At 63.1% G+C, this 57,278-nt stretch carries 50 protein-coding genes, 1 tRNA gene and 1 pseudogene (1 of these 52 running past the window's edge); 39 read left to right on the top strand and 13 right to left on the bottom strand.

From position 1 onward, the window contains the following. The 4 genes in view from AC07Y9_RS26710 to AC07Y9_RS26695 are tightly spaced (at most 50 nt apart) and all read right to left on the bottom strand, a layout consistent with a single transcriptional unit that may run on beyond the window. Nucleotides 1–619, bottom strand: partial view of a ChaN family lipoprotein gene (locus AC07Y9_RS26710; RefSeq protein WP_102681319.1) — the 5' portion only. It extends 245 nt beyond the left edge of the window; the window shows 619 of its 864 coding nt (coding positions 1–619); its start codon is at nt 617–619; its stop codon lies off the left edge, out of view. A gap of 21 nt (nt 620–640) precedes the next feature. Further along, nucleotides 641–1,408: a heme ABC transporter ATP-binding protein gene (locus tag AC07Y9_RS26705; protein WP_007924639.1), complete on the bottom strand. Its 768-nt coding sequence runs from the start codon at nt 1,406–1,408 to the stop codon at nt 641–643. Next, nucleotides 1,408–2,391 carry a FecCD family ABC transporter permease gene (locus AC07Y9_RS26700; protein ID WP_173679816.1) on the bottom strand — a complete coding sequence of 328 codons (984 nt, stop codon included), beginning with the start codon at nt 2,389–2,391 and terminating at the stop codon, nt 1,408–1,410. Before AC07Y9_RS26700 ends, AC07Y9_RS26705 begins: the two co-directional genes overlap by 1 nt. A gap of 50 nt (nt 2,392–2,441) precedes the next feature. Then, nucleotides 2,442–3,329 carry a heme/hemin ABC transporter substrate-binding protein gene (locus AC07Y9_RS26695; RefSeq protein WP_102681317.1) on the bottom strand — a complete coding sequence of 296 codons (888 nt, stop codon included), beginning with the start codon at nt 3,327–3,329 and terminating at the stop codon, nt 2,442–2,444. Between the two features lie 214 nt (nt 3,330–3,543). On the opposite strand from AC07Y9_RS26695, the gene AC07Y9_RS26690 reads away from it, so the two are divergent. Further along, nucleotides 3,544–3,861 carry a Rieske (2Fe-2S) protein gene (locus tag AC07Y9_RS26690; RefSeq protein ID WP_053262692.1) on the top strand — a complete coding sequence of 106 codons (318 nt, stop codon included), beginning with the start codon at nt 3,544–3,546 and terminating at the stop codon, nt 3,859–3,861. On the opposite strand, the gene sfsA is transcribed toward AC07Y9_RS26690, so the two are convergent. Together sfsA and AC07Y9_RS26680 are read right to left on the bottom strand one after the other, a co-directional pair. Then, entirely contained in the window at nt 3,858–4,571 is a 714-nt protein-coding gene (sfsA, locus tag AC07Y9_RS26685; RefSeq protein WP_007924643.1) for a DNA/RNA nuclease SfsA, read from the bottom strand. The genes AC07Y9_RS26690 and sfsA overlap by 4 nt on opposite strands. Continuing rightward, on the bottom strand, nt 4,571–5,743 hold the full coding sequence (locus tag AC07Y9_RS26680) for a pyridoxal phosphate-dependent aminotransferase (RefSeq protein ID WP_102681316.1): 1,173 nt from the start codon (nt 5,741–5,743) through the stop codon (nt 4,571–4,573). Before AC07Y9_RS26680 ends, sfsA begins: the two co-directional genes overlap by 1 nt. Before the next feature lie 336 nt (nt 5,744–6,079). On the opposite strand from AC07Y9_RS26680, the gene dksA reads away from it, so the two are divergent. The 16 genes from dksA (at nt 6,080) to AC07Y9_RS26600 (ending at nt 27,690) form a co-directional block, all read left to right on the top strand. Beyond that, nucleotides 6,080–6,520, top strand: coding sequence for an RNA polymerase-binding protein DksA (gene dksA / locus AC07Y9_RS26675; RefSeq protein WP_007924645.1), 441 nt, complete (start codon nt 6,080–6,082; stop codon nt 6,518–6,520). Nucleotides 6,521–6,665: 145 nt separating this feature from the next. After that, nucleotides 6,666–7,562: a tRNA glutamyl-Q(34) synthetase GluQRS gene (gene gluQRS / locus AC07Y9_RS26670; protein WP_102681315.1), complete on the top strand. Its 897-nt coding sequence runs from the start codon at nt 6,666–6,668 to the stop codon at nt 7,560–7,562. A 77-nt stretch (nt 7,563–7,639) separates the two neighbouring features. Continuing rightward, on the top strand, nt 7,640–7,816 hold the full coding sequence (locus tag AC07Y9_RS26665) for a hypothetical protein (protein WP_003176118.1): 177 nt from the start codon (nt 7,640–7,642) through the stop codon (nt 7,814–7,816). After that, nucleotides 7,800–10,754, top strand: coding sequence for a sensor histidine kinase (locus AC07Y9_RS26660; protein WP_173679815.1), 2,955 nt, complete (start codon nt 7,800–7,802; stop codon nt 10,752–10,754). The genes AC07Y9_RS26665 and AC07Y9_RS26660 overlap by 17 nt, the downstream gene beginning before the upstream one ends. Before the next feature lie 22 nt (nt 10,755–10,776). Next, nucleotides 10,777–12,207 (top strand): sigma-54-dependent transcriptional regulator, encoded by a 1,431-nt coding sequence (locus AC07Y9_RS26655; RefSeq protein ID WP_102681313.1) that lies wholly within the window; start codon nt 10,777–10,779, stop codon nt 12,205–12,207. A 734-nt stretch (nt 12,208–12,941) separates the two neighbouring features. Beyond that, entirely contained in the window at nt 12,942–14,345 is a 1,404-nt protein-coding gene (locus AC07Y9_RS26650; protein ID WP_102681312.1) for a polynucleotide adenylyltransferase PcnB, read from the top strand. Nucleotides 14,346–14,349: 4 nt separating this feature from the next. After that, nucleotides 14,350–14,829 carry a 2-amino-4-hydroxy-6-hydroxymethyldihydropteridine diphosphokinase gene (gene folK / locus AC07Y9_RS26645; RefSeq protein WP_102690510.1) on the top strand — a complete coding sequence of 160 codons (480 nt, stop codon included), beginning with the start codon at nt 14,350–14,352 and terminating at the stop codon, nt 14,827–14,829. A 236-nt stretch (nt 14,830–15,065) separates the two neighbouring features. Then, nucleotides 15,066–15,866: a 3-methyl-2-oxobutanoate hydroxymethyltransferase gene (gene panB, locus AC07Y9_RS26640; RefSeq protein ID WP_007924658.1), complete on the top strand. Its 801-nt coding sequence runs from the start codon at nt 15,066–15,068 to the stop codon at nt 15,864–15,866. Next, on the top strand, nt 15,863–16,717 hold the full coding sequence (panC, locus tag AC07Y9_RS26635) for a pantoate--beta-alanine ligase (RefSeq protein WP_102681311.1): 855 nt from the start codon (nt 15,863–15,865) through the stop codon (nt 16,715–16,717). The genes panB and panC overlap by 4 nt, the downstream gene beginning before the upstream one ends. A 109-nt stretch (nt 16,718–16,826) precedes the next feature. Beyond that, the gene (gene panD, locus AC07Y9_RS26630; RefSeq protein WP_007924662.1) at nt 16,827–17,207 is read left to right on the top strand and encodes an aspartate 1-decarboxylase; all 381 of its coding nucleotides are present in this window, start codon (nt 16,827–16,829) and stop codon (nt 17,205–17,207) included. A 240-nt stretch (nt 17,208–17,447) separates the two neighbouring features. Continuing rightward, entirely contained in the window at nt 17,448–19,112 is a 1,665-nt protein-coding gene (gene pgi / locus AC07Y9_RS26625) for a glucose-6-phosphate isomerase (protein WP_007924664.1), read from the top strand. 172 nt (nt 19,113–19,284) lie between these two features. After that, a complete protein-coding gene (acs, locus tag AC07Y9_RS26620) occupies nt 19,285–21,222 on the top strand; it encodes an acetate--CoA ligase (RefSeq protein WP_102681310.1) in 1,938 nt (645 codons plus the stop codon). Between the two features lie 39 nt (nt 21,223–21,261). Beyond that, a complete protein-coding gene (locus tag AC07Y9_RS26615) occupies nt 21,262–22,128 on the top strand; it encodes an oxygenase MpaB family protein (RefSeq protein ID WP_102681309.1) in 867 nt (288 codons plus the stop codon). Nucleotides 22,129–22,278: 150 nt separating this feature from the next. After that, nucleotides 22,279–23,457 carry an acetyl-CoA C-acetyltransferase gene (locus AC07Y9_RS26610; RefSeq protein WP_053260538.1) on the top strand — a complete coding sequence of 393 codons (1,179 nt, stop codon included), beginning with the start codon at nt 22,279–22,281 and terminating at the stop codon, nt 23,455–23,457. A 184-nt stretch (nt 23,458–23,641) separates the two neighbouring features. Further along, complete coding sequence (locus AC07Y9_RS26605; protein ID WP_102681561.1) at nt 23,642–24,658, top strand: class I SAM-dependent rRNA methyltransferase; 1,017 nt, start codon at nt 23,642–23,644, stop codon at nt 24,656–24,658. A 113-nt stretch (nt 24,659–24,771) separates the two neighbouring features. Continuing rightward, nucleotides 24,772–27,690, top strand: a complete 2,919-nt coding sequence (locus tag AC07Y9_RS26600) for a DUF748 domain-containing protein (RefSeq protein ID WP_102681560.1) — start codon at nt 24,772–24,774, stop codon at nt 27,688–27,690. 202 nt (nt 27,691–27,892) lie between these two features. On the opposite strand, the gene AC07Y9_RS26595 is transcribed toward AC07Y9_RS26600, so the two are convergent. Both AC07Y9_RS26595 and AC07Y9_RS26590 read right to left on the bottom strand, forming a co-directional pair. Next, complete coding sequence (locus AC07Y9_RS26595) at nt 27,893–28,249, bottom strand: BON domain-containing protein (RefSeq protein WP_009045666.1); 357 nt, start codon at nt 28,247–28,249, stop codon at nt 27,893–27,895. A 286-nt stretch (nt 28,250–28,535) separates the two neighbouring features. After that, the gene (locus AC07Y9_RS26590; RefSeq protein WP_007924673.1) at nt 28,536–28,952 is read right to left on the bottom strand and encodes a pilin; all 417 of its coding nucleotides are present in this window, start codon (nt 28,950–28,952) and stop codon (nt 28,536–28,538) included. A gap of 363 nt (nt 28,953–29,315) precedes the next feature. Here AC07Y9_RS26590 and AC07Y9_RS26585 point away from each other — a divergent pair, with 363 nt between their 5' ends. The 4 genes from AC07Y9_RS26585 to yacG are packed head-to-tail and all read left to right on the top strand — an operon-like array spanning nt 29,316 to nt 32,228. Further along, nucleotides 29,316–30,533: a type II secretion system F family protein gene (locus AC07Y9_RS26585; RefSeq protein ID WP_102681369.1), complete on the top strand. Its 1,218-nt coding sequence runs from the start codon at nt 29,316–29,318 to the stop codon at nt 30,531–30,533. 2 nt (nt 30,534–30,535) lie between these two features. After that, a complete protein-coding gene (locus AC07Y9_RS26580) occupies nt 30,536–31,408 on the top strand; it encodes a prepilin peptidase (RefSeq protein WP_102681370.1) in 873 nt (290 codons plus the stop codon). Further along, complete coding sequence (coaE, locus tag AC07Y9_RS26575) at nt 31,405–32,028, top strand: dephospho-CoA kinase (protein WP_009045669.1); 624 nt, start codon at nt 31,405–31,407, stop codon at nt 32,026–32,028. The genes AC07Y9_RS26580 and coaE overlap by 4 nt, the downstream gene beginning before the upstream one ends. Further along, nucleotides 32,025–32,228 (top strand): DNA gyrase inhibitor YacG, encoded by a 204-nt coding sequence (gene yacG / locus AC07Y9_RS26570; RefSeq protein ID WP_009045670.1) that lies wholly within the window; start codon nt 32,025–32,027, stop codon nt 32,226–32,228. The genes coaE and yacG overlap by 4 nt, the downstream gene beginning before the upstream one ends. A 4-nt stretch (nt 32,229–32,232) precedes the next feature. On the opposite strand, the gene AC07Y9_RS26565 is transcribed toward yacG, so the two are convergent. The 3 genes from AC07Y9_RS26565 to AC07Y9_RS26555 all read right to left on the bottom strand — a co-directional run bounded on the left by AC07Y9_RS26565 (nt 32,233) and on the right by AC07Y9_RS26555 (nt 33,667). Continuing rightward, nucleotides 32,233–32,448, bottom strand: a complete 216-nt coding sequence (locus AC07Y9_RS26565; RefSeq protein WP_007924682.1) for a hypothetical protein — start codon at nt 32,446–32,448, stop codon at nt 32,233–32,235. A 65-nt stretch (nt 32,449–32,513) separates the two neighbouring features. Further along, a complete protein-coding gene (locus AC07Y9_RS26560) occupies nt 32,514–33,203 on the bottom strand; it encodes an energy-coupling factor ABC transporter permease (RefSeq protein ID WP_102681371.1) in 690 nt (229 codons plus the stop codon). Continuing rightward, nucleotides 33,200–33,667: an FAD/FMN-containing dehydrogenase gene (locus AC07Y9_RS26555; RefSeq protein WP_102681372.1), complete on the bottom strand. Its 468-nt coding sequence runs from the start codon at nt 33,665–33,667 to the stop codon at nt 33,200–33,202. Before AC07Y9_RS26555 ends, AC07Y9_RS26560 begins: the two co-directional genes overlap by 4 nt. Before the next feature lie 456 nt (nt 33,668–34,123). On the opposite strand from AC07Y9_RS26555, the gene AC07Y9_RS26550 reads away from it, so the two are divergent. The 18 genes from AC07Y9_RS26550 to AC07Y9_RS26465 all read left to right on the top strand — a co-directional run bounded on the left by AC07Y9_RS26550 (nt 34,124) and on the right by AC07Y9_RS26465 (nt 56,423). Further along, entirely contained in the window at nt 34,124–35,560 is a 1,437-nt protein-coding gene (locus AC07Y9_RS26550) for an undecaprenyl-phosphate glucose phosphotransferase (RefSeq protein ID WP_053262708.1), read from the top strand. Next, nucleotides 35,560–37,020, top strand: a complete 1,461-nt coding sequence (locus tag AC07Y9_RS26545; protein WP_053262709.1) for a mannose-1-phosphate guanylyltransferase/mannose-6-phosphate isomerase — start codon at nt 35,560–35,562, stop codon at nt 37,018–37,020. Before AC07Y9_RS26550 ends, AC07Y9_RS26545 begins: the two co-directional genes overlap by 1 nt. After that, nucleotides 37,020–37,931, top strand: coding sequence for a glycosyltransferase family 2 protein (locus tag AC07Y9_RS26540; protein ID WP_172963076.1), 912 nt, complete (start codon nt 37,020–37,022; stop codon nt 37,929–37,931). The genes AC07Y9_RS26545 and AC07Y9_RS26540 overlap by 1 nt, the downstream gene beginning before the upstream one ends. A 6-nt stretch (nt 37,932–37,937) precedes the next feature. Further along, complete coding sequence (locus tag AC07Y9_RS26535; RefSeq protein WP_102681374.1) at nt 37,938–38,771, top strand: polysaccharide biosynthesis/export family protein; 834 nt, start codon at nt 37,938–37,940, stop codon at nt 38,769–38,771. Nucleotides 38,772–38,838: 67 nt separating this feature from the next. Continuing rightward, the gene (locus AC07Y9_RS26530) at nt 38,839–40,821 is read left to right on the top strand and encodes a GumC family protein (protein ID WP_102681375.1); all 1,983 of its coding nucleotides are present in this window, start codon (nt 38,839–38,841) and stop codon (nt 40,819–40,821) included. After that, nucleotides 40,821–42,002, top strand: a complete 1,182-nt coding sequence (locus tag AC07Y9_RS26525; RefSeq protein WP_062824564.1) for a glycosyltransferase — start codon at nt 40,821–40,823, stop codon at nt 42,000–42,002. The genes AC07Y9_RS26530 and AC07Y9_RS26525 overlap by 1 nt, the downstream gene beginning before the upstream one ends. Beyond that, a complete protein-coding gene (locus tag AC07Y9_RS26520) occupies nt 41,999–43,348 on the top strand; it encodes a glycoside hydrolase 5 family protein (protein ID WP_102681376.1) in 1,350 nt (449 codons plus the stop codon). The genes AC07Y9_RS26525 and AC07Y9_RS26520 overlap by 4 nt, the downstream gene beginning before the upstream one ends. A gap of 25 nt (nt 43,349–43,373) precedes the next feature. Then, entirely contained in the window at nt 43,374–44,588 is a 1,215-nt protein-coding gene (locus AC07Y9_RS26515; RefSeq protein WP_102681377.1) for a glycosyltransferase family 4 protein, read from the top strand. Beyond that, complete coding sequence (locus tag AC07Y9_RS26510; protein ID WP_007924700.1) at nt 44,579–45,682, top strand: glycosyltransferase family 4 protein; 1,104 nt, start codon at nt 44,579–44,581, stop codon at nt 45,680–45,682. The genes AC07Y9_RS26515 and AC07Y9_RS26510 overlap by 10 nt, the downstream gene beginning before the upstream one ends. Then, nucleotides 45,682–47,079 (top strand): O-antigen ligase family protein, encoded by a 1,398-nt coding sequence (locus AC07Y9_RS26505; RefSeq protein ID WP_102681378.1) that lies wholly within the window; start codon nt 45,682–45,684, stop codon nt 47,077–47,079. The genes AC07Y9_RS26510 and AC07Y9_RS26505 overlap by 1 nt, the downstream gene beginning before the upstream one ends. Beyond that, nucleotides 47,076–47,897: an acyltransferase gene (locus AC07Y9_RS26500; protein ID WP_009050924.1), complete on the top strand. Its 822-nt coding sequence runs from the start codon at nt 47,076–47,078 to the stop codon at nt 47,895–47,897. Before AC07Y9_RS26505 ends, AC07Y9_RS26500 begins: the two co-directional genes overlap by 4 nt. Further along, nucleotides 47,897–49,303, top strand: a complete 1,407-nt coding sequence (locus tag AC07Y9_RS26495; RefSeq protein WP_102681379.1) for a lipid II flippase MurJ — start codon at nt 47,897–47,899, stop codon at nt 49,301–49,303. The genes AC07Y9_RS26500 and AC07Y9_RS26495 overlap by 1 nt, the downstream gene beginning before the upstream one ends. A 115-nt stretch (nt 49,304–49,418) precedes the next feature. After that, complete coding sequence (locus AC07Y9_RS26490; protein WP_007924708.1) at nt 49,419–50,048, top strand: DUF1780 domain-containing protein; 630 nt, start codon at nt 49,419–49,421, stop codon at nt 50,046–50,048. Between the two features lie 210 nt (nt 50,049–50,258). After that, the gene (locus tag AC07Y9_RS26485; protein ID WP_009050926.1) at nt 50,259–50,432 is read left to right on the top strand and encodes a DUF3094 family protein; all 174 of its coding nucleotides are present in this window, start codon (nt 50,259–50,261) and stop codon (nt 50,430–50,432) included. A 60-nt stretch (nt 50,433–50,492) separates the two neighbouring features. Then, nucleotides 50,493–51,791, top strand: coding sequence for an NAD(P)/FAD-dependent oxidoreductase (locus AC07Y9_RS26480; protein ID WP_009050927.1), 1,299 nt, complete (start codon nt 50,493–50,495; stop codon nt 51,789–51,791). 651 nt (nt 51,792–52,442) lie between these two features. Next, nucleotides 52,443–53,042, top strand: a complete 600-nt coding sequence (locus tag AC07Y9_RS26475) for a fimbrial protein (RefSeq protein WP_102681380.1) — start codon at nt 52,443–52,445, stop codon at nt 53,040–53,042. Between the two features lie 49 nt (nt 53,043–53,091). Beyond that, on the top strand, nt 53,092–53,817 hold the full coding sequence (locus tag AC07Y9_RS26470) for a fimbrial biogenesis chaperone (RefSeq protein ID WP_102681381.1): 726 nt from the start codon (nt 53,092–53,094) through the stop codon (nt 53,815–53,817). A gap of 113 nt (nt 53,818–53,930) precedes the next feature. Beyond that, a complete protein-coding gene (locus AC07Y9_RS26465; protein ID WP_102681382.1) occupies nt 53,931–56,423 on the top strand; it encodes a fimbria/pilus outer membrane usher protein in 2,493 nt (830 codons plus the stop codon). 310 nt (nt 56,424–56,733) lie between these two features. Here AC07Y9_RS26465 and AC07Y9_RS26460 read toward each other — a convergent pair. Both AC07Y9_RS26460 and AC07Y9_RS26455 read right to left on the bottom strand, forming a co-directional pair. Further along, a pseudogene (locus tag AC07Y9_RS26460) lies at nt 56,734–56,876 on the bottom strand (IS3 family transposase); the annotation flags it as partial. A 159-nt stretch (nt 56,877–57,035) separates the two neighbouring features. Continuing rightward, nucleotides 57,036–57,112: transfer RNA gene (locus tag AC07Y9_RS26455), tRNA-Pro, on the bottom strand. Between the last annotated feature and the right edge of the window lie 166 nt (nt 57,113–57,278).

The raw sequence follows: 57,278 nt of genomic DNA, 5'->3' as shown, positions 1-57,278 counted from the left end.
GCTGCTGCTGAACCGCCAGCATCGCTGGCATCTGGCTTTCGGGCAGCAGGCCACAATGGGAGTCACGAACTTGCTGCAGCAACTCATTGCGCACCAAGGCGGCATTCGAGTGCTCGCCACTCAAGGCTGGTGCCTGGCGATAGATGTCGCGAACTTCGGAGCTATCCAGATTGGCGGCCAGCAACGGATAAGGCTGGAGCAACGCATAGCGCACGACAGGTCCGTACAGCGCCCAGTCCCACCCCGGCGACCAGGCCAATGCACCTGGCAGATCATCGGGCAAGCCCTGCGCCGCCTTGTGCTGGCGGAGCGAGTCGACCCGCGGCTGCTGGTCCGGCGTGAGCATCTCCAACAGCAGGCTGCCTTGCGTGCGCTGGGTCGCCATCGCCTGCAACAACCACAGCTGCAAGGCGTGATGCTCGGGGTGGTCATGCTGCTCGCCGACAATCACCCGCGGCGCCCGGGCCAGACGAATGACCAGTTCCTCTGGAGTCAGGAGCTTTCCACTGCGCAGGTCCTGAATCGCCCCGTGTTCAGCCTGGACCGGAAGTTCAGGCATGACCGGCACGCCCTCGCAGGCGCCCAGCAGCAACACACTCAGGATCAATAACACACGCATGTGGCGTCTCCGCGAATCGCCTCAGCGGGCGATAATCAAAGGGTGGCCGCGCTCGGGGTGCGCCTGCACCAACACCTCCAATCCGAACACCGCCTTGAGCGGTTCGGGCCGCAGCACCTGTGCCGGGCTGTCCAGCGAGTGGGGCCGCCCGCCTTCGAGCAGCAACAGGCGATCACAATATCGCGCGGCGAGGTTCAGATCATGCAGGATCACCAGGACCGCGACCCCACGATCGGCAAATTCGCGGATGGCCTGCAAAGTGACATGTTGATGCAAGGGATCGAGGGCCGAAGTCGGCTCATCGAGCAACAGGGTCTGGCCGACCGCGCCCGGCCATAGCTGCGCCAACACCCGGGCCAGGTGCACGCGCTGACGTTCGCCGCCCGACAAGGCCACATAGCTGCGACCGTGCAGGTGCCCGGCATCCGCCGCTTGCAGGGCCTGCAGGACGATCTCGTCATCCCGCGCCCGGCCGCTTTGATAAGGCAGGCGCCCCAGGCCGACGACCTCTTCGACCCGGAAGGCGAACTCAAGCGTCGAACTTTGCGGCAACACCGCCAGCCTTTGCGCCTTTTGCCCGCCGTCCCACCTGGAGAGCTCACGCTGATCCAGCCAGACCTGACCCTGATCGGGTTTCAGCTCGCCGCACAAGGCCGCCAGCAAGGTGCTTTTGCCCGCACCATTGGGCCCCAGCACTCCCAGTACTTCACCGGGCTTGAGCTCGAGGTCGATCCCTTCCAGCACGGTTTTCCTGCCACGGCGCACCGCCAGATTTTCCGCTCGCAGCATCAGGCGCGCCCTCGCAATAACAAAAACAGAAAGAATGGCGCACCGATAAAGGCAGTCACGATGCCAATGGGCAGCTCCGCAGGCGCCAGCGCCAGGCGTGCCACCAGATCCGCCAACAACAGCAGGCTGGCGCCGGCCAGTATCGACGCCGGCAACAAGGTCCGGTGGTCAGGCCCCGACAGCAGTCGCACCAGATGGGGCACCACCAGCCCGACAAAGCCGATCAACCCGGCAGCGGCGACAGCCGCGCCGACCCCCAGCGCGGTACAGAACACCAGCTCCCGCCTCAGCCGTTCGACATCGATCCCCAGATGACCGGCTTCAGATTCACCCAGCAGCAAGGCATTCAAGGCCTTGGCCCGGCGTGGCAGCCACAATGCCACGGCCGCGCTGATCAACAGCAGCGGCCACAACCTCGAATAACTGGCACCGTTGAGACTGCCCAGGTTCCAGAACGTCAGGGTGCGCAGGGTCGCATCGTCGGCCAGGTAGGTGAACAGGCCCACCGCCGAGCTGGCCAGCGCCGTCAACGCGATCCCGGCCAGCAGCATGGTCGCCACATGGGTCTGGCCGTTGCGCCGCCCCAGGCGGTAAACCAGCCACGCCACCACCAGACCACCGAGAAAGGCACAGAACGACAACAGGTAAGGACCGATCGCTTCCGGCACGCCGCCCAGCAACGAGCCACCGACGATGGCAAAGGCCGCGCCCAGCGCCGCGCCACTCGAAACGCCTACCAGCCCCGGGTCGGCCAGGGGATTGCGAAACAGCCCTTGCATCGCCACGCCGGACAGGGCCAGGACGCCCCCTACGGCCAGCCCCAGCAAGGTGCGTGGCAGGCGAATCTGCCCGAGGATCAGTTCAGCCTGCTCCAGGCCCTGCCCCTCAATAGGCAGGCCCAGCAAACGCAGGGCAGCGCGCAGGGTATCGAGCAACGGCAGGCTGACCGGCCCGAGCGCCAGGGACAGCCAGATCGCCAACAGACACAGCAGGCTCAGGCCAATGAACAACGTGCGGGGTTTAAGCAAAGGGGTCATTGGGCGGTGCTGGCCTGGCCCGACTCGGCCGGATAGAAACCGGCCGACAGCCTTTTCAGGCTCTGTGGCAAGCGCGGCCCCAGGCCTCCCACCAGCAAGGTCGGATCAATCTCGAAGACCCGGCCGGCCTTGGCCGCGCCGCTGGAGGCGAGAATCGGGTTCTCCTTGAACAGCGCGGCGCGGGCCGCCTCACCACTCAGGCTGCGATCGGCAAACACCAGCACCTCGGGGTTGAGTTCGGCCAACGACTCATTGGAAAAGGGCTTGTAGCCCGTATGGGTCGCAAGGTTGCGTCCGCCCGCCTGCTGCAGCAGCCAGTCGGCGGCCGTGTCCTTACCGGCAATCAGAGGTTTGCCACCCGCATGCCCGAGCAACAGCAGCACACCTGGCGCGGTCTGTTTCTTCTGGGCCTGGCCGACCCAGGCCCGCTGCTGCTCCAGCTGCTGCTGGTATTGCTCGAACAGCTGCGTCGCCTTGTCTTCGCTACCCAGCAACTTGCCCAGATGCTGCAGGTTGCCCCGCAGGGTCGGCAGGTCGGCCTGGGCCGAGAACAGCTCGACCTGCACCCCGGCGCTGCGCACCTGCGAGAGTACTGGCGGCGGCCCCATCTCTTCGGTACCCACCAGAATCTGCGGGCGCAGGCTGAGAATGCCTTCCGCCGACAACTGACGCTGATAACCGATACTCGGCAGGCTCTTCAGGGATTCGGGATGCTGGCTGGTGGTGTCCACGCCCACCAGCTTCGATTCGGCGCCCAGCGCGCTCACCCATTCGGACAAGGCGCCGCCGGCGCTCACCCAGCGTTGTGGTAGCTCGGCCGCCGCAGCGGCATGGCTGGCCAGAAGTCCGACACAGAGCGCGATTGCGCGGGCACTCGAACGCATAAAGGTATTTCCTTCAGAGAGTGGGCCCACGGAAGCCGCCGTACATGTGACATGCCCTGCAACCCAGGCATCGAAATGAGCAAGCGCCCCACAGGCGAAGCGGCCATTTGATAATTGTTTGCATTTGACCGTCAAGCACAGACATGTTTCACCAAGCGCCCACAGGAAAACTGTGACAGCCTGAGCCCAGAGCCGTCGGTTACCGAGGATAGACATGAAGTTTCTTTGCCCCCCCGGCGATCTGCCGGAGGCTTCCAGCCGAGGTTTCAACCTTGAAGGCCGGCCGCTTTTCGCAGTGCGCCGCGATCAACAGGTATACGTCTACACCAATCGCTGCCCCCATCGCGGGGTCGCTCTGGAGTGGCAACCCGACCAGTTCCTCGATCCCAGCGCCAGCCTGATCCAGTGCGCCACCCACGGTGCGCTGTTTCTGATCGAAAACGGTGAATGCGTGGCCGGCCCCTGTGCCGGGCAATCCCTGACGGCCATCCCCTGCCGGGAAGACAGCCAGGGCATCTGGGTTCAGCTTTAGCCGTTGAGCAATACGTCCAGACGACGGTCGATGCACACTTCCTCGGCGGTCAAGCGTACCCCGTAGGCCAGTACCTCGACCCCGGACGCCACCGCCTCGCGCAGCGCCGCGGCATAACCGGGGTCGATCTCTTCGGCCGGTCGCACCGCTTCGACACCCGACAGGTTGACGCAATACAACTGCACCGCGCGAATACCGTCCCGCGCCAGACAGGCCAATTCCCGCAGATGCTTGGCCCCACGCTGGGTCACCGCATCCGGAAAGGCCGCGACCGCGGAGCCGTCAAAGCCCAGGGTGACGCTTTTGACCTCGACGAAAGCCGGGCCGTCCAGATAGTCCAGGCGGAAGTCGATACGACTGTTTTCCTGGCCATAGGGCACTTCCCGCTTGAGGGCGGTAAAACCGTTCAACTCAGCGATCACCCCGGCGTGCAAGGCTTCTTCCACCAGCGTGTTGGCCCGCGCCGTATTGACGCAAGCCAGCCGCCCCTGGGGCGTTTCGCTGATTTCCCAGGTCCCCGGCAATTTGCGCTTGGGGTCATTGGAACGGCTGAACCAGACCTGCCCACCCTCGACCATGCAATTGAACATGGAACCGGTGTTGGGACAGTGGATGGTCAGTAACTCGCCGCCAATGGTCTCGATATCGGCGAGAAAACGCTTGTAACGACGGACCAGGCGACCTTCTTCGAGTGGGGGATGAAAACGCATCAGCCTTGCCAGCTCCGCAGGCCACGGGCAATCCGCTCCACCGCTTCCTGCAGGCGCGGCAGGCTCTGGATGTAGGCGAACCGGACATGGTGCCCAGCCTGATGGCGACCGAAATCCAGCCCCGGGGTAAAGGCAGTGTGCTCGGTCTCGAGGAAATACCGGCAGAAGGCAAAGGCATCGCCGCCGAAGGCGCTGATATCGGCATACAGGTAGAACGCCCCTTCCGGCTCTACCGCAATGCCAAAACCCAACTCGCGCAGGGCTGGCAGGAGGAAGTCGCGGCGCCGCTGAAACTCGTTGCGACGCTCTTCGAGAATACTGATGGTGTCTGGCTCGAAGCAGGCCAGCGCAGCGTACTGGGCCATGCTCGGGGCGCTGATGTAGAGGTTCTGCGCCAGCTTCTCCAACTCGCCGACCGCCGCCTGCGGCGCCACCAGCCAGCCCAGGCGCCAGCCGGTCATGCCGAAATATTTGGAAAAGCTATTAAGGACAAAGGCGCTGTCATCGACTTCCAGCACACTGGCGGCATCGCAACCGTAGGTCAGACCGTGGTAGATCTCGTCCACCACCAGATGACCGTTACGCGCCTTTACCGCGGCCGACAGCCCCGCCAGTTCGTCGCGGGAAAGCAAGGTCCCGGTGGGGTTGGCCGGCGATGCCACCAGGGCGCCGACACTGTCCTGATCCCAATAGCGCTCCACCAGATCCGGTGTCAGCTGATAACGCACGTCCGGGCCAACCGGCACCAGTTGCGCCGCGCCTTCCACCAGGCGCAGGAAGTGCCGGTTGCAGGGGTAGCCTGGGTCCGCCAGCAGCCAGTGCTTGCCGGGGTCGACCAGCAAGCTGCTGGTCAGCAACAGCGCACCGGAACCACCGGGCGTGATCATGATGCGCTCGGGGTCGATGTCCAGCCTGTAACGCTGCCGATAGAATCCGGAGATGGCTGTGCGCAGCTCGGGAATCCCGCGGGCGGCGGTGTAGCGGGTCCTGCCCGCTTCCAGCGCGGCCTGCCCGGCCTTGATGATCGGCTCAGCCGTGGTGAAGTCCGGTTCACCGATTTCCAGGTGAATCACATCGTGCCCGGCCGCTTGCAGCTCATTGGCACGGGCCAGCAGGGCCATCACGTGGAAAGGTTCGATAGCGCGGCTGCGCGCACTGTAGGGCTGAGCCATTAGCCTTCCTTCATTGAAGTGAGCAAAAAACCGATTCTACCCAACCCCGGGGACAAGGGAGAGCCCAAAGCCTTTGAGCCCCGCCATCCAACCCATTAAAGAACACCGACACCAGGCCCAGGCTTGGCTAAAATCATTAATTGACCAGGCCCCCGAACAGACCAGGCCAGGCGGCATCGACCTTTGCAAGCGCCGCAGGACGCGGGCTCGACAACCGGGAGTAGCGCCGTCCGATTTGATCTGGTAAGTTCGCCCGCTTGCAGTCGCAGGGCCGGCATGTGTCGGTGATGGAGCAATCCTGCGCAATGGATTACATGAGTAGAGGCGGTCCATTTCATGCCCACCCAAGCAAAGCAACAGAATCAATCGATCAGCGGCTTCGAGCCTTATGTTGAAACCGCAGGCGAAGAGTACATGGGCAAGCCCATGCGCGAGCACTTCACCAAGATCCTGAACAAGTGGAAACAGGACTTGATGCAGGAAGTCGATCGCACTGTTGATCACATGAAAGACGAAGCAGCCAACTTCCCCGATCCGGCCGACCGTGCCAGCCAGGAAGAAGAATTCAGCCTGGAACTGCGCGCCCGCGACCGTGAGCGCAAGCTGATCAAGAAGATCGACAAGACGCTGCAACTGATCGAAGACGAAGAATACGGCTGGTGCGAATCCTGCGGCGTCGAGATCGGTATTCGCCGCCTGGAGGCCCGCCCTACCGCCGACATGTGTGTCGACTGCAAGACCCTGGCGGAAATCAAGGAAAAACAAGTCGGCAAATAATCGCTGGCTTGCATGAAAAACGGAGCGTGCGAACGCTCCGTTTTTGTTTCTGCCGCCTCCCCCCCTGTAGGAACGAGCTTGCTCGCGATGGCGATCCGCCAGACGCCATCGTCACCTTGGGACCGAACGAAGTAACATCCTCTCCATGACTGCCTCTCACGCCTCTTCCTACATCGGGCGCTTTGCCCCAACCCCCAGCGGGCACCTGCATTTCGGCTCGCTGGTCGCCGCCCTGGCCTCCTACCTCGATGCCCGCGCCGTCGGCGGCCGCTGGTTGTTGCGCATGGAAGACCTCGATCCACCCCGGGAAGAGCCCGGCGCCCAGGCGGCCATTCTCAAGGCCCTGGAAAGCTACGGCTTCGAGTGGGACGGCGAAATGGTCCGCCAGAGCGAGCGGCACGCGGCCTACGCCGAAGTCCTCAACCGCCTGTTCAACCAGGGCCTGGCTTACGCCTGCACCTGTTCGCGCAAGCAACTGGAGCCCTACCACGGCATTTATCCGGGGCTGTGCCGCAATGCCGGACATGGCCAGGAAGATGCCGCCATCCGCTTGCGCGTGCCGGAGCTGGAATATCGTTTCACTGATCGGGTCCAGGGCGAATTCCGCCAGCACCTGGGACGGGATGTGGGCGACTTCGTGATCCGCCGCCGCGACGGTCTCTACGCCTATCAACTAGCGGTGGTGCTCGACGATGCCTGGCAAGGGGTGACCGATATCGTCCGCGGCGCCGACCTGCTGGACTCCACCCCGCGCCAGCTGTACCTGCAGGAGCTGCTCGGCCTGCCACAGCCGCGCTACCTGCATGTGCCGCTGATCACCCAGCCGGATGGGCATAAACTGGGCAAGTCCTACCGCTCCCCGCCGCTGGCCGCGGACCAGGCCACCCCGCTGCTGTTGCGTGCCCTGCGCGCCCTGGGGCAGAAAACCGACAGCGAAATGGCCCATGTCAGCCCTCGGGAAGTGCTGAGTTGGGGCATCGAACACTGGGATGCTTTACTGATCCCACGCACACTGAGCGTGCCCGAAGCGCAAATCCGCTGACGCCCCTTGCAGGTTGGCGCCCATCCGTTACCATCGCCGCACGTTTTCGGGCACGCACACAATAAAGAGAGGCCGAGATGTACATCTATCGCTTGGTCCTGCTGCTGGTAGTGGGGATCTATCTGTTCTCCCCCGCCATCATGGATTGGTGGATCGATGCTACGGGCGCCTGGTATCGCCCGTATCTGCTCTGGCTGATCCTGATCGTCGTGACCTTCATCCTGCAGAGCCAAAAAGATGCCGATGAGCTTTAGCCTGACCCAGATGATCCTGATCAGCGCCGCGTACCTGCTGGTGCTGTTCGGGGTGGCCTGGATCAGCGAACGCGGCATGATCCCGCGCTCGATCATCCGCCACCCGCTGACCTACACCCTGTCCCTCGGGGTCTACGCCAGCGCCTGGGCCTTTTATGGCACGGTCGGCCTGGCCTATCAGTACGGCTACGGTTTCCTTTCCAGTTATCTCGGGGTTTCCGGCGCCTTCCTGCTGGCGCCGGTGCTGCTTTACCCGATCCTAAAAATCACCCGCACCTACCAACTGTCGTCGCTGGCCGACCTGTTCGCCTTCCGTTTTCGCAGCACCTGGGCCGGCGCGCTGACCACGGTGATCATGCTGGTCGGGGTATTGCCGCTGCTGGCCCTGCAGATCCAGGCAGTCGCGGACTCCATCGGTATCCTCACCCGCGAGCCGGTGCAGCACCGGGTGGCCCTGAGTTTCTGCGCGCTGATCACCCTGTTCACCATCTTCTTCGGCTCCCGGCACATCGCCACCCGGGAAAAACACGAAGGCCTGGTGTTCGCCATCGCCTTCGAGTCGGTGATCAAGCTGATCGCCATTGGTGGCGTCGGCCTCTATGCCCTGTACGGTGTGTTCGATGGGCCGCAACAGCTGGAACTCTGGCTGCTGCAGAACCAGACCGCCCTCGCCGCCCTGCACACGCCATTGCAGGAAGGGCCCTGGCGCACCCTGCTGCTGGTGTTCTTCGCCTCGGCGATCGTGATGCCGCACATGTACCACATGACTTTCACCGAGAACCTCAACCCGCGCTCGCTGGTCAGCGCCAGCTGGGGCCTGCCGCTGTTCCTGTTGCTGATGAGCCTGGCGGTGCCGCTGATCCTCTGGGCCGGCTTGAAACTGGGCGCCACCACCAACCCCGAATACTTCACCCTCGGCATCGGCATCGCCGCCAACAAACCGGCATTGGCCTTGATGGCCTATATCGGTGGGCTTTCCGCCGCCAGCGGCCTGATCATTGTCACCACCCTGGCGCTGTCGGGGATGGCCCTCAACCATCTGGTGCTGCCGCTGTATCAGCCACCGGCCGAAGGCAACATCTACCGCTGGCTGAAATGGACCCGCCGCGCTCTGATCGTGGCCATCATCATGGCCGGCTATGCCTTCTACCTGCTGCTGGGGGCCGAACAGGACCTGGCCAACCTCGGCATCGTGGCCTTTGTCGCGACCCTGCAGTTCCTCCCCGGCGTACTCTCGGTGCTGTACTGGCCGACCGCCAACCGGCGCGGCTTCATCGCCGGGCTGATGGCCGGGACGCTGGTGTGGCTGGTGACCATGTTGCTGCCGTTGATCGGCAACTTGCAGGGCTTCTATATACCGCTACTGAACATGATCTATGTGCTGGACGACACCAGCTGGCACATGGCGGCCATCGCCTCGCTGGCCGCCAACGTCCTGATGTTCACCCTGATTTCGCTGTTCACCAACGCCAGCTCCGAAGAAGCCAGCGCCGCCGAAGCCTGCGCGGTGGACAACGTGCGCCGGCCGCAACGTCGCGAACTGCATGCCGCTTCGCCCCAGGAGTTCGCCACCCAGCTGGCCAAGCCCCTGGGTGCCAAGGCCGCGCAGAAGGAAGTCGAGCAGGCGCTGCGCGACCTCTACCTGCCCTTCGACGAGCGCCGCCCCTATGCCCTGCGCCGCTTGCGCGACCGTATCGAGGCCAACCTGTCCGGCCTGATGGGCCCCAGCGTGGCCCAGGACATGGTGGAAACCTTCCTGCCCTACAAGGCCGGCGGCGAAAACTATGTGACCGAAGACATTCACTTCATCGAAAGCCGGCTCGAGGACTACCACTCGCGCCTGACCGGCCTGGCCGCCGAGCTCGACGCCTTGCGCCGCTACCACCGCCAGACCTTGCAGGAGCTGCCGATGGGTGTCTGCTCCCTGGCCAAGGACCAGGAAATCCTCATGTGGAACAAGGCCATGGAAGAGCTCACCAGCATTCCGGCGCAGCATGTGGTCGGTTCGCGCCTGAGCACCATCGCCGATCCTTGGAGAGAGCTGTTGCAAGGCTTCATCAACATCCCCGATGAACATCTGCATAAACAGCACCTGGCCCTCGACGGCCAGACCCGCTGGCTGAACCTGCACAAGGCCGCCATCGACGAACCCCTGGCCCCGGGCAACAGCGGCCTGGTGCTGCTGGTAGAAGACCTGACCGAAACCCAGATGCTCGAAGACAAGCTGGTGCATTCCGAGCGGCTGGCCAGCATCGGCCGCCTGGCCGCCGGCGTGGCCCACGAAATCGGCAACCCGATCACCGGTATCGCCTGTCTGGCGCAGAACCTGCGCGAAGAGCGCGAAGAAGACGGCGAACTCACCGAAATCAGCGGCCAGATCCTCGAGCAGACCAAGCGGGTATCGCGCATCGTCCAGTCGCTGATGAGCTTCGCCCACGCCGGCAGCCACCAGCACAACGACGAAGTCGTGTGCCTGGCCGAGGTGGCGCAGGATGCCATTGGTCTGCTGGCGCTGAACCGGCGCAACTTCGAAGTGCAATTCTTCAACCTGTGCGATCCGGACCACTGGGTCGACGGCGACCCGCAGCGGCTCGCCCAGGTACTGATCAACCTGCTATCCAATGCCCGCGACGCCTCACCGGCGGGCAGCGCGGTACGGGTCAAGAGCGAGGCCGGCGAACACACGATCGACCTGATCGTCGAAGACGAAGGCAGCGGCATCCCCTCGAGCATCATGGATCGACTGTTCGAACCCTTCTTCACCACCAAGGATCCTGGCGAGGGCACCGGACTGGGCCTTGCACTGGTCTATTCCATCGTTGAAGAGCATTATGGACAAATCACCATCGACAGCCCGGCTGACACCGAAAGCCAACGCGGCACCCGTATCCGGGTGACTTTACCGCGTCATGTCGAAGCGACGTCCGCTGTGAACTGAGACCGTCGAGAGAATCGAATCAATGCCGCACATTTTGATCGTCGAAGACGAAACAATTATCCGCTCCGCCTTGCGCCGCCTGCTGGAACGCAACCAGTACCAGGTCAGCGAAGCCGGTTCCGTGCAGGAAGCACAAGAGCGTTTCAGCATTCCCACGTTCGACCTGATCGTCAGCGACCTGCGCCTGCCGGGCGCCCCCGGCACCGAACTGATCAAGCTCGGCCAGGGCACCCCGGTGCTGATCATGACCAGCTACGCCAGCCTGCGCTCGGCGGTCGACTCGATGAAGATGGGCGCGGTGGACTACATCGCCAAGCCTTTCGACCACGACGAAATGCTCCAGGCCGTGGCGCGCATCCTGCGCGACCGCCAGACCGCGCAAAGCAGCCCCAACGAGCGGCCGGCCGCCAAGCCGGGCAACGGTGCGGACAAATCCAGCGCCAGCAACGGTGAAATCGGCATCATCGGCTCCTGCCCACCGATGCAGGATCTGTACAGCAAGATCCGCAAGGTCGCCCCGACAGACTCCAATGTACTGATCCAGGGTGAGTCCGGGACCGGCAAGGAACTGGTAGCCCGCGCCCTGCACAACCTGTCCAAGCGTGCCAAGGCGCCAATGATCTCGGTGAACTGCGCGGCCATTCCGGAAACCCTGATCGAGTCCGAGCTGTTCGGACATGAAAAAGGCGCCTTCACCGGTGCCAGCGCCGGGCGCGCCGGCTTGGTGGAAGCGGCGGACGGCGGCACCCTGTTCCTCGACGAAATCGGCGAACTGCCACTCGAAGCCCAGGCCCGCCTGTTGCGTGTGCTGCAGGAAGGCGAGATTCGCCGGGTCGGTTCGGTGCAATCGCAGAAGGTCGATGTGCGCCTGATCGCCGCGACCCACCGCGACCTCAAGAGCCTGGCCAAGATCGGCCAGTTCCGTGAAGACCTGTATTACCGCCTGCACGTGATTGCCCTGAAACTGCCAGCCCTGCGCGAGCGCGGCGCCGACGTCAACGAAATCGCCAATGCCTTCCTCGCCCGTCAAAGCGCGCGCGTGGGCCGCACTGATCTGAAGTTCGCTCCGGACGCCGAGCAAGCCATTCGTCACTACTCGTGGCCAGGTAACGTTCGCGAACTGGAAAACGCCGTCGAGCGCTCGGTCATCCTGTGCGAAAGCCCGGAAATCTCCGCCGAGCTGCTGGGTATCGATATCGAACTGAGCGATCTGGAAGACGACGAATTCATCGGCCTGGCGCCCCAGGCCGCCAACGCCAACAACAGCAGCCACGAGCCGACCGAAGACCTGTCGCTGGAAGACTACTTCCAGCATTTCGTCCTCGAGCACCAGGACCATATGACCGAAACCGAACTGGCGCGCAAACTGGGCGTCAGCCGCAAATGCCTATGGGAACGCCGCCAGCGCCTGGGCATCCCACGGCGCAAGACCGGGGTCGCCAGCGAAAGCTGAAGTCCGGCGGTAACGGGTTGCGGGTAACACGCGACCTTGTGAAAAAACTGTTACCTCAGTCATTTCACGTAACAAAAGCCGGGGCTTAAGGTAACGAAGCCCCGGCTTTTTTTCGCCCGCGAGAACTTCAACACCACGCCTAACCCCTTGTTTTACTGGGCTTCGCAAAAGTTGGCACGGCACCTGCTATATGTTTGGTACAAGAACAATAACAAGCAATGCATAAGACAATAAAAATAAGACGAATCGACTCACGCACAATAAAAACAACACGGCGGAGGCGCAGCTAACTGATTCTTTTGGAGAGGCGTTGTCATTGGGGCTTGCCCCACAACCAGGCCGAGAACAACAAAAACTGCCCTAAGGCAGAGCCTGAACTGGTTGGATCATCGATCATTGCAACACAGCGACCAAAGCAATCCGTTTGCTCTTGGCTCCCGATTGGGAGGGTCATCCTGGGTTAACCAGGTGACAAGGGCGTTAAACAAAAACAAAAAGCCCGAAACCAATAATAAAAATAGAGCACGCAAACACTTCTGGGGGAGCTTCGGCTCCCCTTGTGGTTTCCGCGATTGCGACTTTACTGACGCAAAGCCCCGCCAACCCGCATTCCAAAGCCCCGCGCACGACTCGCCGCAGCTTCCTACACCATCCCCCGACTAAATGCTAGAATCCCCGCCCATCATGCGGTCATTCTTCGTTATGGCCGAACATTCCTTCAAACAGTGCATCCCATGCTGAAGAAGTTGTTCCAGTCATTCCGTTCTCCCTTGCGTCGTACGCAACACAAACGCAGCACGCCTGAAGTGCTCAACAGCAGCCAACACTCGCTGCAACGCGCCCAGTTCAGCCGTTATGCGGTGAACATCGTCGAACGCCTGCAGAACGCCGGCTACCAGGCCTACCTGGTCGGCGGTTGCGTGCGCGACATGTTGCTCAATATCACCCCCAAGGATTTCGACGTTGCCACCAGCGCCACGCCGGAACAGGTGCGGGCCGAATTCCGCAATGCACGGATCATCGGCCGTCGGTTCAAGCTGGTGCATATCCACTTCGGTCGCGAAATCATCGAGGTCGCGACCTTCCGCGCCAATCACCCGCAAAACGATGAAGAGGAAGACAGCAACCAATCCTCGCGCAACGAAAGCGGGCGCATCCTGCGCGACAACGTGTACGGCACCCTCGAAGAGGACGCCCAGCGCCGCGACTTCACCATCAACGCCCTGTATTACGATCCGGTCAGCGAACGCATCCTCGATTACGCCAACGGCGTGCACGACATTCGCAATCACCTGGTCCGCCTGATCGGCGATCCACGCCAGCGCTACCAGGAAGACCCGGTACGCATGCTGCGGGCTGTGCGCTTCGCCGCCAAGCTGGATTTCGGCATCGAGAAACACACTGCCACACCGATCCGCGACCTGGCCCCCATGCTGCGGGAAATCCCCTCGGCGCGTCTGTTCGAGGAAGTGCTCAAGCTGTTCCTGTCCGGCCATGCCGCCGACACCTTCGAGATGCTGGTCGACCTGCAACTGTTCGATCCGCTGTTCCCGGCCAGCGCCGAGGCACTGGAGTACAACCCGACCTACACCCATACGCTGATCAGCGAAGCCCTGGTCAATACCGACCTGCGCATCAAGCAGAACAAGCCGGTAACCCCAGCCTTCCTGTTCGCCGCGCTGCTGTGGCCTGCCTTGCCAGCTCGCGTGCTGCACCTTCAGGAACGCGGCATGCCGCCGATTCCGGCGATGCAGGAAGCCGCTCACGAATTGATCAGCGAACAGTGCCAGCGCATCGCCATTCCAAAACGCTTCACCATGCCGATCCGCGAAATCTGGGACATGCAGGAACGTCTGCCACGCCGCAGCGGCAAGCGCGCCGATCAACTGCTGGACAACCCGCGGTTCCGCGCCGGCTATGACTTCCTGCTGCTGCGTGAAAGCGCCGGCGAACAGACCGATGGCCTGGGCGAATGGTGGACCGACTATCAGGACGCCAACGAAGCCGGTCGCCGCGACATGATTCGCGATCTGAGCGGCAAGGACGAAGCCGGCACAGGTCCGCGCAAGCGTCGCCGCAGCAGTGGCGCCAAACGCAAACGCGCCACCGCCGGCGCACCGAGCGCTTCCGGCGAATAACCCGATGGAACGCATCTACATCGGCATGGGCAGCAACCTGGCTGCCCCGGCAGAGCAATTGCGCAGCGCGATCGACGCCCTGGCGCAGTTGCCGCACAGCCAACTGGCGGGGGTCTCGGCCTTCTATCAAAGCGATTCCCTGCTGCCCGGCCAACCGCGTTACACCAACGCCGTGGCCGCCCTGGACAGCAGCCTCGCGCCCCTCGAACTGCTGGACGCGCTGCAAGCCATCGAAAACGGCCAGGGCCGCGAGCGTCTCGAACGTTGGGGGCCACGCACCCTGGACCTGGACATCCTGCTGTTCGGCGATCGACTGATCGACGAACCGCGGCTCAAGGTCCCGCATTACCATATGCAGGCCCGGGCCTTCGTCCTCTATCCCCTGGCCGAACTGGCCCCCATCGACCTGCAACTGGCCGACGGCCGCCACCTGCGCGATCTGCTCGCCGCCTGCCCATTTGTCGGCCTGGAACGCCTGGCCTGACTGCTGAAACGCATCAGTTACGGCGGTAACACTCACGCCGTAACAATGCGGTAACACATGCAATTGACTTCCCGAGTTCTCCTCACGACTATAGGCGTCCCGTTGCCGCCAACCCGGCGTTACAGGGCGCAATCCAGGCCTTATAAGCACGACAACAGACCGTGCGCCTGTATAGATAAGAATCACGCGCGTTACTCGCAGCAGTTTCCAGAGCGCCTGAATGAGGACCTTTTTTCATGCCAGACATCACCCTGACCACCCTGCAAGGCCTCAAGCAGAAAGGTGAAAAAATCACCATGCTGACCTGCTATGACGCGACCTTCGCCCACACCTGTTGCCAGGCTGGCGTTGAAGTACTGCTGGTGGGCGACTCCCTCGGCATGGTCTTGCAAGGGCACGACAGCACACTGCCGGTCACTACCGCCGAGATGGCCTACCACGTCGCCGCGGTCAAACGCGGTAACAGTGGCGCCCTGATCCTCGCCGACCTGCCGTTCATGGCCTACGCCACCACCGAACAGGCCCTGAACAACAGCGCCCAGTTGATGCAGGCCGGTGCGCACATGATCAAGGTCGAAGGCGCGCTCTGGCTGGCGGAGTCCATCCGCCTGCTGGCCGAACGCGGTATCCCGGTCTGCGCCCACATGGGCCTGACCCCGCAATCGGTGAACATCCTCGGCGGCTACAAGGTCCAGGGCCGTAACGAAAACCAGGCCCGGCAGATGCGTGCCGACGCCATCGCCCTGGAAGCGGCGGGCGCAGCGATGCTGCTGCTCGAATGCGTGCCGAGCGAACTGGCGGCGGAAATCACCCAGGCGGTGAAGATTCCGGTGATCGGCATCGGTGCCGGCAGCGGCACCGACGGTCAGGTGCTGGTTCTGCACGACATGCTGGGCCTGTCCCTGAGCGGTCGCGCGCCGAAGTTCGTGAAGAACTTCATGGCCGGCCAGGAAAGCATCCAGGCCGCCCTGAGCGCCTACGTCAATGAAGTCAAGGCCGTGACCTTCCCAGGCGCCGAACACGGGTTTTCTGCATGAATACTGTAAAAACCGTACGTGAACTGCGTGCCGCCGTGGCCCGTGCCCGCAGCGAGGGCAAGCGCATCGGCTTCGTACCGACCATGGGTAACCTGCACAGCGGTCATTCGGCCCTGGTGACCAAGGCGGCCCAGCGGGTGGATTTCGTGGTGGCGAGCATTTTCGTCAACCCGCTGCAGTTCGGCGCCGGCGAAGACCTCGACAAGTACCCGCGGACCCTGGCCGCCGACCAGGAAAAGCTCCTGCAAGCCGGTTGCCATCTGCTGTTCGCCCCGACCGTCGAAGAGATGTACCCCGACGGCATGGACGGCCAGACCCGGGTCAGCGTGCCGCAGCTCTCCGAAGGCCTGTGCGGCGCCAGCCGTCCCGGGCATTTCGAAGGAGTGGCCACGGTGGTCAGCAAGCTGTTCAACATGGTGCAGCCGGACCTTGCGGTCTTCGGCCAGAAGGACTTCCAGCAACTGGCGGTGATCCGCGCCCTGGTGCATGACCTGAACATGCCGATCCAGATCATCGGCGAGCCCACCGTACGTGCCGCCGACGGCCTCGCGCTGTCGTCGCGCAACGGCTACCTGAGCGAGGAACAACGTGCCATCGCCCCCGCGATCTATCGTGGCCTGACTCAGATCGCCGAGGCCATCAGCCAGGGCGAGCGGGACTATCCAAAGCTGCTGGACGAGCAAAGACGAGTGCTCGAAGCCGCAGGTTTGCGCCCCGATTACCTGGAAATCCGCCATGCCCGGACCCTGCGCCCGGCCACCGCGCAAGACCGCGACCTGGTGATCCTGGCGGCGGCCTATCTGGGCGCTACCCGCCTGATCGACAACCTGCATCTGGACCTCGACGCCTAGGTTCCAAGGGCCGATTGCCCGAAGCCCGACCTTCGGGCAAACTGCCGCCGCCCGGGGCCTGCAGCGATGCTGCGGGCCCTGTTCGAGGACCTGACCGAGAGAACCACTCATGCACGCCATCATGCTCAAGGCCAAGCTGCATCGCGCCGAAGTCACCCACGCTGTGCTCGACTACGAAGGCTCCTGCGCCATCGACGGCGAATGGCTGGACTTGTCCGGTATCCGTGAGTACGAACAGATCCAGATCTACAACGTCGACAATGGCGAACGCTTCACCACCTACGCCATTCGTGGCGAGGAAGGCTCGCGCATGATCTCGGTCAACGGCGCCGCCGCACACAAGGCCAAGGTCGGCGACCGGGTGATCATCTGCGCTTACGCTCACTACAGCGAAGCCGAACTGCTCAACTTCAAGCCACGCATGCTCTATATGGCGCCGGGCAACGAGCTGAGCCACACCAGCCATGCCATCCCAGTTCAGGTCGCCTGAACCCCAGTCATTCTCACCCCCCTGAAATCCCGTTCGTGCGCGGCTCTGAGGCGCCGGTGTAAAAAAGTACCGGCCGCAGGTCAGACAAAGCCAAGACAGATCAGCACGCGAGAGTTACTGTTATCGCCCTGCGTGCTTAATCGTGTCAGCGCAGGTTTGACCGAACGTTATTCTTCGAGCAGGACGTTCCGGGCTTTTCAGTGTCCAACAGGCAGTTCAAGTAAAAGGAAAACCGCAGCGATGGCGTACTACCGCACTCCTCACGACGTTACCGCTCTGCCCGCCTGGCAAGCGTTGAATGACCACCGCCAGGCCATGCAGGATTTCAGCATGCGCGAGGCCTTCAATGCCGACCCGCAGCGCTTTCATCAATTCAGCCTCAGCGGCTGTGGGCTTTTTCTCGATTACTCGAAGAACCTGATCACCTCCGAAACCCGCAACCTGCTGGTGGGCCTGGCCAACGAAGCCGGCCTGCAGGACGCGATCAAGGCGTTGTTCGCCGGTGAGCTGGTCAACTCTTCCGAAGGCCGTCCGGCCCTGCACACCGCCCTGCGCCGCCCAGTGGGCGACAAGCTGTCGGTCAACGGCGTCAACGTGATGCCGGAAGTGCACAAGGTGCTGAACCAGATCACCGAGCTGGTCGGGCGCATCCATGACGGCCTGTGGCGTGGCTACACCGAAAAGCCGATCACCGACGTGGTGAACATCGGCATCGGCGGCTCCTTCCTCGGCCCGGAGCTGGTGTCCGAAGCCCTGTTGTCCTACGCCCAGAAAGGCGTGCGTTGCCATTACCTGGCCAATATCGACGGCAGCGAGTTCCATGAGCTGTCCTCGAAGATCCGCGCCGAAACCACGCTGTTCATTGTCTCGTCGAAGTCCTTCAATACCCTGGAAACCCTGAAGAACGCCCAGGCCGCACGCGCCTGGTACCTGGCTCAGGGCGGCTCCGAGGCCGAGCTGTATCGCCACTTCATCGCAGTGTCGAGCAACAACGCCGCCGCGGTGGCCTTCGGCATCCGCGAAGAGAACATCTTCCCGATGTGGGACTGGGTCGGCGGGCGTTACTCGCTGTGGTCGGCCATCGGCCTGCCGATCGCCCTGGCCATCGGCATGTCCAACTTCAAGGAACTGCTGTCCGGTGCCTACACCATGGACCAGCACTTCCAGACCGCGCCGTTCGAGCAGAACATGCCGGTTCTCCTGGCCCTCCTGGGCGTGTGGTACGGCAACTTCTGGGGCGCGCAAAGCCACGCGATCCTGCCGTACGACCACTACCTGCGCAACATCACCAAGCACTTGCAGCAGCTGGACATGGAATCCAACGGCAAGAGCGTGCGCCAGGACGGCACGCCGGTTTCCACCGACACCGGCCCGGTGATCTGGGGTGGCGTGGGCTGCAACGGCCAGCACGCGTACCACCAGTTGTTGCACCAGGGCACCCAGCTGATTCCGGCCGACTTCATCGTGCCGATCGTCAGCTTCAACCCGGTCGCCGACCATCACCAGTGGCTGTACGCCAACTGCCTGTCGCAAAGCCAGGCGCTGATGCTTGGCAAGACGCGCGCCGAGGCCGAGGCCGAGCTGCGTGAAAAAGGCCTGAGCGAGGCCGAAGTCCAGAAGCTGGCACCGCACAAGGTGATCCCCGGCAACCGCCCGAGCAACACCCTGGTGGTCGAGCGCATCAGCCCGCGCCGCCTGGGCGCACTGGTGGCGATGTACGAACACAAGGTCTTCGTGCAGAGCGTGATCTGGGGCATCAACGCCTTTGACCAATGGGGCGTGGAGCTGGGCAAGGAGCTGGGCAAGGGCGTCTACAACCGTCTGGTCGGCAGCGAAGAAACCCCGGCCGAGGATGCTTCGACCCAGGGCCTGATCAACTACTTCCGCGGTCGCCACCGCGGCTGATAGCCCGCTGAAATCCCCCTTCGCGAACCGGCCCACTGCTGTGCAAACCCCTTCCATTGCATAGCAGCGGGCCGATTCGCGATCGGTCGCCCAAGACCGCCCTCCCCTTGAACCCCTTCCGATCAAGGCGCATCTTTATTACTTGTCGCTAAAACAAGAATAAGGAACCGTCATGTTCGATATCAGCATGTTCCCCCAAGCCGATGCCGTCCGCCGGGCCGCACAACTGAGTCAGGACGACTACCAGCGGCTGTACCGCGAATCCATCGAGCACCCCAGTACCTTCTGGGCTGAACAGGCCACCCGCTTTCTCGACTGGAGCGCTCCCTGGCAAACCGTGCAGCGCTACGACCTGAAAACCGGCGCCGCCAGCTGGTTCGCCGGCGGCCAGTTGAACGTCAGCTACAACTGCATCGACCGCCATCTGGAAAAACGCGGCGATCAGGTAGCAATCATCTGGGAAGGCGACGACCCTACCGAGTCGCTGCAAATCACCTACAAGAAACTCCATCACTACGTCTGCCGCCTGGCCAACGTCCTGAAAAGCCGCGGCGTGAAAAAAGGCGACCGGGTGTGCATCTACATGCCGATGATCCCCGAGGCGGCCTACGCCATGCTCGCCTGCACCCGTATCGGTGCGGTGCACTCGGTGGTCTTTGGCGGATTTTCCCCGGACGCGCTGCGCGACCGCATTCTCGACGCCGACTGCCGCACCGTGATCACCGCTGACGAAGGGGTGCGCGGCGGCAAGTTCGTGCCCTTGAAAAACAACGTCGACAAGGCCCTGCAAAGCTGCCCGAACGTCAGCACCGTGGTGGTGATCGAGCGCACCCAGAACCCGGTGAACTGGGTCGAAGGCCGCGACCTCTGGTATCACCAGGCCCTGCGCGACGTCGAAGACGACTGCCCGCCGCAACCGATGGACGCCGAGGACCCGCTGTTCATCCTCTACACCTCCGGCAGCACCGGTAAACCCAAAGGCGTGCTGCACACCACCGGCGGCTACTTGCTGCAAGCGGCGATGACCTTCAAATACGTACTGGACTACCGCGAAGGCGAAGTCTTCTGGTGCACCGCCGACGTCGGCTGGGTCACCGGCCACAGCTACATCGTCTACGGCCCGCTGGCCAATGGCGCGACCACCCTGATCTTCGAGGGCGTGCCCAGTTATCCGAGCAGTTCGCGCTTCTGGGAGGTCATCGACAAGCACCGGGTGAACATCTTCTACACCGCCCCCACCGCATTGCGGGCGCTGATGCGCGAAGGCCCCGAGCCGCTGCAACACACCTCGCGCAGCAGCCTGCGCCTGCTGGGCACTGTCGGCGAGCCGATCAACCCGGAAGCCTGGGAATGGTATTTCAATAGCGTCGGCGAGCAGCGCTGCCCGATCGTCGATACCTGGTGGCAGACCGAAACCGGCGGCATCATGCTCAGCCCGCTGGTCAGCGCCAGCTACATCAAGCCGGGCTGTGCCACCCGCCCGATGTTCGGCGTGCAACCGGTGCTGCTGGATGAGCACGGCAAGGAAATCAACGGCGCCGGCAGCGGCATCCTGGCGATCAAGGCCAGTTGGCCGGCGCAGATCCGCAGCGTCTACGGCGACCCGCAGCGCATGGTCGAGACCTATTTCAAACCCTACCCGGGCTACTACTTCACCGGCGATGGCGCGCGGCGCGATGAAGACGGCGACTACTGGATCACCGGACGCATCGACGACGTGATCAATGTGTCCGGGCATCGCATCGGCACCGCCGAAGTCGAGAGCGCCCTGGTCCTGCACGACAGCATCGCCGAGGCTGCGGTGGTCGGCTATCCCCACGACCTCAAGGGCCAGGGCATCTATGCCTTTGTCACCCCGATGAACGGCGTCGAGCCCAGCGAAGAACTGAAGAAGGAACTGTTGAGCCTGGTCAGTAGCGAGATCGGCAGTTTCGCCAAGCCGGAACTGATCCAGTGGGCGCCGGCCTTGCCGAAAACCCGCTCGGGCAAGATCATGCGGCGTATCCTGCGCAAGATCGCCTGCAACGAGCTCGACAGCCTGGGCGATACCTCGACCCTGGCCGACCCGAGCGTGGTCGAGGGCCTGATCGATAAACGCCTGAACCTCTGAGCGGGGCCTCGGGCCTCAACCAAGGAACAGCCAAGCGGTATGGAATTCATTCGCAGTCGTATCGAAACCCAGGTGATGAGCCTGGGTGGCCTGTCGCTGGGCCAGCTCGACCTGGACAACCCCAAGGGCGACCCGGGCCTGTTCGGCCCGGACGCCATCTGCTGGCAGGTACATGGCGATTTCAGCAGCATGCTGATCGGTGGTATCAGCGCCTTGCTGATGCAGGCCCTGCACCCACTGGCCCTGGCCGGGGTCTGGGATCACTCGAACTTCCGGGAAGACATGATCGGGCGCCTGCGGCGCACCGCACAGTTCATTTCCGGCACCACCTTCGGCTCGCGCCAGGATGCCGAATGGCTGATCGACAAGGTGCGCACCATTCACCTGCAGATCGTCGGCCATGCGCCAGATGGCCGGCCGTACGCCGCCAGCGATCCGCAACTGCTGACCTGGGTGCATGTGGCCGAGGTCAGCAGCTTTCTGGCGGCGCACCTGCGTTATCGCAACCCGCACCTGTCGCCTGCCGACCAGGACCGTTACTACGGGGAAGTCGCGCTGATCGCCGAGCGTCTTGGCGCCACTGATGTGCCGCGCTCGCGTCGGGCCGTGGCGGATTACCTGGCACGGATGCGCCCACAGCTGCTCTGCGATGAACGCAGCCGCGAGGTGCTGCGTTTGCTCTTGGCGGCACCTGCCCCCAGCCGCCTGGCCAAGCCATTTGGCTCGTTGATGATGCAGGCCGGCATCGACCTGCTGCCCGACTGGGCCAGCGACATGCTCGGCGTCAACCAGGGTCTGCTGCAACGCCAGCTGATCCGCGCCAGCGTCAACCGCAGTGCGCCGATGCTGCGCTGGGCGGTACGCAACGGCTCGATACATCGCGCACGCCGGCGCATGGGCCTGTAATACCCGACCGGGCGAACAGAACGCGACCCACCGGTTCGCGATTGGCGACGTCGCGACCTTCTATGCAACCATGATTTTCCAAGTTCTCGCGCGTCGGCCCCCTCCTATCACCACCGACCGATGCCGCCAATGACAATGAGGATTCGCGCCATGCAAGACGTCGTAATCGTTGCCGCCACCCGCACCGCGGTCGGCAGTTTCCAGGGTTCGCTGGCGACCATCCCCGCGGTCGATCTGGGGGCCGCGGTGATCCGCCAGCTGCTGGCCCAGACCGGCCTGGACGGCGCCCAGGTCGATGAAGTGATCATGGGCCAGGTGCTCACCGCCGGCGCCGGGCAGAACCCGGCGCGCCAGGCCGCGATCAAGGCCGGCCTGCCCCACGCCGTGCCGGCGCTGACCCTGAACAAGGTCTGCGGCTCCGGCCTCAAGGCCCTGCACCTGGGCGCCCAGGCGATCCGCTGCGGCGACGCCGAGGTGATCATCGCCGGCGGCCAGGAGAACATGAGCCTGGCCAATTACGTGCTGCCCGGTGCCCGCACCGGTCTGCGCATGGGTCACAGCCAGATCGTCGATAGCATGATCAGCGACGGCCTGTGGGACGCCTTCAACGACTACCACATGGGCATCACCGCCGAGAACCTGGTGGACAAATACGCCATCAGCCGCGAAGCCCAGGACGCCTTCGCCGCCGCCTCGCAGCAGAAGGCCGTGGCCGCCATCGAGGGCGGGCGCTTCGTCGATGAGATCACCCCGATCCTGATTCCCCAGCGCAAGGGCGAGCCCGTGGCCTTCGCCACCGACGAACAACCGCGCGCCGGCACCACCGCCGAATCCCTGGGCAAGCTCAAGCCGGCCTTCAAGAAGGACGGCACGGTCACCGCCGGCAACGCCTCGTCGCTGAACGACGGCGCCGCCGCGGTGATCCTGATGAGCGCCGCCAAGGCCCGGGCCCTGGGCCTGCCGGTGCTGGCGAAGATCGCCGCCTACGCCAACGCCGGGGTCGACCCGGCGATCATGGGCATCGGCCCGGTGTCGGCCACCCGTCGTTGCCTGGACAAGGCCGGCTGGTCCCTGGAGCAATTGGACCTGATCGAAGCCAACGAAGCCTTCGCCGCCCAGGCGCTGTCGGTGGGCAAGGAACTAGGTTGGGACGCGAGCAAGGTCAACGTAAACGGCGGCGCCATCGCCCTCGGCCACCCGATCGGCGCCTCGGGCTGCCGAGTGCTGGTGACCCTGCTGCACGAGATGCTCAAGCGCGATGCCAAAAAAGGCCTGGCCACCCTGTGCATCGGTGGCGGCCAGGGCGTGGCATTGGCCATCGAACGCTGATCACAATCCCCTTGTAGGAGCGGCCGGTCGACGCTCGATTGCTCGCGATGGACCTCAACGGTAACGCGGTCTGCCTGGTGCATCGCGGTGTTGCGGCCGATCTTTCGCGAGCAAGCTCGCTCCTACACAGAGGACAAAACGAAACTGGTAGACTGCCCCGCCCAATCATCCGCAAGGCGCCCGCATGTCTTCCTTGAATCAGGCGCTGCGCGCCGCCCTCGATCATCGCCAGGACCTGCTCGTCGAGCTGCATCAGCAAGGCACCGACTGCTATCGGCTGTTCCATGGCAGCCAGGAAGGCGCCGGGGGCCTGACCATCGATCGTTACGGCCCGCAGCTGCTGGTGCAAAGCTTTCACCAGACGCTGGAACGCGATGCCTTGCTGCAATTGCACGAGACCGTCCAGGAGCAACTGGGCCTGGACACCCTGCTGGTCTACAACGACCGCTCCCGGGGCAACTCACGCATCGACCGCGAGGACTCGGTTTACCGCGCCGAAGAAGAGGCGCTCAAAGACCTGGTCGGTCACGAATGGGGCTTGAACTACCGGGTACGCGGTCGCCATGCCGGCCAGGACCCGCTGCTGTTTCTCGACCTGCGCAACGCCCGTGGCTGGGTCAAGGCCCACAGCGCCGGCAAGAGCGTGCTGAACCTGTTCGCCTATACCTGTGGCGTCGGCCTGAGTGCCGCGGCAGGCGGTGCCCGCGAGGTGTGCAACCTGGACTTCGCCGAGGGCAACCTGGCGGTCGGCCGCGAGAACGGCCAGCTCAATCCGCAATTGCCGGCCATGCAGTTCGTGCAATCGGATTACTTCCCGGCGATCCGGCAACTGGCCGGCCTGCCCATCAGCCAGCGCCGTGGACAAAAGCTGCCCAGCTACCCACGCCTGGAACAGCGCCAGTACGACCTGGTGCTGCTCGACCCGCCGGCCTGGGCCAAGAGTGCATTCGGCACCGTCGACCTGCTGCGCGACTATCAGAGTCTGCTCAAGCCTGCCCTGCTGGCCACCGCCGACAATGGCGTGCTGATCTGCTGCAACAACCTGGCGAAAGTCACGCTGGACGACTGGCGCGAACAGGTGCTGCGCTGTGCCGAAAAAGCCGGTCGCCCGGTACGCGAATGGCAGGTGCTGACACCCGCTCGTGACTTCCCGTCCATGGACCAGCAACCGCCGCTCAAGACCCTGATCCTGCATCTGTGATCTGTTGCGAGGAATCTGAACAATCCTGTTTGCGACCGTCATGGGATTGTTTCGGAACCGGAAACGCATGCCATACTCCAACGCACTTCCGATTCAGATAGATGAAGCCTCGCATGTCCAAAGGATTGATCCGCGCTATCGGCGCCTTGTTGACCGCTCTCGCCCTGTACAGCCTGTTGGGCTTTCTGATTTTGCCGGGCATCGCCTTGCGAGTGGCCAATCAACAGTTGGCCAACTACGCGACGGTACCGGCAAAGATCCAGCGCATCGAACTCAACCCGTTCAGTCTCGAACTGACGCTCTGGGGCCTGAATATCGGTGAGCCGGGGAAGGAGCAGGTGGCCTTCGAACGTCTCTACGCCAACCTGCAACTGGACAGCCTCTGGACCCGCGCGCTGCACCTGGCCGATATCGAGCTGGACAAACCCAAGAGCGAGATCCTGTTCGCCAAGGACGGCAAGCTCAACCTGCTGGGCCTGTTCAACCTGCCCGCCAGCGAACCCACTCCGGACGACCCCGAAGCCAAACCGTTCCCCCTGCGTATCGGGCGCATCAAGCTGGCGGGCGGTTATGTGCACTTCCAGGACGCGCGGCCCAGCGAGCCCATCGATTTCCTCTACGACAAACTCGATCTCGAGCTGAAGAACCTCAGCACCCTGCCCGATGACAGTGCCGACATGACCCTGGTCGCCGCGGGCCCCGCGGGCGGTCAGATCGATTGGAGCGGCAATTTCAGCCTGACGCCAATCGCCTCCGAAGGCACCCTGAAAGTCACCGACGGCCAGATGAAAGCCTGGTGGCCCTATGTCCGCGACGCACTGCCCCTGGTCCTCGAAGACGGCGTGCTGAACCTCAACACCCGCTACAAGCTAAACCTGTCCAAGGAAACCGAACTGCTGCTCAGCGATGCCTCGGTCAGCGTCGCGCCCTTCGCCATCAAGGCTCCGGACGGTCGGCCGCTGGCCCGCCTGGAGCGCCTGGACGTCAGTGAAACCACGGTCGACCTGGCCAAGCAGCAAGTGGTGGTCGGCAAGATCCGCAGCCAGAAACTGGAAACCTGGGCCGCCCTGGAGGCCGATGGCCAACTGGACTGGCAGAAACTGTTCGCCAGCCAGCCGGCCAAACCGGCTGCCAAGCCCGCTCCGGCCGCCGCCGATACTCCGCCGGCTCCCGCTCCGGCGCCGAGCAAACCCTGGCAGGTGCTGCTCAAGGACGTGCAACTGCGCAATTACCAGGTGCACCTGGCGGACCGTCAGGCCAAGCCGGCCGTGGCCCTGGAGGTCGGCCCGCTGAACGTCGACGTGCAGAACTTCGACAGCCTCAACCAGTCGCCTTTCAACCTCAAGCTCGACACCGAAGTGGGCAAACAGGGCAAGATCCTCGCCAACGGCGTGGTCAACCTGCAACCGGTGACCGCCAAGCTGGCGGTGCAGACCAAGGACATCGACCTGCGGGTCGCCCAGTCCTACATCAGCCCGTTCATTCGCCTGGAGCTGCGCAGCGGCATGCTCGGCAGCGACCTGGCGGTGGACCTGAAAAACATCGATCCCCTGACATTCAGCGTGACTGGCCGCGCACAGGTCGACCAGTTGCACACCCTGGACACCCTGAAAACCCGCGATTTCGTGAAATGGCAGCAACTGGTGCTCGAAGGCCTGAACTATCAGCACGGCGACAGCCTGACGATCAACAAGGTCAACCTGATGCAGCCCTATGCGCGCTTCATGATCAACGATGACCGCACCACCAACATCGATGACCTGCTGATCCCGCAACCGGCCGACAGCGCGCCGAAAGGCGCAGCCAAGCCGGCCGCCAAGGAAAAACCCCTCGGCATCCATATCGGCCAGATCGCCATCAACGACGGTTCGGCCAACTTCGCCGACTTCAGCCTGACCCCCAACTTCGCCACGGCCGTCCAGCAACTCAATGGCCAGATCGGCACCATCGACAGCCGCCAGGCAAAACCGGCCAGCGTCGATATCAAGGGCAAGGTCGACCGTTATGCGCCGGTCACCATCAAGGGCAGCGTGAACCCCTTCGATCCAATGGCCGCACTGGACATCGCCACCAGCTTCAAACGCGTCGAACTGACCAACCTGACCCCCTACTCCGGCAAGTTCGCCGGCTACCGCATCCGCAAGGGCCGGCTCAACCTCGACCTGCACTACGTCATCACCAACGGCCAGCTCAAGGCCGAAAACAAAGTGGTGGTCGAACAACTGGAGCTGGGGGAAAAAGTCGACAGCCCGGATGCCGTGAGCCTGCCACTGAAACTGGCGGTCGCCTTGCTCAAGGATGTCGACGGCAAGATCTCCATCGAACTGCCGGTGACGGGCGATCTGAACAACCCGCAGTTCAGCGTCATGCCGATTGTCTGGCAGACCCTGCGCAACCTGATCGTCAAGGCTGCCGCGGCACCGTTCAAACTGATTGGCGGGCTGGTCGCGGGTGGCGGTTCGGAAGACTTGGGCAGTGTCTCGTTCGCCCCGGGCTCGAGTGACTTGAGCCCGGAATCGGAAGCAACGCTGGTCAAGCTGTCCAATGCGCTCAAGGAACGTCCGGCCCTGCGCCTGGAGATCGAAGGCACCGCCGCGCAGAGCAGCGATGGCCCGCTGATCGCCGAGCAACGCCTGGAGCGGGAATACCAGTACAACTACTACAAGATGCTCCAGCGTCGCGGCGACAAGGTGCCGGCCCAGGCGTCGCTGCTGGAAGTACCGGAGAAAGAGAAAGCCCCGCTGCTGGAAGGCATCTATCGCACACGCCTCAAGACCCAGCCACCGGCCGAATGGAAGGACCTGGGCAAGGAAGAGCGCACCGCGAAAATGCGTGAAGGCGTGATCAAGTTCTGGAGTGGCAGCGATGTGCTGTTGCGCCAGTTGGGCCAGGAACGGGCCAGCAGCATCAAGGACTTCCTGGTGGACAAGGGCCAGCTGGCGGACGACCGGGTCTACTTCATCGATGCCAACCTTGGCCAGGCCGAAAGCGATGGTCGGGTCATTACCCCCATGCACCTGGACGCCGAATAATCCCCCTCCCCGCCGCCCCGGAAACGGGTCGGCCCGGCGGTTTCCCCCGCCATAAACAGAACAGGCCCCGACACACTGTGCCGGGGCCTGTTCTGTTTACAAAAGGAGCCACTTCCCTGTGGCCATTCGCATGAACCTTCAAGGAAGCGGTAGATGAATCCTCTACCGCATCTTCTCCCTGTCCAGGAAAGAAGCTTGAGGCTTAGTCGGTTTTCAAACCGTCAGCCGATACTGCCTTCACGCCTTTGATGTTCTTGGCGATGTTGACTGCGGTTTCTTTCTGCGCCGCGGTCAGAGCAGTGGTGGAGGACAGGGAAACCACACCCTTGTTGGTTTCGACCTTGATGTCGGTACCAGGAATGCCTTTTTCAGTTACGAGATCCGCTTTGACTTTGGTGGTGATCCAGGTGTCGGAAGTGGCTTCCTTGGCCTTGGTCACTTCACCCGCCGCGAGCACCATTGGCGCCTGAGTAGCTTGAGTGGTCTGGGCAAATGCGACGTTAGCCATGGTCAGGGTCAGAGCGGTAGCAGTTGCAGCAGCGATAGCGAACTTCTTCATACGAGTAACTCCTGTTCTTCTGGAAAACCTGCTCCAAGTCCTGGCAGCAGGGTTACTTAAGTAGATTGCAGGCGTTATGCCAAGTTCAGAAAAACAATAAAACCCTTAAATATCAATGAATTACAAATCCACCCAAGCACTCGCGGTCATGCAAAATGCATGACCGGCGAATAATCTGCATGCAAGTTGCACTTCCCAGGCGAGCTAACTTCCTGAATTCTCGATACTTTCCCCAAGGGCGCGCTGGCGCGTGGCGTTTCACGCGCCGAGCAAGCGAGAACCGGGCTCAGCTGCCGCTGGCGGTGCAGCCTTTGGGGGAGTAGTCCGCGGGGACAGTGGTGGTGCAGACCCAGCCATCGGCCGTGGTGCGGGTCAGGGTGACGGTCTTGTTCAGCACCGGTGCCGGTGCATTGAGGATGGTGCAGCCGATTGTTCCCGCTCCGGTCGAGGCGGAACCCGCAGCGGTCATGGTGCAGTTCGACGTTGCCGCCTTGCCCCCCACCAGCTCCAGGGTCGGATCGCTGCCCTGGTTCAGCACGTCCTCGAAGTTGACCTTCAGCGCCGAGGCTTCAGCCAACGCCGCGGTGACCTTGGCCCGCGCCTGGTATTTGGAATACAGCGGCATGGCAAAGGTGGCCAGGATGCCGATGATCGCCACGACGACCAACAGCTCGATCAAGGTAAAACCTTTCTGATACTTCATCTATCTGCTCCAAGCAGGGGATATCCAGGGGTCTGGGCACTCACCACACAGCCATAGCACAGCCTGTGCCAGCGCCTGCGCCCCGGCTGAACGGGGCTTTAGCGGCGCGGAGCTGCGGCAGTGAGCGCCAGAAGTCGCACTATCTGACACTTTTTGTCAGCCAAGTGCCCTGGGCCGGTCGTCGTGACGGGCTACGCTGTCATTCGATCATCGATTGCATTCACTGCCCGCCCCATCCAAGGAACGTATCGGGCCATTCAAACTCTATGAGCCGGACGCCGCGCCCCGCGCAGCGGTCCACTCGCTAACGCACAGGGCACTGCCGGCCCTGAGGACATCCATCACAACCCGGGACTCGACACCATGGCGGTCAAAGCAGCAAAAGTCAGTGTTTACCTGTGGGAAGGCACCGACAGGCAAGGCAGCAAACTGCGCGGCGAATTGAGCGGCCATACCCCCTCGCTGATCAGGGCCCAGTTGCGCAAGCAAGGCATCAACCCGGCCAGGGTCAGGAAGAAGTCCAACTCGCTGTTGCAGCGCACGCCCCCGATCAAGGCCCGCGACATCAGCCTGTTCACCCGGCAACTGGCGACCCTGATCAAGGCCGGCGTACCACTGCTGCAATCGTTCGACATCATTGCCGAGGGCTTCGATAACCCGAACATGCGCAAACTGATGGGCGAGCTGAAACAGGACATCGCCGCCGGCAGCAGCTTCACCAGCGCGCTGCGCAAGAGGCCGCGGTACTTCGACGAGCTGTACTGCAGCCTGGTGGATGCCGGCGAACAGGCCGGGGCCCTGGAAACCCTGCTGGAGCGGGTGGCGACCTACAAGGAAAAAAGCGAAAACCTCAAGACGCGGATCCGCAAGGCCATGACTTATCCCCTGGCGGTGATCTGCGTGGCGCTGGTGGTGACGGGGATCCTGCTGGTCAAGGTGGTGCCGCAATTCCAGTCGATGTTCCAGGGCTTCGGCGCGCAATTGCCGGTGTTCACGCAACTGGTCATCGCCCTCTCGGAATTCGTGCAGCACTGGTGGTGGCTGCTGGTGGGCGCGCTGTTGCTCAGTGTGTTCGGCCTGCGCCATGCCCGCCGGCGCTCACCACGCTTTCGCCACTGGCTGGACGTGGGCCTGCTGAAACTGCCGTTGGTAGCGCCACTGATGTACAAGTCCGCGGTGGCCCGCTACGCCCGCACCTTGTCCACCACTTTCGCCGCCGGAGTGCCGCTGGTGGAAGCCCTGGGCTCGGTGGCCGGGGCCACCGGCAACCAGGTGTTCAAGCAAGCGGTGAACCGCATCAGGCAGGACGTGGCGACCGGCATGCAGTTGCATTTTTCCATGCGCGCATCCGGCATCTTTCCCGGCATGGCCATCCAGATGACCGCCATCGGTGAAGAGTCCGGGGCCCTGGACGGCATGCTGGAAAAGGTCGCGATCCATTATGAGGAAGAGGTCGATACCCTGGTCGACACCCTGAGCAGTCTCATGGAACCCGTGATCATGGTAGTTTTGGGCACCCTCGTCGGCGGCCTGGTGGTTGCCATGTACTTACCCATCTTCCAACTCGGCACAGCGATCTGAACATGTCATTGACTGAGGTCCTGGCCAGCTACCCGCTGGTCTTCGTAGCATCGGTGCTGGTCCTGGGCCTGATTGTCGGCAGCTTTCTCAATGTGCTGATCTGGCGGCTGCCAAAGATGCTCGAGCGCGACTGGCACGCCCAGGCCCGTGACATCCTCGGGCTGCCCGACGAGCCTGCCGGGCCGACCTACAACCTGTTGCTCCCGCACTCCCAGTGCCCGCACTGCGCGCACCCGATCCGCCCCTGGGAAAACATCCCGCTGTTCAGCTACCTGCTGCTGCGCGGACGCTGCTCCGCGTGCCAGGCCCCGATCGGCCGGCGCTACCCCCTGGTGGAGCTGACCTGCGGCCTGGCCTCGGCGTTCGTGGCCTGGCATTTCGGCTTTGGCTGGCAGGCCGGCTTGATGCTGTTCCTGAGCTGGGGCCTGTTGGCGATGAGCCTGATCGATGCCGATCATCAACTGTTGCCCGACGTGCTGGTGCTGCCCCTGTTGTGGCTGGGCTTGATCGTCAATGGCTTCGACCTGTTCGTCAGCCTCCACGATGCGCTGTGGGGCGCCGTGGCCGGCTACCTGTGCCTGTGGTCGGTGTACTGGTTGTTCAAGCTGCTGACCGGCAAGGAAGGCATGGGGCACGGCGATTTCAAGCTGTTGGCCATGTTCGGCGCCTGGGGCGGTTGGCAGATTCTGCCGATGACCCTGCTGCTGGCCTCACTGACGGGGGCCCTGGCCGGGATCGCCATGCTGCGCCGCAACCGCGCGCAAATGTCCACGCCTATCCCTTTCGGTCCCTTTCTGGCCATTGCCGGCTGGATTGCCTTGCTCTGGGGTGGTCAAATAACCGACTCCTATTTGCAGTTTGTCGGTTTCAGATGACCAAGCCTGTTTTCAAACCCTGGATCCTCGGCCTTACCGGCGGTATCGGCAGTGGTAAAAGTGCCGCGGCCCAGCACTTCATCGACCTGGGCATCCATGTGGTGGATGCCGACCACGCCGCCCGCTGGGTGGTGGAACCCGGCCGCCCGGCCCTGGCCCGCATTGCCGAACATTTCGGCGACAGCGTGCTGCAGGCCGATGGTCAACTGGACCGCGCCGCGCTGCGCAAGCTGATCTTCGAGGTGCCGCAACAACGCCTCTGGCTGGAAGCCTTGCTGCATCCATTGATTGCCGATGAAATCGCCGCCCACCTGGCCCGTGCCGAGTCGCCCTACGCGATTCTGGTGTCACCGCTGTTGATCGAGTCCGGGCAGTACGCGATGACCCAGCGGATCCTGGTGATCGATGTGCCGCAACAGCTGCAGATCGAGCGGACCCTGCAACGCGACCGGATCAGCGAACAGCAGATCCAGGCGATTCTCAAGGCCCAGGCGACCCGCGAAGACCGCCTGAGCCATGCCGACGATGTGCTGGTCAACGACCGCGACCTCGCCTGGCTGCACAGCGAGGTCGAACGCCTGCATCACTTTTACCTTACCTTGCGTGGAGGCCAGTCATGAGCCAACCCCTGACCGTGGAATGTCCAACCTGCGGTGCGCCCGTGGAATGGACCGCGAGCAACGTCAACCGTCCGTTCTGCTCGGACCGCTGCAAACTGATCGACCTCGGTGCCTGGGCTGCCGAAGAACACAAGATTCCGGTCAGCCCGGATGCCGAGGACGATCTGTTTTCCGACGATCTGCCGCCTCGCGCCCACTGAAGCCTCAAGGCCGCATGAAAGCGTAATCCTGCGTATCGTCGAGGTTCTCCGCGAGAAACTGCAACTCGTCGGCCAGATCCTCGCCGCTGCGCACCCGCCGACTCTCCTGCACCACCGCGCTGAGCAGGGCGCGCAGGCTCAAGCCCGGTTCGAAACCCTCTTGCTGCGCAGTATCCAGACTCTTGCGTACTTCCTGCCGCGCCCATTCATACACACTCATGACCCTGCTCCCGAACGGTTTTTACCGAGCATGGGACCGCGCCTGCCGAACGTGTTTGATATGGATCAAGAACGCGGATCGTCATCCTTCCACGGTGCCGACAGGTAACGGGTGCGGTTGAAGGTTTCCAGCCATTCGGGGCAGAACACCACCAGGGCGCTGACCACCATGCCGTTGATGAAGGCCTCGGGAAAGATGATCAGCCACAGGTAGCCGATGAAGTCTTCCAGCCATTCCGGCATGGCAAAACTCCCGTCGAACCACAGCAACCCCAGGCCAACCAACAGGCACAGCAAGGCCGACAGCGCGGCGGCAAAAAAACCGGAACAGAAGATATACACGAAGGGATTACGCGGCTGCGCGCGCTCCACCAGGATCGCGCAACATTCGGTGACCAGTACCGGCAGCAGGATCAGCAAGGCGCCGTTGATGCCGACCGCCGCCAGGTCCTGGCGACCCAGCGCGACCAGGCCCACCTGGGCAATCAGCCCGCCGACGATCGCCAGCGGCCAGTCCAGCAACAGGGTCACGGCCGTCATGCCGATGAAGTGATAGGACACCCCGGTATCGAAATCCCGGCGCACCAGCCACAACATGAACAACGCGAACACCGTACCGAACAGCAGATGCTGACGCCGGCTGTCGCTGAACAGCTCGACCCAGGGCGCGCGCCAGGCGGCCCAGACCAGCACTGGCACATAGATCAGCCAGCCGGCACCGAGAGTGAGCGGCGACAGCAGCGCGGCACTGATCATGGTTGCGCCTGCTCCAGCGCTGCACGCAGTTCGGCGGCCGTGCCGTACTCCCGTTGAGCCACCAGCCGGCCATCGTCGAGCTGCAGCCACAGGACTTTATCCACAGCCCCGGCGTAGCGCGGCGCCACCCGCCCGTCACGGTCGAGCATGACCCGGTAGCCATAATCACGCATCGCCGGCACCGCGAACATCCTGGCGATCACCGCCGGCATGCGCTGGATGTCCGCGACGAATACCGTGTGCCGGGCCTCCAGATAACCCGCGGGACGATCCTGCAAGGCGGCGTTTACCAGCTTGGCGCCATCCATGCTGCGCGCCACCAGCAGCGTCCGTGCCTGCCCGTCGAGGCTATAGGCCTGGTCGAATTGATCGAGCAAGGTCCAGGGCGCCAGACGCTCACCAACCTCCACCGCGTGCGCCAGCAATGGCATCAAACCCAGCAACAGCAATGACCAATACTTCACAGCTTCTTCCCCTTCCTTCGGTTAGTTCGCAGCGTCCAGTCTACACCGCCAGAGCGCCCCCACCCGAGGGCCGCATCAGCCATCAAGAACCCCGTAATCACGGGCGAAAGGGAATAAATCGCCACCGGTTGGACAAGAGTCGACCCCTGAACAACACTCCATTTATCCGTCACGCCCTCGCTCACGAATGAGCCAACTTCGTGACACATGCCCAGGCTGCCATTCGTCCTGGATGCGCAAAACCGTCAAAAAACCGATGCATAATGCAAAAAAAGGATTAATCTGCCAGAATTAGTCAATTCATTGACCATCAAAGCAGAAAAATAGTATTGTTTGGCCATCATAGGCCGCCAAAAAACAGACTTTTTTGCAGTAAGCCTTAGTTTTTTCAGCCTGCCTCTGTAGTGGCTTTACCCTTAACAGAGCTGGGTTCTTACCTGGCAACGACGGGATTCGATGCTTACGAAATCGATTGATAGCAGGTTCCTGACCCGAACCGGATTCATGGAACTCTTCATTTCGGGGGTAAAACTGACGCACGCCCTGTCCGCCGCCCTGCCTGGAATCCTGCTGCTCCTGAGTCTTGAATCCGCCAGTGCGGATATCTGGCCAACCGTACTCGGCCTGCTGCTGTTCTTTGCCGTCATCACCGTCATCCTGTTCCAGGCCCAGGGGGTCTACTCCGAAGAGTTCTTCAGCAATCGCCTGCGTCTGCGCACGATGCTGGTGGCCTGGACCTCCGCCTTCTGCATCCTGCTGGTCATGTACCTGGGGCTGCACCTGCTGCCGGTCTTCAGCCTGCGGGACCTGGCTGTCTGGTTCATCGCCAGCCTCGTGCTGTTTGGCATCGAGCGTCTGTTTCTGCTGCGCCTGTTCCATTCGTGGATGGCCAGGGGCAAATACCTGCAACGCACGGTGATCCTCGGTTTCAGCGAGAGCGCGCTGTTCCTTGCCGAACACATGCAGCGCCACGGCGATATCCGCTCCGGCCTGATCGGTTTCATCGACGATCGCAGCGACCGCGTGCCCAAGGCCTTCTGCGACCTGCCCTTTCTGGGCAACACCCAGAACCTGGAAGAGCTGATCCGTTCCGAGCAGGTCAATCAGGTCCTGATCGCCCTGCCCTGGGCTGCGCACGCACGCATCGGCGAACTGGTGCAACGGCTGCGGCAGTTGTCGGTGAATGTCGCCCTGGTGCCCGACATCACTACCCTGCGCTTTGGCCACAACCGCATGACCGATGTCGGCGGCATCCTGATGTTCAACACTTCCGAGCTGCCATTGCGCGGCTGGGCGCCGCTAATCAAGCGCTGCGAGGACATCCTGCTCGCCCTGCTGGGCCTGGTCCTGTTGTCCCCTGTGCTGCTGGCCACTGCCGTGGCGGTGAAACTCGATTCCAAGGGCCCCGTGCTCTTCCGGCAAAAGCGCTACGGCTACAACGACCGGCTGATCCGTGTGTTCAAGTTTCGCTCGATGTATGTCGAGCAGGCGGACCTCAATGCCGAACGGCAGACCACCCGGGAAGACCCGCGGATCACCCGGGTCGGACGCTTCATTCGCAAGACCAGCATCGATGAGCTGCCCCAGCTGTTCAACGTGCTGATGGGCAACATGTCGATTGTCGGGCCTCGCCCACACGCCACCGCCACCAAGGCGGCGGGAGTGCCGTTCGAACAGGCGGTGCGCGAATACAGCTCGCGCCATCGGGTCAAGCCCGGGATCACCGGCTGGGCGCAGATCAATGGCTACCGGGGAGAAACCGACACCCTGCAGAAAATCCAGAAACGAGTGGAGTACGACCTCGATTACATCTCCAAGTGGTCGGTCTGGCTGGATCTGTACATCGTTTTCATGACGGTTCCGGCCGTCCTCTCGACGAAGGAAGTCTACTGATGAGCGCATTCACTGGATTGATCCCCTGCATTATTTCCGGCGGCTCCGGCTCGCGCCTGTGGCCAGTCTCTCGGCAGAACATGCCCAAGCCATTCATACGCATGCGCGATGGGCAGAGCCTGCTGCAAAAGACCTTCGTCCGCGCCAGCAGCCTGGCGGACGTCAGCTGCGTGGTCACGGTGACCAACCGCGAGCTGCTGTTCCGCTCGCTGGACGAGTACCGCAACGTCAATCAGGGCAAGCTGGGCCTCGACCTGCTGCTCGAGCCGTTCGGGCGCAACACCGCCGTGGCAATCGCCGTGGCGGCCCTGCATGTGCGCGAGTACTGGGGCGACGAGGCGCAGTTGCTGATTCTTCCGGCCGACCACCTGATTCTCGACCAGGATGCCTTCGCCGCAGCCGTGGGCAAGGCGCGCAGCCTCGCCGAAGCAGGTTATCTGGCGACCTTCGGCATTCAGCCCGACAAACCCGAGACCGGTTTTGGCTACATCGAACAGGGCCCTGCGCTGAAGGAAGGTTTCCAGGTCGCGCGCTTCGTCGAGAAACCCAACCTGGCCACCGCCCAGGCCTACGTCGACAGCGGCAACTACTTGTGGAACGCCGGGATGTTCTGCTTCCGCGCCGATACCCTGCTGCAAGAGCTGACCCTGCATGCTCCCGAGGTGCTGAGCGCCGCCCAGGCCTGCCTGGAACAAGGCATGACCCTGGACAACAAGCACTGCCGCCAGCGTGAACTCGACGCCGACAGCCTGGCCCGCGCCCCGGACGTTTCGATCGACGTGGCCCTGATGGAGCGCTCCGAGCGGGTCGCCGTGGTGCCCTGTGACCTGGGCTGGAGCGACATCGGCTCCTGGGATGCGCTGCGCCAGCTGACCCCGAGCGACGCCGCCGGCAACCAGGTCAACGGCGAAGCCATCCTGCATGACGTGCGCAATTGCTATATCGACTCGCCCAAGCGGGTGCTCGGGGCCGTCGGCGTCAGCGACCTGATCATCGTCGACACCCCCGACGCGCTGCTGGTGGCCGATGCCTCGCGGACCCAGGACGTGCGCCATATCGTCACCGAACTCAAGCGCCTCGGCCACAGTGCCTACAGCCTGCACCGCACGGTCACCCGCCCTTGGGGGACCTACACCGTGCTGGAGGAAAGCAGCCGCTTCAAGATCAAGCGCATCATGGTCAAGCCCAAGGAATCGCTGTCGCTGCAGATGCATCATCACCGCAGCGAGCACTGGATCGTGGTCAGCGGCGCGGCCCTGATCACCAATGGCGACCTGGAGGTTCTGCTCAACAGCAACGAATCCACCTATATCCCCGCCGGCCATAAACACCGCCTGAGCAACCCCGGGATCATCGACCTGGTGATGATCGAAGTGCAAAGCGGCGAGTACCTGGGCGAAGACGACATCGTGCGTTTCGAAGACGTCTACGGCCGTGCCCCGGCGCAGGTAAAACCATGATGAAGGTGGCGCTGATCATTCCCGCCCGCAACGCCGCACCGCACCTCGAGCGGTTGCTCCCGGCGCTGGCCGCGCAGACGCTGCAACCGGACACGGTGCTGGTGGTCGACAGCAGCTCGACGGACGACACCGTCAGCCGCTTCCGGCAGTTCGGCGCCCGGGTCGAGGTCATCGCCGCCCAGCAGTTCAACCATGGCGGCACCCGACGCTGGGCGAGCGAGCAGGTGGATGCCGATGCGCTGATCCTGCTGACCCAGGATGCGATTCCAGCCACGCCCCAGACCTTCGCCAACCTGATCCAGGAGCTAGAGGAGGATCCACGGATCGGCCTCGCCTACGGTCGTCAACTGCCACATCCCGGGGCCGGGATTCTCGAGGCGCAGTCGCGCCACTTCAACTACAGCCCGCAGAGCCGCAGCAAAAGCCTGGCCGACGCCGGGGAGCTAGGGATCAAGACCTGCTTCAGTTCGGACTCGTTTTCCGTCTACCGGCGCAGCGCCCTGCAAGCGGTGGGCGGCTTTCCCGAGGACGTCATCGGCAGCGAGGACGCCCACGTCGCGGCGCGCATGCTGCTCAACGGTTATCTGGTGCGCTACGCCGCCAGTGCGTGCGTGCAGCATTCCCACAGCTACAGTCTGATGCAGGAGTTCCGCCGTTATTTCGATATCGGCGTGTTTTATGGCCGCGAGCCCTGGATCCGCGAAGCCTTCGGCACCGCGGGCGGAGAAGGCAAGCGTTACGTCCAGGCCGAGTTGCGCGCCTTGCGTGACGCCGGCCAGTTGCAACGCGTACCGGAAGTGCTGCTACGCAGCGCGCTGAAGCTGTTGGGCTATCGCCTCGGCCACGCCGAACAGCATCTGCCGACACCGCTCAAGCGTCGCTTGAGCATGTTCTCAAACTACTGGACCTGAGCTGTCATGATGACTATTAACCGACCTTCCCGGCTTTGTCTGTTGAGCATCCTGACCGCCACCCTGTGGCTGGGCGGCTGCTCGACCCCCGCCCATGTCGCGCTCCCCGACAGCGACACCCTCAAGGCTCGCCACGCGGCGGCACTGACCCTGGCCGACCTGCCGCCCGCCCAAGTGCTGATCCAGAGCGGCGACACCCTGCGCATCGTGCGCGATGCCCAGGAGCCAGCCAGCTCCGACGACATGACGATGTTCGTGGTGCGACCGGACGGTTTCATCTCGATGCCCAACATCGGCCGGATCAAGGCCGCGCTGCTGACCCCGGAAGACCTGGGCAAGGAAATCACCAAACGCTACACCCGTGTCTACCGCGAGCCCGAAGTGACCGTGAACATCGCCGTTGCCCCGAGCAACCGGGTATTCATCGGCGGCGCGGTGGCCAACCCGTCGTTCTTCAACCTGGCCGGCACCGTGTCGGTGGAACAGGCCCTGCTCAGCTCCGGTGGCGTGCTGCCCTCGGCCGACAGCTCCAACATCGCCCTGCTCAGGACCGGCCCCGACGGCAAGTACAAGATGTACTTCGTCGACCTCGGCAGCATGCTCAGCAACCCCGATCATCCGCTGGTCGCCCTGCAGCGCGGCGACCTGATCTACGTGCCGCAATCGACCATCGGCAGCACGGTGGAAGCGGTGGACATGTACTTCACCAAGCTGTTCCCGATCAACAAGGGGATCGGCCTGGGCTTCAACTACGACCTGAATGATCAGGAAGTGAAGAACAGCGGCAACACGATCAACAACTTCACCAGCAGTTCCACCGGTACCGGGACGGGGCAGTAAACAGGATCGATACGTTTGATCGGCCTCCATCAGCCACTGCTACAAGTACTTTCAACGGAGTGATCCCGTGATCGAAATACGCTCTCTACGCGACCTGTTGCGCCTGTTCTTCATCTTCCGTCGCGAGTTCAAGCTGGCGGTCATCACCACTATCGTGGTCGCGGTGCTGGGCGCCTTCCTGCTGCCGACGCGCTACGAGTCGGACGCGCGCCTGCTGGTCAAGCCCGGGCGCGACAGCACCACGGTGCCGATCGAAGCCGGCAATCGCCAGACGCTGATCTCGCCCAGCACCCAGCACGACCCGATCGTCGATGAGGAGAAGATGCTCACCGGTCGACCCATCGTGCACATCGTCGCCCAACGCTACCTGGAACTGAGCGCGGCCGCCGACCCCCAGGGTTTCTGGAAGACCCTCAAGTTCTACGCCAAAAAGGCCATGGGCACGGCCATCGATGCGCTGCGCAGCCTGCTGCAACTGGTCGGCCTGTCGGAACCGCAGAGCCCGCAGGACCGCCTGGCGACCCGCCTGGAAAAGAACTTCCAGGCCAGCCATGAAGCGGGTTCGTCGGTGATCGATATCAGCTTTACCTGGGACGACCCGGAAATCGCGCAACAGGTGGTGAAGATCTGGGTCGACACCTTCCTCGAAGAGCGCGCCCGGGTGCTCGGTCGCAAGAGCCTCTATGCCTTCTATGAGGGCGAAGGCAACAAGGTGGCCGCGCAGATCCTCAGCCTCAAGGAGCAATTGCAGGGCCGCCTGAAGCAGATCGATTCGATCAGCGTCGATGCCCGCCTGGAAAACCTCACCAGCCAGATCGACCGCCTGACCGACGCCCGGGTCAATGCGCAGAACCAGCTGTCCGGGATCAGCAGCTTCCTGATCAACGCCCGCCAGCAGATCCTCGATCAGCCCGTCGAAGTGGTGACCAGTCGCGAGACCAGCCTCAACCCGACCCAGCTCGACCTCAAGCGCCAGCTCAACACCCTGCAGGTGGAACGCGCGCGCTTGCTGCGCACCTATTTGCCCGAGGCGCCGGCGGTCAAGCAGATCGAACAGAACATCCACGACCTGCAGGCCCTCAGCGAACAGGAAGAGAGCCGCCTGGAACGCTCGAAGAACATCGCGCCCAATAGCCTGGTGACCAACGTCAAGCAGCAGGTCATCGATGCCCAGCTGCAACAGCGCCGGCTGACCGGGCAGATCGAGAACTACGACAAGACCCTGGCTGCCCTGCGTACCGAGCGCGACCGGGTACTGACCGACGAGCCCGAACTCAACCGCCTGACCCAGCAGTTGCGCACCGCGGAAAAGAGCTACGCGCTGTACTCGGAAAACCTGGAACAGGCGCGTATTGACCACGAGCTCGACAGCAGCCAGATCAGCAACATCGCGATCATCGAGCATGCCACCTTCAACCCGGCGCGGGTCTTCCCCAAGAGCCTGCTGATCCTGCTGTTCGCCATTCCCGCGGGCATCGCCGTGGGTCTGCTGACCATCTATGTCTGCTACCTGCTGGACCAGCGCATCCACGACGGCTCGCGCCTGCCGGAGCTGTTCCAGGTGCCGCTGTGGGGCAGCGTGCCGGACCTCGAGGACGCCACGCCCGCCGCCATGACCGCGAGCATCTACCGGCTCTACAGCCTGCTGCCCATGGACCGCATCGAGAGCCAGGGCTTGACCTTGGGCCTGACCTCGGCGCGCCATGGCGAAGGCGTGAGTTTCATCCTCGAACGCCTGCGCCGCCTGCTGGAGGAACGCGGCCAGCGCGTGCGGGTCAACGACAGCGCGCCGGCCCAGCCCGGTGAAGTCCTGCTGCTGGATGCCTCGGCCCTGCTGTCGAACCAGGAGGCCTTCCTGATCCTGCGCCGCGCCGACCTGATCGCCCTGGTGATCGAGGCTCGGACCAGCACCGTACCGATGATCGAGAATGCAATGTCGTTGCTGACTACCGCCTTCGGCAAGGTCGACGGGCTGATCCTCAACCGCCGCCGCTTCGAAGTACCGTCCAGGGTGCTGGAGCGGATCAACAGCTGGCGCGGTGCGGCCTGATGCGTATCGCCTTGCTGGCCCCGCTGCCGCCGGAACAGACCGGTATCGCCGACTACGCCGCGCATTTCAGCAATGCGCTGCGCGGTCTTGGCATCGAAGTGCTGACCCCGCTGGCCGGCTGTCACGATCCAGCGGAGCAACTGACGCGCCTGCGCGCCTTCGACTGGACGGGCGTCGACCTGGTACACGCCGAACTCGGCGGTGGCCGCTTCGGCGAATTCCAGGCGCTCGACTACCTGAGCAGCGAACAACCACGGATCCCCCGCACGGCCACGGTGCATGACCCGGAGCGCCTGATCTGGCGGCGCGCCCGGCTGTTCTGGCCACTGACCCTGCTCGAACGCCTGCCGCACCCGCTGCCGCAAGCGGCGGCGCTGCTCGCCGACCCGCTGACCCTGCGCGAAGAACGGCGCCTGGCCCGCGGCATGCGCCGGCTGATTACCCTGACCCGGCTGGGCGGCGACTGCCTGCGCCAGCGCATGGGCCTGCGACCGCAACAGGTGGCGGTGATCGCCCACGGCAACCTGCCGATCCCCGCGGCCGAGCTGCCGCCGCTGGTGCCGTTGCGCCTGCTGTACTTCGGCTTCATCTACCGCGGCAAGGGCATCGAAGACCTGATCGAAGCCCTGGCCCGCACCCTGGCGGCCAACCCGCAGTGCCGTGGCCAGGTCCGCCTGACCCTGGCCGGCGGCACCGCCCCGGAAATGACCTTCGACCCGGCCGGCAACTACCTCGACGGCCTGCGCCAGCGCATTCGCGAATTGCAGCTGGACGATGTGGTGGACTGGCAACTGGACCTGCCGTCCGCCGAGATCGCCCGCACCATCCAGGCCCACCATGTGATGGTGCTGCCGTACCGGGAATCGAAAAAGCTCGCCTGGCTCGGCCAGATGCGCGGCACCAGCGGCGCCCTGTCCTGGGCCAATGCCTGCGGTCGCGGGGTCGTCACCTCCAATGCCCGGGCCTTTGCCGAGGAGGTTGCCGGCGGCAATGGCGTGACTTATCAGCAAGGCGATGTCGAAGCGCTGAGCCAGCACCTGAGCCGTCTGGTGCTGGAGCCCGAACTGGCCCGCCAGTGGGCCGCGCGGGCCAGCGAGGCCGGGCAACAACGCGAGTGGAGCGCCACCGCGCGGCGCTTCGCCGAACTGTTCAACGAAGTGTGCAAGGAGCGATCGAAATGAAGACCCGACCAGGCCTTAAACGTCGCCCGCTATTGCGCTATCTGCCACTGGTCGCCGCGCTGGCGGTAGGCGGCGCCCTGCTGCTCAGCGAACAGGTCGATGCCACGCCGATCAACCTGGCCCCCGATCGCACCCTGGTGTGGAAGGACTACCTGGGGGTCAATGCGCATTTCCTGTGGTTCACCCCGCAGCAATACCGCAAACAGATCGCCGCCTATAAGCAGCTCGGCCTGCAATGGGTGCGGGTCGACCTGCACTGGGATCGGCTCGAACCCACCGAAGAGGGTTATCAACTCAGCACCCTCGACGAACTGGACCGGACCCTGAGCGACTCGAAACTCAAGTCGTTGTTCTACCTCGTAGGCTCGGCGCCCTTCGTGACCACCGCCCCCAAGGGCGGGCCGTTCCAGGATCAGTACCCGCCGCGCGATCCGAAAGTCTTCGCCACGCGCATGGCCATGCTGGCCCAGCGTTACCCGGACATCGACGCCTGGCAGGTGTGGAACGAGCAGAACATACCCAACAACTGGCGGCCGAAACCCGATGCCAAGGGCTACGGCGAGCTGCTGCTGGCGACCCATCAGGCGCTGAACCAGGTGGCGCCGGACAAGATCCAGGTCATGGGCGGCATGGCCTACTACAGCCAGATGCCGACCCAGCGCAACGCGCTGATGTTCGAGAAACTCGGCGAACTGGGCGTGCAGAGCCTGGGCATGGTCGCCGCCTACCACCCGTATTCGGAAACCCCGGAAAGCGATGAGCCGGGCAAAAATGAAGTGCTGCTGCGCGGCAAGCAGCTCAACGACATGCTGCACGGCGCCGGCCTGAAGAGGGTCTGGGCCACCGAGTGGGGCTGGTCGAGCTACGCCGGGCCCAAGGAGATGCAGCGGCTGATCGGCGTCGACGGCCAGGCCGACTACACCCTGCGTCGCCTGGCCCTGATGAGCGACCAGGACTACGAGCGGATCTTTCTCTTCGCCCTTTCCGATCTCGACTCGCGCGCCTCGGCTCGCGACCAGCATTACGGCCTGCTCGATCTCAACGGCGAACCCAAGCCGGTGTACAAGGCGCTCGCGCGGTTTCTCGAGATTACCGGCGCGCGCCTCAAACCCGGCAAGACGCCGGAGCTTGCGAACCTGCCCGACACCTTCTACAGCGTCTCCTGGACCCGCGACGACGGTAAGCGCCTGCTGATGTTCTGGAGCGCCAAGGGCGGCACCATCAAATTGCCGCAAGTGCACCAGGCCGAGCTCTACGATCCGCTCAGCGGAACCCGGGCCAGTCTCGACGCCGCGGACGGCATCCAGCCGGCTGTGAAATCGTCCCTGCAGATTCTCGTGTGGTAATCGATCTCGACCTGGAGTGCCGTACGTGAAGATTCTCTGGATTCTCCCCTACCTGCCCTGGCCCATGACCAGCGGTGGCAAGACTCGCCAGTTTCACTTGCTGCGGACCTTGAGCGAGCGGGGTCACCGCATCACCTTGCTGGTGCAGTCGAAGACCGAGGCCGATGCCGCCACCTGCGCCGCCCTCGAGCCCTGGCTGGAACGCCTGATCCTGGTGCCCCGGCGCCCGCTGAAGCACCCGGTCACGCTGCTGGCCGGGCTGTTCGCACCCTGGCCGCTGCTGACCACGGTCAACGGCGTGTCGCGCTCCTTGCGCGAACGCTTCGACAGCCTGCTGCAAGAGCCCTGGGATGTGATCCAGGTCGAGCACAGCTACAGCCTGCAACCCTATCTGCAACCGCTGCGGCGGGCCGGCCGGGATTTCGTGCTCACCGAGCACAACCTCGAATCCAGCCTGGGCGGCGCGACCTATGACCGCTTCCCAGCCTGGGCCAGCCTCTTTGTGCGCTACGACCAATGGCGCTGCCGACAGTGGGAACGCAAGGCGTTCGACACGGCCCGCCAGGTGGTCGCGGTGACCGAAAGCGACGCCCGGGCCATGCGCCAGCTGACCCGTACCCCGGTCGAGGTGGTGGTCAACGGCGTCGACAGCCGCAGCTTTGCCGAGGTCTCGGCCGACCCGCAGAGCCAGCGGGTGCTGTTCGTCGGCAACTACGAATACGCGCCGAACCTGGACGCCGTGCAGTGGATGCTCGACGAGATCTTCCCGCGGGTCTGGAGCCACTGCCCCGAGGCGCGCCTGGCGGTGGCCGGGTATGCCTTGCCCGCCCACTGGCCCGAACGCTGGACCGACAGCCGCATCGAGTGGGTCGGCTTCGTGCCGGACCTGCCCGACCTGCAACGACGTTGCGCGCTGTTCATCGCGCCGTTACGCCAGGGTGGCGGCTCCAAGCTCAAGGTGCTCGAAGCCATGGCCGCAGGCCTGCCGCTGGTCAGCACCGCGCAAGGCGCCTCGGGCCTGGCCATCCGCCCCGAGGAACATTACCTGGCAGGCGACAATGCCCAGGCCCTGGCCGATGCCGTGATTCGCCTGTTGCGCGAGCCAACCCTCGCCGCCCAACTGGCCGGCGCCGCCCGCCTGTATGCCCGCCAGCATCACGACTGGGCCGTAGCCGGTGACGAACTGGAACAGATCTACCGGACTCTGCCCTCCACACAGGAGCATCCCGCATGCGTGTAGCCCTCGATTATCGTCCGGCCACGGTCGCTCCCTCCTCGGGCATCGCCCGTCAGGTCAAGGCACTGGAACAGGCCCTGCGTGCCCGTGAAGACACCGAATTGCTGCTGGTGAGCGAAGCGCCACTGGAGCATGAACAGCGCCAGACCGCCTTTTGCCCAGCCTGGCCGAGCCCCCTCGACGGCGTGCAACGCCCCGGCGTGCGCCTGCGCTTTGAACGCAAATTCTTGCCGGCGACCATTCGCGAGCAGTCGGTCGACCTGTATATCGCCACCGCCAACATGGGCCTGCCCATCGGCCACAAACCGGCAGGCACCCGTTATGTGCTGATCCTGCATGACCTGTTCCAGCTGACCCAGCGCAACTTCCACCGTTCGCAGCTCAAGGCCGTGGCCTATCGGCTGATCGACGCCGTGTCGATCGCCTGGTCGATCTGGGTCGCCGATGAGGTCTGGTGCCCTTCGCGGTTTTCCTGCAGCGAAGCGGCCCGGCTGTTTCCCTGGGCGCGGCCGAAATTCCGCGTGCTGAACAACCTGGTGCCGGAGTTCCAGGGCGTCATCGGCCCACTGCCGACGGGCCTGCCCGAGCGTTACTGGCTGGCCGTCGGGACACGGGAGCCGCGCAAGAACATGCCGTTCTTCATCGAGCAGTGGCAGCGCTGCCGCCAGGAAAACCCGCAAGTACCGGAGCTGGTCCTGGTCGGCCATGCCAGCGACCTGCCCGCGAACCTGAGCCAGTTGCCCGGCCTGCATTGGGTCAACGGCGTCAGCGACGAGCAGTTGCAGGCCCTGTACCGGCATGCCGACTGCCTGTGGCAGCCCTCCTACGCCGAAGGCTTCGGCCTGCCGGTGGTCGAGGCGCTGTGGCAGGGCACGCCGGTCGCGGTGGCCAGGGGGTCGGCGCTCGACGAGGTCACGCCACCCGGCGCGCGGCGCTTCAATGCCCGCGATCGCGCCAGCCTGCGCAATGCGCTGATCGAACAGGCGCAAGACAGCGCCAGACCGGATCCGGATACCCTGCGCGACTGGGCCCGGCAATTTGCCGAGCCGGCCCACCGCCAGCGCCTCGACACCTTGCTCACAGGGCTCTTTCACTGATGCTGCCAGGAAAATTCATTGGCCTGACCCTGGGGTTGATCTTCGGGATCCTGTTGTGGGCCCTGCCACCGGCAAAAGTCATCTTCGTGGTGATCGGCCTGGCCGTGACCCTGACGCTGATCCGCAAGCCGCTGTGGGGCCTGCTGATCTTCGCCGTGCTGGCCACCTGCATTCCCTACACCACGCTGCAGCTGGGGATTCGCACCACGGTCAGTGAAGCGGTGCTCGGCCTGACGTGGGTCGGGCTGTTCTGGCAATCGTTCATCGGCAAGACCCGCAACCTCATGCTCTGGCGCCCCACCGAGCGGGCCATGGCCTGGCTGATGCTGTTCAGCGCCATTCCCTTTGTCTGGGGCATGCTGATCATTCATGCCGATGGCAACGGCCCGGTGAACTGGGTGCGCTGGCTGATGAACCTGTCGCTGCTGTTCATGGTGCCGCTGCTGCTGCGTACCGATGCCGACCGCGACAAAGTGGTGATCGCCCTGTTGCTGGGCACTCTGCTGATGCTGCTGCTGTCGATCGGCATGTTCATCAAGTCGCGCAATGCGATGTCGATGATCCCGATCCTCACCGACCTCAAGTACGCCCACCCGGAAGCGGTGAAGGACATCTTCTCCGCCAACTACCAGCGCATGGCATCGCCCTGGGTTCACCCCAACCTCACGGGCGGCGTGCTGGTGCTGTTCATTCCCCTGGCACTGCTCTATGGCTGGACCCGCACCGGCGCGCGCCGGGCCTTGGGGCTGGCGGTGGCGATCCTCGGTTGCGCGGGGCTGCTGCTGAGTATTTCCCGCGGGGCGATCCTGGCCCTGGCCCTGGTACTGATCTGGCTGACCTACAAACGCGTGCCCTACAGCGGCCGGATCATTGGCCTCGGGGCAGCTTTCGCGGTGGCCCTGGTGATGTTCTACCCGCCGCTGCAGGAACGCCTGATGACCATGTTCTCGGCGACCAACGCCAGCACCGAAGTGCGTTTTGACGAGTACGCGAAATTCCCCGAGGCGATGATGCGCTACCCGCTGGGCATCGGCTTCAAGGTCGACCCGCCGGTACCGGGCACCGACCTGCCGGGCATCTCCAACCTGTGGCTGAACTTCATCTACAAGATTGGCATTCCGGGGATGCTGCTGTTCATCGCCGTCACCCTGTTGTGGTGGCGCGAGGTGCGCCCGCTGGCGCCGATCCGTCAGGTGACTGCCGACAACGCACTGTGGCTGGGGTGCATTTCCGGCCTGCTGGCGGCCTTGCTGACGGGCTTGTTCGACCACTACTTCAGCTTCACTTTCGTGCTGATCGGTCTGTTCTGGCTGTTGATGGGCATGAGCCTGCAACAGGTCCGGTTGCGCCCGGCCATCACCCTCCCCCTCATCAACCCCAAGGATCGCCAAGCATGAAACATCGTATTTTCCATTCTGCGGATCTGCCGGAACGCCTGCCTGCCCTGGCCTCGGAGCTGGGCGTCAGCCACGATGAACTGCTCGAGGCCTACAGCTGGGGGCTGAACAACGACGTGCTGTTCGTCGAGGGCGACGGCGAGCAGGCGCGCTACAGCGTTTGCTCGGTGGACATCGAACAGATCATCGAACATCCCCTGGCCCGGCGCCTGTATGGTCGTTTGAAGCAGGACATCCCCACCACCCTGGTGCCGCGCTACGGCAAGAACCTGGCCACCCTCAAGGACCGCTGGCTGCGGGCCTGGGAGCAGGCCTACAACATCCTGATCAACAAGATCCCCAGCCATCACGTGCGCATCGCCTGGCTGCGCCTGGGCGGCGCGAAAATCGGCAAGGGCTCGACCATCTGGCGCAACACCGAGGTGCTGGGGGTGGAGAACCTGGTGATCGGCGATGACAGCGTGATCGCCTGGCATTGTCAGATCGACGCCCGGGCCGGGCTGATCATCGGCGATCATGTGACGATCGCCTCTCACGTGCTGATTCTCGCCGGCGGCCATGACCCAATGAGCCCCGAGTTCTGGTCGGTGTCCGCGCCCATCTACATCGATGACTACGCCTGGATCGCCACCCGGGCGCTGCTCGCCCATGGCTCGCATATCGGTCGCGGGGCCGTAGTGACCGCCAACACCCTCGTGGCCAAGGCCGTTCCCCCCTACAAGATCATCGGCGGCAGCGGTGCCAAACCCATGGGCGAGCGCCCTCACGACCTGAACTACAAGGTGGGTGGCAAAGGCCTGTTCACCCTGTTCTATTGATGCTCGGCAGCACCCTGCTACTGACCCTGGCGACCCTCGCCGGTCTGCTCGCCGGTTTTGCCCGCGAATGGCTGCTGGTGGCGGCCTGGGGCGCGGGCAGCCGCAGCGATGCGTTCCTGGTCGCGGTGTTCATTCCCGAAGCCCTGCGCATGACCCTGGCCGCCGGCATTCTCGCGGCCGCGGCCCTGCCGCTCTATCAGGAGCGCGACGCCCAGCGCCAGCACGCCTGGCTGGCCGGCCTGTGCCCACGCCTGCTGGGTCTGGGGCTGGGGCTGTATGCCCTGCTGGCCTTGAGCGCGCCGTTGTGGATCCGCCTGATCGGCCCCGGGCTCGACAGCGAAGCCCAGGCCGAAGCCGCCGCCAACCTGCGCAGCCTGGCCGCCTGCATCCCCGGCCTGCTCATGCATGCGCTGTTCAGCATCCCGCTGCACGCCCGGCAGCGTTTTGTCCTGCCGGGGCTAGGCTCGTTGCTGTTCAACCTGCCACCGGTGCTTTACCTGTTTTTCTACGGCCAGGCGAGCCTTGGCTCCGGCCTTTCGCTGGCATTTTTCCTCGGCAGCCTGCTGATGTGCCTGTCGCTGGTGCCGGCGGTCTGGCAGGCCGGCTGGCGCCCCTGGCAAGTCCGTGGGGACGCCGGTGCCGGCCGGGAACTGCTCGGCCGCCTCGGCCCGCTGTTGACCAGCAACCTGGCCAGCCAGGGCCTGGCGCTGGTGGAACGGCTGGTCGCCAGCTACCTGGGCGAAGGCGTGGTGACCTGGGTCAACCTGGCGCGCAAGCTGATCAACCTGCCGCTGATTGCCTTGATGAGTCTCAACCAGGTCCTGCTTGGCTTGATGAGCGGCAAGTCCGGCGATCAGCGCCTGGGGCTGCTGCATCGGGGACTCGACGCCGCGACCCTGCTGAGCCTGCCAGCCGCGCTCGGCCTGGTGGGCGCCAGCCCGGCGCTGATCCACTGGCTGCTGCCCGCCCAGAGCGCCGACGGGCCACTGCCGGCGCTGCTGGGCTGGTTCGCCGTGTCCCTGGTGTTCGGCGCCTGGAACGCCATGCTCGCCCGTTACGCCTATGCCGCCGGTGATACCAGCACGCCCCTGCATTGCGAACTGCTCGGCAGCCTGCTCAACGCCTTGCTGCTGGCGGGCCTGCCGCTGGTCCTGGGGCTGACCGCGATTCCTCTGGCGGCCCTCGGCGGCGTGCTCCTGACCAACCTGTTGCTGATGCAGCGCCAGCAATTGCTCACCCTCATCAACTGGCCGGTGCGCTGGGCAGTCAGCGCCGCCCTGCTGAGCGCGGCGGCGCTGCTGTTGCACCCGCTATTGAATGTCTGGCTGCAACTGGGGCTCAGCACAGCGGCCGGGCTGCTCTTGCTGATCGCCCTGGGGCTCTGGCTGAAACCCTGGCGGGCCTGAACGAGCGGCAGAGGGTTGACCTGATGTCACACTTATCCGTTATAAGTGCAGTCAGCCCCCGCCGACCCGGCAGAGTGTATTTCTTGGATCAGCGTTTGGACGCTAAGCTTGGACTATGGATGACTCAGATTACTTGCGCCTGCTCACCATTCAGGCCGAACAAGCCAACGCGTTCCTGTCCAATGCGCGCAAATGGGAGCGTGAGCGTTGGGTCTGCCAACGCCTGCTGCAAGGCTTGAACATCCCCTACCGTGCCGACGAGTTCACGCCCGCCGGGCAGGAGCCGCCGGACGTACTGTTTCGCGAGGCCTGTTTCGAGGTGTTCTTCGTGCTGGACGAAGGCCGCCGCCTCAACGACGAATGGCGCGACGAGTTGCAACGGCGCCGCAGTGCCTTCTCCCTTAGCCAGCTGGTGCGCCGCGAGGCCAAGCCCAAGCGCATTCCGGCCAACGAACTGTTGCTCAGGCTGGCCCCGACCCTGCGCAAGAAAGCCCACAACTACAAGGAGCGCGGCATGGACCTGGGGGAGCTGGACATCATCGCCTTCGCCAGCCTCAAGCGCGAAGTGCTGGACCTCAACAGCCACTTCCCGCCGCCGACCGAATACCTGCGCCAGGGCTGGCGCTCGTTGTCGCTGGTCGGGCCGACCTTCGCCCGCGTGCTGTTCGCCCACCCCGACGCGCCGGACTTCCTGCGCGGCAACCTGGGACGCAGCATCCTCTTCGATGTCGGTATCAGTCTGTAGGCCGCCTGGAGCGGAATTTCCCGGGTCCTTCCCGGCCATTCGTGGCATGGCGCAAACACCGCGCGAGTGTTACAAAGCGCAATCATTCACGGGATGACAAGGCCGGCATCCGCGAGCAGCTATGCTCCGTTCCATGCCGCATAGCCCGACAAGATGGCACTGCGCTGTAACCTTCATACTTTTCGCAACGTCTAGCTGACGAGGCTTTTTATGACCAGCCGCCTGAACCCCGACGACCAACGCCATGTCGAAGAATACCTGCAACTGGCCCAGCACCGAGTGGAGCGCCGGCCCTTCCGGCCGTGGATGCTCCTCGTGATAGTCGTGACCATCACCATTGGCCTGGGCCTGCTGAGCCGACTTATCAGTTACCTGACGCTATGAGCTGCATCGCGCTCGCTCGGGTAACCGTACCGATTTCTTTTAGCCTTGCGAGATATCCCCATGACTCATCGTATTGTCATCGTTGGCGGCGGCGCCGGCGGTCTGGAGTTGGCTACCCGTCTGGGTAAGACTCTGGGCAAGCGCGGTACCGCCAGTGTGATGCTGGTCGACGCGAACCTGACCCACATCTGGAAACCCTTGCTGCATGAAGTGGCCGCCGGCTCGCTGAACTCTTCCGAAGACGAACTCAACTATGTCGCCCAAGCCAAATGGAACCACTTCGAGTTCCAGCTGGGCCGCATGAGCGGGCTCGACCGCCAGCAGAAGAAGATCCAGCTGGCCGCCACCTACGACGAAAACGGCGTGGAGCTGCTGCCCGCTCGTGAGCTGGGCTACGACACCCTGGTGATTGCCGTGGGCAGTACCACCAACGACTTCGGCACCCAGGGCGCCGCCCAGCACTGCCTGTTCCTCGACACGCGCAAACAGGCCGAACGTTTCCACCAGCAACTGCTCAACCACTACCTGCGCGCCCATGCCGGGCAGACCGATGTGGTGGAGCAGATCAGCGTGGCCATCGTCGGTGCCGGTGCCACAGGCGTCGAACTGGCCGCCGAGCTGCACAACGCCGCCCACGAGCTGGCGGCCTACGGCCTGGACCGGATCAAGCCGGAAAACATGCACATCACCCTGATCGAGGCCGGCCCACGGGTACTGCCGGCCCTGCCGGAGCGGATCGGCGGCCCGGTGCACAAGACCCTGGAAAAACTCGGGGTCAAGGTCATGACCAATGCCGCGGTCAGCGAAGTCACCGCCGACAGCCTGATCACCGCCGATGGCCAGGTGATTGCCGCCAGCCTGAAAGTCTGGGCCGCGGGCATTCGCGCCCCGGGCTTCCTCAAGGACATCGACGGCCTGGAAACCAACCGCATCAACCAGCTGCAGGTCCTGCCGACCCTGCAGACCACCCGCGACGAGAACATCTTCGCCTTTGGCGACTGCGCCGCCTGCCCGCAACCGGGCACCGACCGCAACGTTCCACCGCGGGCGCAGGCGGCTCACCAGCAAGCATCACTGCTGACCAAGTCGCTGAAACTGCGTATCGAAGGCAAGGCCCTGCCGGAATACAAATACACCGACTACGGCTCGCTGATCTCGCTGTCGCGTTTTTCCGCCGTGGGCAACCTGATGGGCAACCTGACCGGCAGCGTGATGCTCGAAGGCTGGCTGGCGCGGATGTTCTATGTGTCGCTGTACCGCATGCACCAGATGGCGCTCTACGGCCCGTTCCGGACCGCCATGCTGATGCTCGGCAGCCGGATCGGCCGTGGCACCGAGCCACGCCTCAAGCTGCACTGAATCTGAGCCTGTAGACCAAGACAAGAATGCCCCGAGCGATCGGGGCATTTTTTTGCGCCCTGTTCAACACGGGCTCAGGCAAACAGGCAGGCTGTTAAAGATCGAAGTGCCTAGAGACTTCCCGCACTCTATTTCCAACTTTCCGTGCAGCTTTAAGATTAATCTTAATTCTAAAATAGAAGAGCCACCGGACTTAACCCCCACATCCAAAAGTTGCTCTCCCCCGGGCGTATCGAATACATGCGCCTGCCTCCTCGCCACCTCTTACTGCGACATATAGATAGCTGGCCCGATAGAACTCAAGACATCACTCATGCTCTATTTAGTTGCATTGATAGTTTGCCCTGCACGCTTAAACCTTCGATTCCAACCTGCTACCCCTAAAGATTATCCCATGCAAAACAGCTACTTACATACAAGAATCGAAGATTTTGCGGCGATCATCCCGTTTAGCTGCCGACAGGCATTCCGACAACTTCATGCCACCCGATCAAATTTTAAGAATCTTCTTATTGAAATCCTATCAGGCAAAAAAGTATTAGCCGCCATTCAAACAAAGCCATAGAACACTCAATACTTTAAGAATGGTCTTATTGTAACGACCGAAGTGAAGATACAAGATTGCACCTCCAACTTTAGCAGGTACATGAAATGTCCAAACTTCTCAAAAGCATCGTCTCCATGGCTATCGCTGGCGCGGTCAGCACTTCCGCTCTCGCAGCAGATGGCACCATCGACTTCAAGGGCGAAATCATCGCGGCATCCTGCGCCATCACCGGCGGCACCGGCACCAGCGTTGGCGGCGGCAAGGGTGCCCAGACCATTTCTGTCGACCTCGGCAAGGTCAGCACCGACTCGCTCACTGGCAATGCTGGTGGCTCTACCATCGTTGGCGGTAAGAGCATCAACCTGAACCTGGACTGCGGCGGCACCGCGAACGGCCTGAAGACCGTGCGCATGCAGTTCGACCCGAACAGTGGTTCCGGTATCGACAGCAAGAACAACTCGCTGCTGAAAATCACCGCTGGTGGCGCAACGGGCGTGGGCATCGGCATCTTTAACGGCAGCAACAAGCTGGTAAACATCGCCGCGAACGAAACCATCTCGGGTGACTTGGTGAAAGTCGGCGAAACAGGGAAAGAAACCTACACCGCCAAACTGGACCTGCGCGCCGGTTATGTGGCGAACGGCGATGTGATCGCGCCAGGTAACGCGAGCGGCCAACTGCCGTTTACCTTGACCTACGAGTAACCCGCACCAAAGGGAGGGGCCTGCCCCCTCCCTCCGACCTGGAGCCGCTATGAAAACCTCATTATTGGCGCGTATTGCAATCGCCAGCGCCATGACACTCTCCGCGTCGATGGCCAGTGCCGGCATTACGCTGGATGGCACCCGCGTCATCTTTGCTGCGCCAGCCAAGGAAACATCCGTCCTCGTTAGGAACCAGGGCTCGAACGACATTATGGTCCAGTCCTGGGTCGAGCCAGACAAAAACGGGGCCAATACCGACGTGCCGTTCGCCATTACCCCTCCTCTGGTTCGCCTGGGAGGCAACAAGCAACAGGTCCTGCGCATCCTCTATCAAGGCCAGGGGCTGCCGACCGACAAGGAATCCGTGTTCTGGCTGGCCGTGCAGGAAATCCCGCAAAAAGCCAAGACCGAGAACACCCTGCAAATTGCCATACGCCAGCGCGTAAAGCTGTTCTACCGCCCGGCCAACCTGCCGGACACTGCCGCCAATGCAGCCAAGAGCCTGCAATGGAAGCTGGTGGAACAAGGCGGCAAGGCCGCGCTTTCAGTGACCAACCCTTCCGCGTTCCATGTGACTCTTGCCGGGGGCAGCGTGACGCTGCGCAGTGGCAAGGATGCAGGCACCGCCACCGTGGAAATGCTGGCGCCAGGGGCAACACGCACCGTCGCGATCAAAGGCTCGACTGGCATGAGGTCCGGAGCCACAACTGTGGAATTCGACAGCATCAACGATTACGGCGGGCTGGACCGAGTCACCAGCAAACTTTCCAACTAACGGAAACACAGTCATCACTCGTGTCGCTCGCTAGAGCGCATCGCTTTACCTAATCCGACTTTTTACTCAGGTCAGTGCTTCGGGCATCCGATGCATGATCGAAAGGATTCCGCATGCCCATTTTTCAGAGAGAGCTCAGTTTCAGGATCGCCCGGCGAGCGTGCGCGACCTGCCTCGTGGCACTGGGACTGGCCTCGAAGCTGTCCGCCGCGGAGGCCGAGTTCGCCGACTCCTTTCTGAAGATGGAGGGTGCCCCGGTGGACCTCAAGTTTTTTGAGAAAGGCAGCGCCGTTCCGCCAGGTATCTACAGCGTCGACCTCTACCTGAACAATGTGCTGATCAAGCGCCAGGAAATCACCTTCGCCGCCGACGCCTCCGGGCAGATCAAGCCTGTCATCTCGCTCGGGCTGCTCAAAGAGCTCGGCCTCAACGCGGGCAAAGCCCAGCAGGATGGACTCATCGCCGCGGACGCCAAGGATGAGCAGCCGTTCGACGTCAGCGCCCAGGTCGCCGGCGCCGCGGTGGACTTCGACGCCACCAACCTGGCATTGCAGTTCAGCATTCCGCAGGCGTACGTCCAGCGCTATTCCCGTGGTTACGTCGACCCCTCGGTTTGGGACGAAGGCATCACCGCCTTCTACAGCGACTACCAGGCCAACTTCAACCGCAATACCAACCAGGGAATGAAGAGCGACTACCACAACCTGAACCTGCGCAACGGTTTCAATATCGCCGGCTGGCGCTTTCGCAACGAATCCGCCCTGACCGGCGGAACCGGCACAAAAAGCGAATTCAAGAGCAACCGCAACTATCTGGAGCGCGATGTCCAGCGCCTGAAAGGCAAGCTTTCCCTGGGCGAGCTGTACACCCCAGGCGAGATCTTCGACAGCGTTCGCTTTCGCGGTGCACAGATCGCTTCGGACCTCGGTATGCTGCCCGACAACGAGATCGGCTACGCACCCGTGATCCGCGGCATCGCCGAAAGCAATGCCACCGTCGAAGTACGGCAAAACGGCTACGTAATCTATTCCGCGTCGGTGCCGCCTGGCGCCTTCGAGTTCACTGACATCTATCCCAGCGGCTCCAACGGCGACCTGCAGATCAAGATCATCGAAGCGGATGGCCGGGTACGCGAATATCTGCAGTCCTATGCCTACCAGCCGGTCATGACCCGGCGCGGCAACCTTCGCTACAGCGTCACCGCCGGTGAATATCGCTCCACCGACCAACCGTCGCCATCGTTCACCCAGGGCACGGCCGTCTACGGCGTGACGGACAACCTGACCGGTTATGGCGGTGCGCTGCTCGCGCAAGACTATCGCGCCGTCAACCTTGGCGCGGGCGTGAACTCCAGCCTCGGCGGTATTTCCTTCGACGTCACCAGCAGTGAATCGAAGACCCAGAACGGCAGAAGCAACAAGGGGCACAGTGCGCGCTTCCTGTACTCCAAGACGCTGAACGCTACCGATACCACCTTCACCATGGCCGGCTACCGCTATTCCACCGAAGGCTATCGCAGCTTCAGCCAGCACGTGGACGACCTCATGTATCAGGACCGTGCCGGCTTCAGCGCGCAAAAGAGCCGAATCAACCTCCGGGTGAACCAGAGCCTGTCACAGCGAGGCTCGCTGTACCTCAGCATGGATGAAACCAACTACTGGAATCAGCAAGGCCGCACGCGCAACTGGCAATTTGGTTATGGCAACAGCATCGCCAGTGTCAGCTACAACCTGGCGGTGTCACGCACCCAGAGCGATCCCATGAGCGGTGGTTCGGATACGCAACTCACCGCCAGTATCAGCATGCCGCTGGGAGGCCGGGGTAGTTCTCACCGCCTGTCCAGCAACGCCATCAGCTCGAGCAAAGGTGATTCCTCGCTGCAGTCGAACGTGTCCGGCTACCTGGACGACCAGGCGACCCTCAGCTACTCGGCACAGGCAGGCCACAGCAAAAGAAACGGCAGTACGGCCGGCGCCAGCCTGGACTGGGACACCCCCGTCGCCAAGCTGCGTGGTGGCTATAACCAGGGCCGTGACGACAAGCATATCGACCTGGGCGCGTCTGGCTCGCTGCTGGTGCACAGTGGTGGCGTTACCCTCGGCCAGCCGCTTGGCGAGACTTTCGGCCTGCTGGAAGTTCCGGACGTCGACGGCGTCGGTGTATCCGGCTGGAACGCCGTACGCACCAATGGCAAGGGTTACGCGGTGGTGCCCTATATGCAGCCTTATCGCTACAACTGGCTGAACCTGGACACCCAGACCCTGGGTACCGACACCGAGATCAACGAAACCTCCAAGGTGCTGGTGCCAACCCGTGGCGCCATCGTCAAGGCCACCTATGCCGCCCAAACCGGTCGTCGCCTGCAATTCGTCCTGCGCGCGGACAAGGGCGATCCAATCCCCTTCGGCGCCCAAGGCTACGATGAACAAGGCAAGCCCCTGGGCATGGTCGACAACCTGTCGCGCCTGCTGGTCTTTGGTGTTCCCGACCAGGGCCGGCTGGAGATTCGCTGGGCCGAAGGCAGCTGCATGGTGGACTACAAGCTCCCCCCAACAAACAAGGAGCTGGCTTACGAACGCGTGGATGGCCTTTGCCGGGCCTTGTGAGCACTGTAAACGCCCCTCGCAACGAGGGGCTGGCCACAGAGACATAAGCTGTTCACTCCCACATTGCATTTATTGGCATGAGCCTGGCCAAGCCAGCGCTCCCGGCCAGCACATCCCCCTACTCACCTCATCTATATCGAATATGCCCGCCAGACAGTGAATGGCAGCGAAACGAGGGCCGGCAAAGGGATACGCACTGAACGACAGTGGACAACCAAAATCTCCCCCCCCAAAAAAAGCCTCGAATTATCGGAGCTTTTTTTGCTTCACGCCCAAGGCATGAAACTATCTTCAGCGAGCCAATATGTGCGCCTGCGCTCCAATCCTGCCGACCATGCTTGCGGAGCCACATCAGAACGGTCGTCTTGCCTTGAATGCCGCAGCGCGCCTGAGCCTCTTTATGACTCAGCTCGCCTTTTCAACTTGGTCGACGACCAACGATTTAAAAGTCAGCGTGTAGTCTCACTGACTGCGCCTTTTCCCGCTTCCATTACGCCCTCCTGAGAAGAGATCAGAAGGTGTAAACCTTATTCAGGAAGGGGCAGATACAACTGACGCCGAATTCCGGGCAAAAAAAAATCCCCGTATCTTTCGATACGAGGATTTTCAGTATGGTCGGGGTAAGGGGATTCGAACTCCTGACATCCTGCTCCCAAAGCAGGCGCGCTACCGGACTGCGCTATACCCCGGTAAAAAAAAGGCACCTTTTAAAGGCGCCTTCTGCGAACAGAGCTTTTGGCGCCTGATCTTAAGATTCGATTCCAGCGAACTGGTTTCAAAAATGGTGGGTCGTGTGGGATTCGAACCTACGACCAATTGGTTAAAAGCCAACTGCTCTACCAACTGAGCTAACGA

The organism is Pseudomonas sp. GW456-L12, assembly GCF_059424045.1.
This window is presented reverse-complemented; position numbering and strand designations above follow the sequence as displayed.

Excerpts from the sequence above, each read along its gene's own strand:
- AC07Y9_RS26510 (WP_007924700.1), top strand. The coding sequence starts at position 44,579 with ATGCGTGTAGCCCTCGATTATCGTCCGGCCACGGTCGCTCCCTCCTCG.
- AC07Y9_RS26595 (WP_009045666.1), bottom strand. The coding sequence starts at position 28,249 with ATGAAGAAGTTCGCTATCGCTGCTGCAACTGCTACCGCTCTGACCCTG.
- AC07Y9_RS26465 (WP_102681382.1), top strand. The coding sequence starts at position 53,931 with ATGCCCATTTTTCAGAGAGAGCTCAGTTTCAGGATCGCCCGGCGAGCG.
- AC07Y9_RS26580 (WP_102681370.1), top strand. The coding sequence starts at position 30,536 with ATGTCATTGACTGAGGTCCTGGCCAGCTACCCGCTGGTCTTCGTAGCA.
- AC07Y9_RS26600 (WP_102681560.1), top strand. The coding sequence starts at position 24,772 with ATGTCCAAAGGATTGATCCGCGCTATCGGCGCCTTGTTGACCGCTCTC.
- sfsA (WP_007924643.1), bottom strand. The coding sequence starts at position 4,571 with ATGCGTTTTCATCCCCCACTCGAAGAAGGTCGCCTGGTCCGTCGTTAC.
- AC07Y9_RS26525 (WP_062824564.1), top strand. The coding sequence starts at position 40,821 with ATGCGTATCGCCTTGCTGGCCCCGCTGCCGCCGGAACAGACCGGTATC.
- yacG (WP_009045670.1), top strand. The coding sequence starts at position 32,025 with ATGAGCCAACCCCTGACCGTGGAATGTCCAACCTGCGGTGCGCCCGTG.
- AC07Y9_RS26550 (WP_053262708.1), top strand. The coding sequence starts at position 34,124 with ATGCTTACGAAATCGATTGATAGCAGGTTCCTGACCCGAACCGGATTC.
- AC07Y9_RS26610 (WP_053260538.1), top strand. The coding sequence starts at position 22,279 with ATGCAAGACGTCGTAATCGTTGCCGCCACCCGCACCGCGGTCGGCAGT.
- AC07Y9_RS26545 (WP_053262709.1), top strand. The coding sequence starts at position 35,560 with ATGAGCGCATTCACTGGATTGATCCCCTGCATTATTTCCGGCGGCTCC.
- AC07Y9_RS26650 (WP_102681312.1), top strand. The coding sequence starts at position 12,942 with ATGCTGAAGAAGTTGTTCCAGTCATTCCGTTCTCCCTTGCGTCGTACG.
- panC (WP_102681311.1), top strand. The coding sequence starts at position 15,863 with ATGAATACTGTAAAAACCGTACGTGAACTGCGTGCCGCCGTGGCCCGT.
- AC07Y9_RS26495 (WP_102681379.1), top strand. The coding sequence starts at position 47,897 with ATGCTCGGCAGCACCCTGCTACTGACCCTGGCGACCCTCGCCGGTCTG.
- panB (WP_007924658.1), top strand. The coding sequence starts at position 15,066 with ATGCCAGACATCACCCTGACCACCCTGCAAGGCCTCAAGCAGAAAGGT.
- AC07Y9_RS26615 (WP_102681309.1), top strand. The coding sequence starts at position 21,262 with ATGGAATTCATTCGCAGTCGTATCGAAACCCAGGTGATGAGCCTGGGT.
- AC07Y9_RS26485 (WP_009050926.1), top strand. The coding sequence starts at position 50,259 with ATGACCAGCCGCCTGAACCCCGACGACCAACGCCATGTCGAAGAATAC.
- AC07Y9_RS26605 (WP_102681561.1), top strand. The coding sequence starts at position 23,642 with ATGTCTTCCTTGAATCAGGCGCTGCGCGCCGCCCTCGATCATCGCCAG.
- AC07Y9_RS26490 (WP_007924708.1), top strand. The coding sequence starts at position 49,419 with ATGGATGACTCAGATTACTTGCGCCTGCTCACCATTCAGGCCGAACAA.
- AC07Y9_RS26695 (WP_102681317.1), bottom strand. The coding sequence starts at position 3,329 with ATGCGTTCGAGTGCCCGCGCAATCGCGCTCTGTGTCGGACTTCTGGCC.
- AC07Y9_RS26655 (WP_102681313.1), top strand. The coding sequence starts at position 10,777 with ATGCCGCACATTTTGATCGTCGAAGACGAAACAATTATCCGCTCCGCC.
- AC07Y9_RS26590 (WP_007924673.1), bottom strand. The coding sequence starts at position 28,952 with ATGAAGTATCAGAAAGGTTTTACCTTGATCGAGCTGTTGGTCGTCGTG.
- dksA (WP_007924645.1), top strand. The coding sequence starts at position 6,080 with ATGCCCACCCAAGCAAAGCAACAGAATCAATCGATCAGCGGCTTCGAG.
- AC07Y9_RS26535 (WP_102681374.1), top strand. The coding sequence starts at position 37,938 with ATGATGACTATTAACCGACCTTCCCGGCTTTGTCTGTTGAGCATCCTG.
- AC07Y9_RS26680 (WP_102681316.1), bottom strand. The coding sequence starts at position 5,743 with ATGGCTCAGCCCTACAGTGCGCGCAGCCGCGCTATCGAACCTTTCCAC.
- AC07Y9_RS26540 (WP_172963076.1), top strand. The coding sequence starts at position 37,020 with ATGAAGGTGGCGCTGATCATTCCCGCCCGCAACGCCGCACCGCACCTC.
- folK (WP_102690510.1), top strand. The coding sequence starts at position 14,350 with ATGGAACGCATCTACATCGGCATGGGCAGCAACCTGGCTGCCCCGGCA.
- AC07Y9_RS26470 (WP_102681381.1), top strand. The coding sequence starts at position 53,092 with ATGAAAACCTCATTATTGGCGCGTATTGCAATCGCCAGCGCCATGACA.
- AC07Y9_RS26585 (WP_102681369.1), top strand. The coding sequence starts at position 29,316 with ATGGCGGTCAAAGCAGCAAAAGTCAGTGTTTACCTGTGGGAAGGCACC.
- AC07Y9_RS26660 (WP_173679815.1), top strand. The coding sequence starts at position 7,800 with ATGCCGATGAGCTTTAGCCTGACCCAGATGATCCTGATCAGCGCCGCG.
- panD (WP_007924662.1), top strand. The coding sequence starts at position 16,827 with ATGCACGCCATCATGCTCAAGGCCAAGCTGCATCGCGCCGAAGTCACC.
- acs (WP_102681310.1), top strand. The coding sequence starts at position 19,285 with ATGTTCGATATCAGCATGTTCCCCCAAGCCGATGCCGTCCGCCGGGCC.
- gluQRS (WP_102681315.1), top strand. The coding sequence starts at position 6,666 with ATGACTGCCTCTCACGCCTCTTCCTACATCGGGCGCTTTGCCCCAACC.
- AC07Y9_RS26665 (WP_003176118.1), top strand. The coding sequence starts at position 7,640 with ATGTACATCTATCGCTTGGTCCTGCTGCTGGTAGTGGGGATCTATCTG.
- AC07Y9_RS26475 (WP_102681380.1), top strand. The coding sequence starts at position 52,443 with ATGTCCAAACTTCTCAAAAGCATCGTCTCCATGGCTATCGCTGGCGCG.
- AC07Y9_RS26505 (WP_102681378.1), top strand. The coding sequence starts at position 45,682 with ATGCTGCCAGGAAAATTCATTGGCCTGACCCTGGGGTTGATCTTCGGG.
- AC07Y9_RS26500 (WP_009050924.1), top strand. The coding sequence starts at position 47,076 with ATGAAACATCGTATTTTCCATTCTGCGGATCTGCCGGAACGCCTGCCT.
- AC07Y9_RS26480 (WP_009050927.1), top strand. The coding sequence starts at position 50,493 with ATGACTCATCGTATTGTCATCGTTGGCGGCGGCGCCGGCGGTCTGGAG.
- AC07Y9_RS26520 (WP_102681376.1), top strand. The coding sequence starts at position 41,999 with ATGAAGACCCGACCAGGCCTTAAACGTCGCCCGCTATTGCGCTATCTG.
- AC07Y9_RS26690 (WP_053262692.1), top strand. The coding sequence starts at position 3,544 with ATGAAGTTTCTTTGCCCCCCCGGCGATCTGCCGGAGGCTTCCAGCCGA.
- coaE (WP_009045669.1), top strand. The coding sequence starts at position 31,405 with ATGACCAAGCCTGTTTTCAAACCCTGGATCCTCGGCCTTACCGGCGGT.
- pgi (WP_007924664.1), top strand. The coding sequence starts at position 17,448 with ATGGCGTACTACCGCACTCCTCACGACGTTACCGCTCTGCCCGCCTGG.
- AC07Y9_RS26560 (WP_102681371.1), bottom strand. The coding sequence starts at position 33,203 with ATGATCAGTGCCGCGCTGCTGTCGCCGCTCACTCTCGGTGCCGGCTGG.
- AC07Y9_RS26565 (WP_007924682.1), bottom strand. The coding sequence starts at position 32,448 with ATGAGTGTGTATGAATGGGCGCGGCAGGAAGTACGCAAGAGTCTGGAT.
- AC07Y9_RS26705 (WP_007924639.1), bottom strand. The coding sequence starts at position 1,408 with ATGCTGCGAGCGGAAAATCTGGCGGTGCGCCGTGGCAGGAAAACCGTG.